At 50.8% G+C, this 53,727-nt stretch carries 45 protein-coding genes and 2 pseudogenes; 11 read left to right on the top strand and 36 right to left on the bottom strand.

Annotated elements, in window-relative coordinates; genetic code table 11:
* Positions 1–96 precede the first annotated feature (96 nt).
* Complete coding sequence (locus KDK13_RS19155; protein WP_373692214.1) at positions 97–273, bottom strand: hypothetical protein; 177 nt, start codon at positions 271–273, stop codon at positions 97–99.
* Positions 237–317 (bottom strand): annotated as a pseudogene (locus KDK13_RS05530) (transposase); the annotation flags it as partial. The pseudogene KDK13_RS05530 and the gene KDK13_RS19155, both read right to left, overlap by 37 nt.
* 38 nt (positions 318–355) lie before the next feature.
* On the opposite strand from KDK13_RS05530, the pseudogene KDK13_RS19150 reads away from it, so the two are divergent.
* Positions 356–430, top strand: a pseudogene (locus tag KDK13_RS19150) (hypothetical protein); the annotation flags it as partial.
* Between the two features lie 64 nt (positions 431–494).
* On the opposite strand, the gene KDK13_RS05525 reads toward KDK13_RS19150, so the two are convergent.
* The 20 genes from KDK13_RS05525 to fabD all read right to left on the bottom strand — a co-directional run bounded on the left by KDK13_RS05525 (position 495) and on the right by fabD (position 20,465).
* The gene (locus tag KDK13_RS05525) at positions 495–1,319 is read right to left on the bottom strand and encodes a hypothetical protein (RefSeq protein ID WP_257283951.1); all 825 of its coding nucleotides are present in this window, start codon (positions 1,317–1,319) and stop codon (positions 495–497) included.
* A 118-nt stretch (positions 1,320–1,437) separates the two neighbouring features.
* Entirely contained in the window at positions 1,438–2,202 is a 765-nt protein-coding gene (locus tag KDK13_RS05520) for an SDR family oxidoreductase (protein ID WP_257283950.1), read from the bottom strand.
* Positions 2,203–2,310: 108 nt separating this feature from the next.
* Complete coding sequence (locus KDK13_RS05515) at positions 2,311–3,672, bottom strand: ankyrin repeat domain-containing protein (RefSeq protein ID WP_257283949.1); 1,362 nt, start codon at positions 3,670–3,672, stop codon at positions 2,311–2,313.
* Between the two features lie 184 nt (positions 3,673–3,856).
* Positions 3,857–4,930, bottom strand: coding sequence for a hypothetical protein (locus KDK13_RS05510; RefSeq protein ID WP_257283948.1), 1,074 nt, complete (start codon positions 4,928–4,930; stop codon positions 3,857–3,859).
* Between the two features lie 184 nt (positions 4,931–5,114).
* A complete protein-coding gene (gene nqrF / locus KDK13_RS05505; RefSeq protein WP_257283947.1) occupies positions 5,115–6,341 on the bottom strand; it encodes an NADH:ubiquinone reductase (Na(+)-transporting) subunit F in 1,227 nt (408 codons plus the stop codon).
* Between the two features lie 16 nt (positions 6,342–6,357).
* Positions 6,358–6,954, bottom strand: coding sequence for an NADH:ubiquinone reductase (Na(+)-transporting) subunit E (gene nqrE / locus KDK13_RS05500; RefSeq protein ID WP_209200877.1), 597 nt, complete (start codon positions 6,952–6,954; stop codon positions 6,358–6,360).
* Positions 6,955–6,957: 3 nt separating this feature from the next.
* Positions 6,958–7,623 carry an NADH:ubiquinone reductase (Na(+)-transporting) subunit D gene (locus KDK13_RS05495; protein WP_257283945.1) on the bottom strand — a complete coding sequence of 222 codons (666 nt, stop codon included), beginning with the start codon at positions 7,621–7,623 and terminating at the stop codon, positions 6,958–6,960.
* A complete protein-coding gene (locus tag KDK13_RS05490) occupies positions 7,623–8,414 on the bottom strand; it encodes a Na(+)-translocating NADH-quinone reductase subunit C (protein ID WP_257283944.1) in 792 nt (263 codons plus the stop codon). The genes KDK13_RS05495 and KDK13_RS05490 overlap by 1 nt, the downstream gene beginning before the upstream one ends.
* Positions 8,414–9,586 carry an NADH:ubiquinone reductase (Na(+)-transporting) subunit B gene (locus KDK13_RS05485; protein WP_373692215.1) on the bottom strand — a complete coding sequence of 391 codons (1,173 nt, stop codon included), beginning with the start codon at positions 9,584–9,586 and terminating at the stop codon, positions 8,414–8,416. Before KDK13_RS05485 ends, KDK13_RS05490 begins: the two co-directional genes overlap by 1 nt.
* Before the next feature lie 33 nt (positions 9,587–9,619).
* Positions 9,620–10,966, bottom strand: coding sequence for a Na(+)-translocating NADH-quinone reductase subunit A (locus KDK13_RS05480; RefSeq protein WP_257283942.1), 1,347 nt, complete (start codon positions 10,964–10,966; stop codon positions 9,620–9,622).
* Between the two features lie 724 nt (positions 10,967–11,690).
* Complete coding sequence (locus tag KDK13_RS05475; RefSeq protein ID WP_257283941.1) at positions 11,691–12,473, bottom strand: TatD family hydrolase; 783 nt, start codon at positions 12,471–12,473, stop codon at positions 11,691–11,693.
* Between the two features lie 48 nt (positions 12,474–12,521).
* Positions 12,522–12,863, bottom strand: a complete 342-nt coding sequence (locus KDK13_RS05470; protein WP_257283940.1) for a PilZ domain-containing protein — start codon at positions 12,861–12,863, stop codon at positions 12,522–12,524.
* 107 nt (positions 12,864–12,970) lie between these two features.
* The gene (locus KDK13_RS05465; RefSeq protein ID WP_257283939.1) at positions 12,971–13,990 is read right to left on the bottom strand and encodes a DNA polymerase III subunit delta'; all 1,020 of its coding nucleotides are present in this window, start codon (positions 13,988–13,990) and stop codon (positions 12,971–12,973) included.
* Between the two features lie 125 nt (positions 13,991–14,115).
* Entirely contained in the window at positions 14,116–14,751 is a 636-nt protein-coding gene (gene tmk / locus KDK13_RS05460; protein WP_373692213.1) for a dTMP kinase, read from the bottom strand.
* A 44-nt stretch (positions 14,752–14,795) separates the two neighbouring features.
* A complete protein-coding gene (gene mltG / locus KDK13_RS05455; RefSeq protein WP_257283936.1) occupies positions 14,796–15,839 on the bottom strand; it encodes an endolytic transglycosylase MltG in 1,044 nt (347 codons plus the stop codon).
* Entirely contained in the window at positions 15,832–16,656 is an 825-nt protein-coding gene (gene pabC / locus KDK13_RS05450; protein WP_257283935.1) for an aminodeoxychorismate lyase, read from the bottom strand. The genes mltG and pabC overlap by 8 nt, the downstream gene beginning before the upstream one ends.
* A gap of 27 nt (positions 16,657–16,683) precedes the next feature.
* Entirely contained in the window at positions 16,684–17,937 is a 1,254-nt protein-coding gene (gene fabF / locus KDK13_RS05445; RefSeq protein ID WP_257283956.1) for a beta-ketoacyl-ACP synthase II, read from the bottom strand.
* Between the two features lie 319 nt (positions 17,938–18,256).
* A complete protein-coding gene (acpP, locus tag KDK13_RS05440; RefSeq protein ID WP_020582918.1) occupies positions 18,257–18,490 on the bottom strand; it encodes an acyl carrier protein in 234 nt (77 codons plus the stop codon).
* 221 nt (positions 18,491–18,711) lie between these two features.
* On the bottom strand, positions 18,712–19,512 hold the full coding sequence (gene fabG / locus KDK13_RS05435; RefSeq protein WP_257283933.1) for a 3-oxoacyl-ACP reductase FabG: 801 nt from the start codon (positions 19,510–19,512) through the stop codon (positions 18,712–18,714).
* Between the two features lie 14 nt (positions 19,513–19,526).
* Entirely contained in the window at positions 19,527–20,465 is a 939-nt protein-coding gene (gene fabD / locus KDK13_RS05430) for an ACP S-malonyltransferase (protein ID WP_257283955.1), read from the bottom strand.
* Positions 20,466–20,920: 455 nt separating this feature from the next.
* Here fabD and KDK13_RS05425 point away from each other — a divergent pair, with 455 nt between their 5' ends.
* The 3 genes from KDK13_RS05425 to KDK13_RS05415 all read left to right on the top strand — a co-directional run bounded on the left by KDK13_RS05425 (position 20,921) and on the right by KDK13_RS05415 (position 29,238).
* Positions 20,921–21,376, top strand: coding sequence for a hypothetical protein (locus KDK13_RS05425; protein WP_257283931.1), 456 nt, complete (start codon positions 20,921–20,923; stop codon positions 21,374–21,376).
* Positions 21,377–21,452: 76 nt separating this feature from the next.
* Complete coding sequence (locus tag KDK13_RS05420) at positions 21,453–27,572, top strand: hypothetical protein (protein ID WP_257283930.1); 6,120 nt, start codon at positions 21,453–21,455, stop codon at positions 27,570–27,572.
* A 43-nt stretch (positions 27,573–27,615) separates the two neighbouring features.
* Positions 27,616–29,238, top strand: a complete 1,623-nt coding sequence (locus KDK13_RS05415; RefSeq protein ID WP_257283928.1) for a hypothetical protein — start codon at positions 27,616–27,618, stop codon at positions 29,236–29,238.
* 189 nt (positions 29,239–29,427) lie between these two features.
* On the opposite strand, the gene plsX is transcribed toward KDK13_RS05415, so the two are convergent.
* Genes plsX through KDK13_RS05400 form a run of 3 tightly spaced genes read right to left on the bottom strand, consistent with a single transcriptional unit; the run spans position 29,428 to position 31,253 of the window.
* On the bottom strand, positions 29,428–30,456 hold the full coding sequence (plsX, locus tag KDK13_RS05410; protein ID WP_257283954.1) for a phosphate acyltransferase PlsX: 1,029 nt from the start codon (positions 30,454–30,456) through the stop codon (positions 29,428–29,430).
* Between the two features lie 8 nt (positions 30,457–30,464).
* The gene (rpmF, locus tag KDK13_RS05405; RefSeq protein ID WP_257283927.1) at positions 30,465–30,647 is read right to left on the bottom strand and encodes a 50S ribosomal protein L32; all 183 of its coding nucleotides are present in this window, start codon (positions 30,645–30,647) and stop codon (positions 30,465–30,467) included.
* A gap of 33 nt (positions 30,648–30,680) precedes the next feature.
* Positions 30,681–31,253 (bottom strand): YceD family protein, encoded by a 573-nt coding sequence (locus KDK13_RS05400; protein WP_257283925.1) that lies wholly within the window; start codon positions 31,251–31,253, stop codon positions 30,681–30,683.
* A gap of 60 nt (positions 31,254–31,313) precedes the next feature.
* Between KDK13_RS05400 and KDK13_RS05395 the strand changes: the two genes are divergently transcribed.
* Complete coding sequence (locus KDK13_RS05395) at positions 31,314–31,895, top strand: nucleoside triphosphate pyrophosphatase (protein ID WP_257283924.1); 582 nt, start codon at positions 31,314–31,316, stop codon at positions 31,893–31,895.
* Positions 31,896–31,933: 38 nt separating this feature from the next.
* Here the strand turns inward: KDK13_RS05395 and KDK13_RS05390 are convergent, their stop codons facing one another.
* Together KDK13_RS05390 and rluC are read right to left on the bottom strand one after the other, a co-directional pair.
* Entirely contained in the window at positions 31,934–32,920 is a 987-nt protein-coding gene (locus KDK13_RS05390) for a S49 family peptidase (RefSeq protein WP_257283923.1), read from the bottom strand.
* Positions 32,921–32,967: 47 nt separating this feature from the next.
* Entirely contained in the window at positions 32,968–33,954 is a 987-nt protein-coding gene (gene rluC, locus KDK13_RS05385) for a 23S rRNA pseudouridine(955/2504/2580) synthase RluC (RefSeq protein ID WP_257283922.1), read from the bottom strand.
* Positions 33,955–34,754: 800 nt separating this feature from the next.
* Here rluC and KDK13_RS05380 point away from each other — a divergent pair.
* From KDK13_RS05380 to KDK13_RS05370, 3 genes are all read left to right on the top strand, one after another.
* Entirely contained in the window at positions 34,755–34,976 is a 222-nt protein-coding gene (locus tag KDK13_RS05380; protein ID WP_257283921.1) for a hypothetical protein, read from the top strand.
* A 69-nt stretch (positions 34,977–35,045) separates the two neighbouring features.
* Positions 35,046–38,213, top strand: a complete 3,168-nt coding sequence (gene rne, locus KDK13_RS05375) for a ribonuclease E (RefSeq protein WP_257283920.1) — start codon at positions 35,046–35,048, stop codon at positions 38,211–38,213.
* Positions 38,214–38,503: 290 nt separating this feature from the next.
* Entirely contained in the window at positions 38,504–39,016 is a 513-nt protein-coding gene (locus tag KDK13_RS05370; protein ID WP_257283919.1) for a hypothetical protein, read from the top strand.
* Between the two features lie 124 nt (positions 39,017–39,140).
* Here KDK13_RS05370 and murB read toward each other — a convergent pair whose 3' ends face one another.
* From murB to KDK13_RS05330, 8 genes are all read right to left on the bottom strand, one after another.
* Positions 39,141–40,196: a UDP-N-acetylmuramate dehydrogenase gene (murB, locus tag KDK13_RS05365; RefSeq protein ID WP_257283918.1), complete on the bottom strand. Its 1,056-nt coding sequence runs from the start codon at positions 40,194–40,196 to the stop codon at positions 39,141–39,143.
* Positions 40,197–40,265: 69 nt separating this feature from the next.
* A complete protein-coding gene (locus KDK13_RS05360; RefSeq protein WP_257283917.1) occupies positions 40,266–40,736 on the bottom strand; it encodes a low molecular weight protein-tyrosine-phosphatase in 471 nt (156 codons plus the stop codon).
* Between the two features lie 5 nt (positions 40,737–40,741).
* Positions 40,742–41,650, bottom strand: a complete 909-nt coding sequence (gene kdsB / locus KDK13_RS05355; RefSeq protein ID WP_257283916.1) for a 3-deoxy-manno-octulosonate cytidylyltransferase — start codon at positions 41,648–41,650, stop codon at positions 40,742–40,744.
* Positions 41,650–41,841 carry a Trm112 family protein gene (locus KDK13_RS05350; RefSeq protein WP_257283953.1) on the bottom strand — a complete coding sequence of 64 codons (192 nt, stop codon included), beginning with the start codon at positions 41,839–41,841 and terminating at the stop codon, positions 41,650–41,652. The genes kdsB and KDK13_RS05350 overlap by 1 nt, the downstream gene beginning before the upstream one ends.
* A gap of 22 nt (positions 41,842–41,863) precedes the next feature.
* Positions 41,864–42,907, bottom strand: a complete 1,044-nt coding sequence (gene lpxK / locus KDK13_RS05345; protein WP_257283915.1) for a tetraacyldisaccharide 4'-kinase — start codon at positions 42,905–42,907, stop codon at positions 41,864–41,866.
* Positions 42,904–43,341, bottom strand: coding sequence for a biopolymer transporter ExbD (locus tag KDK13_RS05340; RefSeq protein WP_257283913.1), 438 nt, complete (start codon positions 43,339–43,341; stop codon positions 42,904–42,906). The genes lpxK and KDK13_RS05340 overlap by 4 nt, the downstream gene beginning before the upstream one ends.
* Positions 43,338–43,985: a MotA/TolQ/ExbB proton channel family protein gene (locus KDK13_RS05335; RefSeq protein ID WP_257283912.1), complete on the bottom strand. Its 648-nt coding sequence runs from the start codon at positions 43,983–43,985 to the stop codon at positions 43,338–43,340. The genes KDK13_RS05340 and KDK13_RS05335 overlap by 4 nt, the downstream gene beginning before the upstream one ends.
* Before the next feature lie 129 nt (positions 43,986–44,114).
* Complete coding sequence (locus tag KDK13_RS05330; protein WP_257283911.1) at positions 44,115–46,409, bottom strand: DNA internalization-related competence protein ComEC/Rec2; 2,295 nt, start codon at positions 46,407–46,409, stop codon at positions 44,115–44,117.
* Positions 46,410–46,738: 329 nt separating this feature from the next.
* Between KDK13_RS05330 and KDK13_RS05325 the strand changes: the two genes are divergently transcribed.
* The 3 genes from KDK13_RS05325 (at position 46,739) to KDK13_RS05315 (ending at position 49,516) form a co-directional block, all read left to right on the top strand.
* Positions 46,739–47,272 (top strand): DUF2062 domain-containing protein, encoded by a 534-nt coding sequence (locus tag KDK13_RS05325; RefSeq protein WP_257283910.1) that lies wholly within the window; start codon positions 46,739–46,741, stop codon positions 47,270–47,272.
* Between the two features lie 34 nt (positions 47,273–47,306).
* A complete protein-coding gene (locus KDK13_RS05320) occupies positions 47,307–47,612 on the top strand; it encodes a hypothetical protein (RefSeq protein WP_257283909.1) in 306 nt (101 codons plus the stop codon).
* 287 nt (positions 47,613–47,899) lie between these two features.
* Positions 47,900–49,516: a hypothetical protein gene (locus tag KDK13_RS05315; RefSeq protein ID WP_257283908.1), complete on the top strand. Its 1,617-nt coding sequence runs from the start codon at positions 47,900–47,902 to the stop codon at positions 49,514–49,516.
* Between the two features lie 9 nt (positions 49,517–49,525).
* Here KDK13_RS05315 and KDK13_RS05310 read toward each other — a convergent pair.
* Positions 49,526–53,727, bottom strand: a 4,202-nt coding sequence (locus tag KDK13_RS05310) for an NAD-glutamate dehydrogenase (protein ID WP_257283907.1), incomplete at its 5' end; no start/stop codon positions are given.

The following is a 53,727-nucleotide window of genomic DNA, read 5'->3' as shown; positions in this document are numbered from 1 at the left end:
CCTCAATTTTCTGCCATCCTCGCTACGGGGACGCCCAGTCGGGCGCTATTCTCGGTCAGGCTCCCAGTGCAACCAGGCGCTGATACCCATACAGCATTACACCTGTAATGGCCGACCTTTATAAAACCACTTAAAAGGCTTGGCCATTTTCTCATTGAAGAAGTCCACAAACTGGTGGAGACATGCCTTCAGGTCTTCGGTCGATGTAAAACTGTATGTTTCAGAAAGCGCCTCACCAGAATCGAAAACCATATCTCTATCTGGTTCAGCCATGATGCGTGCTTCGGGGTATAGTGGAACTCAATCTTGTCGAGAATGGTTATTATCCGATGCCAGCAATCATCTCAAAAACGATAAATCGCTGGCAATGCTTGCCGTCAACAGCAATGGCAATGCACTCATATTATGCCAGTACAGATCTCAAAAATGACCCGGATAGTAAAGCTGCTGCTGGGCACTGACACAATAAGCCCTGAAATCATGGCCTGAAAGCCTCACACCATGAGAAACATTTTCTTGTCAAAATCCAGGGATTCTATTTTCGTTACAATTTCCTGATAGTGATCATTCATTAACTTTTCACACAATATTTTGTTATTTAACCAGTGCTTTTTAAAATTTATCAAATACCCCTCTTCACGTTTATGATGATCATTTGTCTGGTTAAATGGTGATGACAAATCACTCATACGTTTGAAAATAATTCTCACTGAATTAACAATTTGTTGTCGAATGATTTGGGCATAAACAAGTCGCTGCTCCCGCAAACAACAGTCTTCTTCTGGATTATGGCGAGGGTCATCCCGGGGGTATCCGGGAAAGGCCAGCCTGGGCAGCCCACCATCGGGTTGAAGGTCATAACGATACCAGCTTTCCTGCATACGGCCCGCTTCATCAGCAAACGCTTGCGTCAGGTCATTCAACCTGCCTAATGCAGCTAGTGATTGCTCAAGCGTGATACCTTCATGTGTCATTTCTTTCAGAAGAGAACTCAAATAGTGCGAAAGCTCTCTGGCCCCGGGGGAGTCGTCCAGGTGAGGTCCTGTTTGATAATCAAACACTTCCTGACTCACTGGAATCGCTAATGGAATTGAAACCTGCCACTCACTGATACGCTTTGAAATTCGCTCTCCCAGATGAACATCCAGATGCTGGACAAAGTTTTCCCTGGCTAACTCTACATTTCTGGCAACCGAGTCAGTAAAGGCTCTGAGGGCAGAATATACGACGCAGGTATCTTCCCGGTAGGCTTCATACTGGAACCAGAACGCATCAGAGTATGATAGCCTTACCCCTGTATCCACCAAGACAATACTCATAACTGAAATACAACCACTCGTTTTCATATACCACGCAGGCACTTCGACAGTACCTGGTGACGAATGGTTCAAAATCAGGAAATCAGGAAAGAAGTCGAAATTTCAACAAGCCATCCGATCAGTCGGTTTTTCGAACCACTTTGAAATTATCCCACGCCTGGGAAGTTGGCATTACTTCCAGACTGTTGATATTGATATGGGCCGGCTGTTGGGCAATCCAGAGAATAATATCGGCAATGTCTTCCGGACGAAGCGGGTTAACCGCTTTATAAATACTGTCGCTCTTCTCCTGATCCCCCTTGAAACGCACCAATGAAAACTCGGTCTCACACATGCCAGGCTCAAGACTGGTCACACGGACACCACTGCCAGCCAGGTCACAGCGAAGATTACGGGAGAACTGGGCAACAAATGCCTTACTCCCTCCATAAACATGACTTCCCGGATAAGCCCAGTTAGCAGCCACTGATGCCAGGTTAATAATGGAAGCTCTGGGTTGCTCACGTAAAATGGGCAGCAACTTATGGGTCACATTCACCAGACCGGTCACGTTGGTATCAATCATGGTATGCCAGTCCTCCAGGCTGGCCTCCCACGCGGGTCCCGCACCCAGCGCAAGACCGGCATTATTGACCAGAACCTCAATATTGCGAAAATCGTCAGGCAGTGTGTCCACCATATCGGATACTGCCCGGATATCGCGAACGTCCAACGTGACACTGTGAACCGGTACTTCAGGCGTCAACTCTTCCGCCAGTGCCTGCAGCCGTTGTGAACGACGGCCGGTGATGATCAGGGAATAACCATGTTGGGCAAATAGCCGGGCACTGGCCAGACCAAAACCAGAGGTTGCCCCTGTGATCAAAACAGTGGATGAACTCATTCTGCGTGACTCCATTGCATTTCTACTGTTGCAGTTTACGACAGTTTCCAGGTAGCTTATAAACCGACTTTGCCAGTAAATGCAATGCCATAAGTATCCTAACCACCCTCACAAAATACGGCATCGCCACAACTCCTCCCCCCTTTTAGCCCCTTTGGCAAGCAGGAGTTCTGCACATCGGTTGTGACCTTCCCTGATAGCCCGGTCCAAGGGTGTTAAACCAAGCACATTGGTAACATTGATATCCACTTCCGGGCTAGTGAGCAGTAACTCCACGCTACCAGCCTTACCCATTGCAGCAGCAGAACTCAGGGGAGTGTTGCCTTGAAAATTTTTAGTATCGACAAGCACTTTGCTGTTTTTGAGTAACGCTTGCACACTATGGGTTTTACCCCCTTCGGCAGCGATGTGCAAAGGCGTTTCGCCGTAGAGGCTGGTGGCATTGGCATTCACTTTCCTGTGGGTCAGCAGTTCATTCAGGATATCGGCTCTGTTCTCTTTGGCTGCCAAGTGCACAGGCGTATAGCCTAACTCAGCGGTGGCATTGACATTCACCTGTTCAGTATTAAGCAGTACCCTCAGGCTTTTGGCACGTCCTTTTCTGACGGCACAGTGCAGGGGGGTTTCGCTGAGACAATTAGTTTCATTAACCATTGCCCCGCAGTCAATGAGTAGCTGCAGGCAGATACTGCTACCGGTATATGCAGCCATATGCATGGGCGTGCGCGGGTAATTACCGGCAGCATTGACATCCGCCTGGAAGTTGATCAGTCGATGCGCGCATACCACGTTGTCATTCATGCAGGCCATGTGCAGGGGGGTGTAGCGGCGCATATCAACGGCATTGACATTTGCATCGAAATCGATCAGCAGTTGCAGATAATCCGCTTTGTTCCCTAAGGCACTTATATGCAGTGGCGTCTCGCCATTCTCGTTAATAGCGTTGACATTGGCACCCGCCTCACATAATCGTTTCATGCCTGCAAAATTTTCTGCCTCCAAAGCGATAAAAAGCAGGCGACCATATTCATGTATGTTGGCACCATGATCACTGTTTATTGTCAGACTCTGTTCGAGAGCTTGCATATCTCCAGCTTGAAGGGCGCTTTCCAGTGCAGGGATACCAGACGATGGCCCGGATTGACAGGAAAGCGACGACCGGGGTTGCTGATGACTCTCGACACAGCCCCGTTGATTCAGTCTGGACAGTTCCTGATTTGCGGTATGGTCAATATGACCGGGATGAAACTGCCGCCCACCCTGACCAGACATTTCAACCCGCGACCAGGAAGCAAATTGCCCGGCAGCCGTGCCATCTTCGCCCTGACGGATTTCGCCCTGACGGATAATACTATTAAACGAAGGATTGTTGATGTTACCCCTGACACTCTCCATCTTCACACCTCTGTTCGCGATTGACGGTTTGGTATTGTGCTTTTGGACAATAAACAAAAGAGGAAATTCCATCATAACGAGTGCCTCTGTAGAGACACTATCAGTATGGGTTCTACCGCAAAGGCATGAGTGAGGCGTGTTGCCATAAATATTGCGTATAAAAAAAGCCGGGCTCAAAGAGCACCGGCCTTTACTTCAAGGTTAAATGTTTTATTGTTAAACCACGAAAGCACCACAAGTCATTCCCGTTCAGTGCTGGTTACCCTTGCCTCCGGTTTCCTTCGGGTTCCCTTTTGAGTGATGACTTAATTTTTGGATGATCTCTGTGTCCAGCTAAGAAAGTAATTCCTTCAATTGATTGAAAATCCACATCACCAAATACATTGACATGACATTGTTCAAGATGCTCCTGAGTATCATAACTGACAATAATTCCTGAATTCAATTCATCTAATTCATCAGGGGGCCAAATACTGAAAAGATCCTCAGGCTCAAGAGTACATGCATTACCAGGATCATATAATGAAAAAGTTCTATGCCTTCCTGTATCATTGGGCTCATAAAAAATCACTTTGAGACACCCCTCCTGCTTTTTAAATCTCAAGCCCATGACATGCTTTGGAATCAAAACCAGAAAGTCTTTCTCAGTAGCATTTGGCATATCCCAATACTTCTCGGCAATTGACTGAATAGCATGACTGAGAGTTGATTTGGTAAAATAGTAACCTCCACTGGATGGTTTCAGCCAATGAGTATCCAAATCTTTATCTGTTGGAATTTTATCAGAGAAAAACTTCAATGCAGACCGAGTATCAACGGAACTGAATGTATGCTTACCACGACCAAAAGCGCCAGTAACATAACCCAGGGCTAAGTGTCGGCACCGTATAAGCTCACCGCCCTCTACTGCATCAAATAGAGACCGATGAACTTTACCATTCAAATTCTCAGACATTTCATTCTGTGAATAGTACATAGGAACAGCCTCGACACCATCTGGCTTAAATGCCAGCTTTACTTCCACAGTGCGGCCTTTATTACACAACTGCTTAATCTTATTAGCCAAATATACCCCTTTATCACTAAACGTTTTAGCAATATTGATCTGGTATGCACTCAGGGGTTTACATAACACTTTGGCATAGCTTGAATTGGGGTTTTCTGACACCAAACGCGGAGTGACAACCCCAAGAACACTGACAGTATATCTACCAAACAGTGCTTTTATACCATTTACAATGGTTTTGATCGCCCTTATTAAAAACCATGACTCCGCATGACGATGCCAGGAGTGTGATATAGCTGGTAGTACACCCAACTTTATTGCGTCCATTTCTGTCTGTCCTTGTCAGTATTATTAGATTACAGGTTTTGTATGCACATATGATTGGAGTATAAAAGTACTTAATAGTTTCACTCTGTAATAAATTCTTATTAAAAAAATTACCCGGACAAATAAAAAGGCCAGTTCTCAAGTGAACTGGCCTTTATGGAACAATAACATTTAAATTAGAGGTTTAACCACCGAAATCATCTAGCAGGATGTTTTCAGGTTCTACGCCCTGATCTTCCAGCATCTTGATAACGGCTGCGTTCATCATGGGTGGTCCACACATGTAGAACTCGCAGTCTTCCGGAGCCGGATGATCCTTCAGGTAGTTATCAAACAGAACCTGATGGATAAAGCCGGTGTAGCCGGTCCAGTTATCTTCTGGCAGCGGATCGGACAGCGCCAGATGCCAGCTGAAATTCTCATTCTCTTCAGCCAGTTTATCGAACTCTTCCACGTAGAAGGCTTCACGCAGGGAGCGGGCACCGTACCAAAAAGAGATCTTGCGGGTGGAAGACAGACGCTTCAGCTGGTCAAAGATGTGCGAACGCATGGGTGCCATACCCGCACCACCACCGACAAAGACCATTTCATTGCTGGTCTCTTTGGCAAAGAACTCACCGAAAGGTCCGTACACGGTCATCTTGTCGCCGGGCTTCAGGTTGAAGACGAACGAAGACATCTTGCCTGGCGCAAAATCAGTACCCGGAGGTGGTGAAGCAATACGGATATTGAACTTCAGCAGGCCTTTCTCTTCCGGATAGTTGGCCATGGAGTAGGCACGGATGGTCTCTTCATCCACCTTGGAAACGTACTGCCACTGGTTAAATTTATCCCAGTCACCACGGTACTCTTCGCCGATATCGAAGTTTTTGTACTCGACGGTGTGAGGAGGACATTCCAGCTGGACGTAACCACCGGCACGGAATTTAACGTCTTCACCTTCTGGCAGTTTCAGTACCAGTTCCTTGATGAAGGTGGCTACGTTGTCATTGGAAACAACTTCACACTCCCACTTCTTGACGCCGAAGAGTTCTTCCTCAACTTCAATTTCCATGTCCTGCTTAACCGCCACCTGGCAGGAAAGACGCCAGCCTTCCTTCTCTTCCCGCTTGGTGAAGTGAGAGCGCTCGGTTGGCAGCATTTCCCCACCACCAGACAGCACCTTACACTTGCACTGCGCGCAGGTACCACCGCCACCACAGGCAGATGGCAGGAATACCCCGGCACTGGACAGGGTGTTGAGCAGCTTGCCTCCGGCAGCCGTGGTTACGGCCTTGCCGGGATCTTCGTTAATCCCGATGGTCACGTCCCCCATACTCACCAGTTTCGAACGGGCGGCGAGGATAACCAACACCAGCGCCAGTACGATAACGGTGAACATGGCAACGCCATAGATAATATTTAAATCCATATCGTCCCAATCCCCCTTACAGCTGCACGCCAGAGAAAGACAGGAAGCCCAGGGACATCAAACCAACGGTAATGAAGGTAATGCCCAGACCTCTCAGCCCTGCAGGTACATCACTGTACTTGAGCTTTTCACGAATGCCCGCCAGTGCCGCAATGGCCAAAGCCCAGCCCACACCAGCACCGAAACCATAAACCACGGATTCACCGAGGTTGTAGTCACGCTGAACCATGAACAGTGACGCACCCATGATAGCGCAGTTTACGGTAATCAGTGGCAGAAACACGCCCAGCGCGTTGTACAGGGCGGGTACAAATTTATCCAGGAACATTTCCAGGATCTGTACCAGGGCAGCGATAACACCGATATAGGTGATCAGGCCCAGGAAGCTCAGGTCAACACCGGCAACCAGCGCCCCGTCTTTCAGGATATTCTGGTAAATGACATTGTTAATGGGCACGGTGATGGTCAGTACGGCAACCACCGCAACCCCCAGACCCAGGGCAGTTTTCACCTGCTTGGATACGGCCAGGAAGGTACACATCCCCAGGAAGAAAGCCAGCGCCATGTTTTCCACGAACACTGCTTTCACAAATAGCGAAATAAAATGTTCCATGACTTAGTGCGCCTCACTGAATTTGGTGTTAGGTGCAATCTTGAATTCCACCTCTTCAACCTGGTCTGTTTTCCAGCTGCGAATCGCCCAGATCAGCAGACCGATCAGGAAGAAGGCACTGGGAGCCAGCAGCATCAGGCCGTTTGGCACGTACCAGCCGCCGTTGTTCACGGTTGCGAAGATTTCCACACCAAACAGGTTGCCCGCACCAAAGAGTTCACGGAAGAAAGCGACGATAATCAGCACACAGCCATAGCCCAGGCCATTACCAAAACCATCCAGTGCTGACAGCATTGGACCGTTCTTCATGGCAAAGGCTTCTGCACGCCCCATAACGATACAGTTGGTAATGATCAGGCCGACGAATACCGACAGCTGCTTGGAGATGTCGTACGCGTAGGCTTTCAGAATCTGATCAACCACAATGACCAGCGAGGCAATAACCGTCATCTGACAGATAATACGAATGCTGTTGGGAATGTGGTTACGGATCAGGGCAACCGCCAGGTTGGAACAGGTGGTTACCCCGATAACCGCCAGTGCCATTACCAGGCTGACCTGCATACTGGTGGTAACCGCCAGCGCCGAACAGATACCCAGAATCTGCAGGGTAATAGGGTTATTCTTAACAACCGGTTCCAGCAGGATATCTTTGGTCTTCACAGACATTATGCATTCCCCGCTTTCAGATTATTCAGGAACAGTTTAAAGCCGGCATCGGACAACCAGAACTTGATCAGGTTGCTGACACCATTGGCAGTCAATGTCGCTCCAGCCAGGCCGTCAATCTGGTTTACAGCACCCGGGCTGGTTGGATCAACGCCACCTTTGATCACGTGCAGTGCCACCTTGCCATCAATACCGTAGATCTCCTTGCCAACCCAGCGGGATTTCCACACCGGGTTGCTGACTTCACCACCCAGTCCGGGAGTTTCTGCCTGCTCAAAGAAACCAAAACCTTTCACCGTGTTCAGGTTGTTTTCCAGCGCCAGGAACCCATACATGGTAGACCACAGGCCACGGCCGTGAACCGGCAGGATCAATGTCTCCATCTGACCATCCTGTTCTACCAGGTAGACCTTGGCAACGTCTGCCTGACGGGAAATACCGGCGATGTCAGCACTGCCCAGTGCCCTGGAAGTCCTGGCATCTTTTGCGGCAGTACGCTGATCGTACTGGTCAACGGACAGGCCGCTGGCTTCATCAACAAACTTGCCGGTTTTCAGGTCAACCAGGCGTGGCTGGATCTGCTTGTACAACTCAGCAATTTCAGCAGGACTCAGCGCCCTGGCATCACTGCTCAGACCGGCGATATCCAGAATGTTACGCTGAACGTCCAGCTTGATGTTCCGGTTCTGAACCGGTTTCAGGAAAACTGCCGCCATGGATACCAGCACCGAACAGACCAGTGACAGGACCACCGTGACCAGCAGCGTCTTTTTAATCGTATCGTTTCCCATCAGGCCCGAGCCTCCCGACGCTTGATATTGGCCTCTACCACAAAGTGGTCAATCAGCGGCGCAAACAGGTTGGCAAACAGAATGGCCAGCATCATCCCTTCCGGATACGCCGGGTTCACCACTCGAATCAGGACCACCATGACACCAATCAGGGCACCGTAGAACCAGCGACCGTTGTTGGTCATGGAAGCGGATACCGGGTCCGTGGTCATAAAGATCAGACCAAAGGCAAATCCACCCAGGACCATATGCCAGTACCAGGGCACCTGGAACATGTAGTTGGTGTCAGAACCAATGACGTTGAACAGGGTAGACAGGGCAATCATACCAATCATGGTACCCGCGACAATTCTCCAGGAAGCAATGCCGGAGAACAGCAGAACCGCGCCACCGATAAAGATAGCCAGTGTCGATGTCTCGCCCACAGAACCCTGCATCACCCCAACAAACGCCTGCATCCAGCTGATGGACTGTTGCAGCGCTTCCATACCACCCTGCTGGGTAACGCTCAACATGGTGGCACCGGAGAAGCCGTCAACTGCCGTCCACACCAGGTCACCGGAAATCTGCGCCGGATAAGCGAAGAACAGGAACGCACGACCAGTAAGAGCCGGGTTCAGGAAGTTCTTGCCGGTACCACCGAATACTTCCTTCCCGATAACCACACCGAAGGAGATACCCAGGGCTACCTGCCACAGCGGGATGGAAGGCGGAACGATCAGGGCAAACAATATGGAGGTAACGAAGAAACCTTCATTCACTTCGTGCTTACGGATGATGGCAAACAGCACTTCCCAGAAACCGCCGACAAAGAATGTCACGGCATAAATAGGCAGGAAGTAGACGGCACCATAGATCAGGTTATCCCAGATACTGGCAGGGTCATTACCGGCCAGCATGGCAATCAGCATACCGTGCCAGTCAGTGGGGATGGTGCCCAGACCATTGGCGATGGCCGTGTTTGCCTGGTAACCCACGTTCCACATACCGAAGAACATGGCCGGGAAAGTACACAGCCACACCAGACCCATCATTCGTTTCAGATCGACGGCATCACGAACGTGGCTGGTGTTATGGGTTTTGTCCAGTGGTGTATAGAACAGCGTGTCCGCTGCTTCATACAACGCATAGAACTTTTCGTATTTACCGCCCTTGACGAAATGGGGTTCCATCGAGTCAAGGAGATTTCTTAATGGCTTCACTGATTACCCCTCCAGCTCAATACGGGTCAGGTTGTCACGCAGCAGGGGGCCGTACTCGTATTTACCCGCGCAAACGAATGTGCATAGAGCAAGGTCTTCTTCTTCCAGCTCAAGCGCACCCAGTTTCTGGGCAGTATCGGTATCACCAACGATGATTGCACGAAGCAACTGTGTCGCCAGAATATCCAGAGGCATCATCTGCTCATAGTTGCCAACGGGTACCATTGCGCGTTCCCCACCGTTAGTGGTGGTAGTGAAATTGAACAGGCGGCTCTTGCTGAGGCCGGAGGTCATAACGCGCAGAATGGAAAAGCGATCCACCATTGGGTTGACCCAGCCCAGGAACAGACGCTCATCACTCTCTTCCAGAACGGAAACCTGATTATGGTAACGTCCCAGGTAAGCGAATGGGCCATTGGCAGTGCGACCACCAAATACCGATCCAGAAATAATACGGTTGGTGGCAGGCTTCAGTTCACCGGCAGTGATTTCATCGGTGGAGGCACCCAGGCGGCTACGAACCAGGCGAGGCTTATCAACCTGGGGTCCTGCCAGAGAGACAACACGATCTGTAAAAAGCTGACCGGTGGTAAACAGTTTACCGACGGCAATGACATCCTGATAACCCACCTGCCACACCGTTTTGGTGGCAGAAACCGGATCCAGGAAGTGGATGTGCGTACTTGGCAGGCCAGCAGGATGGGGACCTGCGAACTCTTCACTGATAGCAATCCCGGCAGGAATGTTGGCACCCGGTGCCTTACACAGGAAAATCTTGCCGCCACTGAGCTTGCCCAGGATATTGATACCCTGTTCAAACGCTTCGGCCTGCTCCCTGATCACCACTTCCGGATTGGCCGCCAGCGGATGAGTATCAATCGCCGTGACAAAGATGGAAGCCGGACGGGTTCCCAATGCCGGAACCTTACTGAACGGACGGGTGCGCAGAGCAGTCCAGAGACCGGACTCATTCAGCAGCGCTTCCACCTGGTCTGCGGTCAGGCCCGCCAGTTCTTCAGGCTTGTAGGCTGTGAAGATCTCTTCTTCTTCCTGGCCACAGTCGTTAACAATATCGATCACCACGGATTGCAAAACCCGTTTTTCACCACGATTGATTGCTGAAACTGTACCGCCAGCCAATGCTGTGTACCGGATACCCGGTGTCTTTTTATCGGTAAAGAGCAGTTGCCCTTTTTTAACTCGATCTCCCACAGCAACCGCCATCGTAGGTTTCATACCTACGTAATCAAAGCCAATCACGGCGACAGAGCGGGCGGCCCTGCCTTCCGAGATACTTTGTTCAGGCGATCCTGAGATCGGGAGATCCAGCCCCTGTTTGATTTTGATCATACCTTTCGCCTAATCAATCAAGTTGAGGTCAGGAGTAACCCGTCTCTCCGGTGATCCGGAACTGTCCTAACGAATAATGGAAGCCATGGTCATTGAGTCTTCCCTGACGAAAAACACAAGAAACAAAGCTCCCGGTAACCAGAACACTGGCCGGGACACTGCGCATTATGGTCATTAGACAACTTGAGAAAGGGGGAGCAAACGTGCCGGGCAAAGCAAAACCCTGAGGCAAAAAAGGCATCAGGGTCAGGCAGCAGAAGCTGGTAGTGCACCCCCTTTTTCAAGGTTGCTGCTGCGCAATTATATTCCCGGAAAGCAGCCTGGCAATCCGATCAGACACAGAAAAAAATCCGCTGACAAGCAGCAGAATTCTGATGGGCATCCAGATAGACAAGCATCGTAATTGTAGAACTTAAGTTCTTTATAATTAGCCGAAGCATGATCGGAAATTCCGTACCTGAGCCTAAATTCGCAACATCACCGATGAAAATGGTGACGTAATTATAAATAGACTGGAAATGATATTCCATACTGGCGAGCTGGATATTTTTACCAATACCTATAAGAAATAACCAATAAACTCATTAATCGCCAGAGTTTTTCTCGCCCCTTCCAACTGAAAAAAAAACAGAAAAAAACCCCGTAAAATCACCCTTTAATCACTCAAAAACTTATGGGTAACGGTTTATTCATAGCATTAGATTAAACGACGGTTATATACCAATTAGACCGCTCGATGGAAAAGCCGATAGAAATTGCCTGAAGTTTTTTCGCCAAGCTCTTCAGGCGTCACTCCCTTCAGCCCGGCAATAAATCGTGCCACATCGGCAACAAACCGGGGTTCATTCGACTTTCCCCGATGCGGGACCGGCGCCAGATAGGGGGAGTCCGTCTCAATCAGTAATCGATCCATTGGCAAATAGTCAACCACCTCCCGCAACGCGGAGGCATTTCTGAAGGTAACAATGCCCGATATGGAAATGTAGTAATTCAGGTCCAGCGCAGCTTTTGCCATCGCCAAAGATTCGGTAAAGCAGTGCAATACGCCGGCAGACTCTCTGGATCCGTATTCACGGAGAAAGTCCAGGGTATCTTCCCGGGCATCACGGGTATGCACGACCACGGGCAACTCCAGTTCTGCACCGAGCTCAAGATGGTTAATAAAGGACTGCCGCTGAACCGCCTGCGCCCCTTCAGTGGTGGCATAGTAGTAATCAAGGCCTGTCTCACCGATGGCAACCACTTTTTCATGGTTGGCCAGCGAGCGCACAACGTCGATATCTGGTACCATTTCCTTACAGTCCAGCGGATGAACACCAACCGATGCATAGACATCCTTATACCGCTCAGCCAGCGATACCACTTCCGGGCCATTGTCCAGATTGATGCCAATGCAGAGCATACGATCCACACCCGCCGCCCTGGCCGCTGCTACTGCAACATCAAGATTTCCTTCATAAGCGCTCAAATCCAGACGATCGAGATGACAATGGGAGTCAATAAACATGTTTATCTCCTGAAAGCTCAACCCTGACAAACACTATCCCAAGTCAGTTTACATCGTGTTGGTCTGGCGATCCGAGGACAGTGCCCCGGCAATATACTTCTCAATTTTACTGCGTACACTGTCAGTCGGATCATTGAATTGAATACCAATCCCTGCCTGTCGGCCGCCCTGGGCCCCAATTGGCGTCACCCATATAACCTTTCCCGGAACAGGAATCTTCTCAGGCTCATCCATCAACGTCAGACGAATAAACACGTCATCCCCGAGGTTGTAATGCTTGTGGGTTGGCACAAACAGCCCGCCACCACTGACAAATGGCATATACGCTTCATAGAGTGATGCTGTGTCCCGTATGGTCAGAGACATCAGTCCCTGCATCCCTTTCCCCATGACAACCCTCTCCTTTTTCCCTGAATTCAAGTTCAACCTGTTAACCGCAGGTCACCTTCCCAAAGTGGTCGATCAAAAAAAGGGCATGAGACGACTTCCTTCTTCGGCTAAATCACCAGCTCAAGATAGTCGCTGAACACACCTTCCATTAACATCTGACTGTTGAGGTTAGCGCCCTCCAGTAACTGCTGACGCTGACGCATGATTTTATCCCTCAACACCAGCAGATCTGCGGCCTCAACTTTTTTAGCAATATAGTCGAGCATTCTCATCAGATCACGATTCCTGACACAGCTTTCATCGGCAGTCAGTTGCAGTTTTACAGCATCATCCAGCCAGCTTCCCATCCAGGCCAGCAGTTCAATCAAGTTGCCTGTATGCCACTCTTTCGCCATTTCTACGGGGGTAAGATTACCCCGAAACAGTTCTGGCATAGCATTGAACAACCGTCCCCTGACGGCCAGCGTATCATTATCAAACATGGTCCTGGCGGTCATGGGTGATCCTGATGAAAGGCTCAACAACTGATCCACCACCAGGGGGTCGGCAATATGATCCGAAAGCCAGGCTTTTGCCTGCACAATATCAGGTACGGTAAAAGAAACCATCTGACAGCGGCTGCGGATGGTCGGCAACATATCTCCGGAGCGGGCACTGACCAGAATAAAGAGGGTATCACCACCAGGCTCTTCCAGACTTTTCAGCAAGGCATTGGCGGCATTAACATTCATCGCTTCGGCCGGATTGATGACAATGACTCTGCGCCCCCCCTGCTGGGCGGTTTTACGGGCGAACTCGTTCACCTGGCGAATCTGGTCAATTTTGACAGGTTTGCCTGCCGCTTCGGGCTGAACCACCAGCAGATCAGGGTGAGTTCCCGCTTTTACCAGCTCACAGCTCTTGCAATGACCACAAGCGTACTCGCCCGTGTTATGACTGCAAAGCACACGGGTGGCCAGGGCCCCGGCAAAATAACCCTTACCAACCCCGGGCACGCCCTTCAACAACAGGGCGTGGGAAAGCAGACCTGCCTGCATTCGCTGAATCAGTGGTGACCACTGTGCCGCTTGCCAGGGTAAAGGCCCTGACCGGAAGCTATTTACCATATCTGTTGATTCAGAACTCAATTAATCCAACCTTTACCCACGCCAATGAAGACTGCCCGCCGCACCCCGGGAAAGCCGGAACAGCACCTGTTTTTGCCGATAGCGGTTTATGCATAACCGGGAAACTGTTTACCCAAGACGATTCTTTACCCAAGCCTGCTTTGCAAAGCCTCGATAATACGTGCTTCAACCTCTGGAATCGACTGACTGCCATCAATGACAACGTACTGGTTCGGAAAACGCTCAGCTCTTTTCAGATAAACATTGCGAACGCGGTGGAAGAACTCAATCGTTTCCTGTTCAATCCGGTCCAGGGTTCCTCCCTGCTCAATAGCCCGACCTCTGGCCCTTGCCAGGCCAAGTTCTGGCTCAATATCCAGGAGCAGTGTCATATCCGGCCTTCGATCCCCCTGCACCAGCTGCTCCAGTACCGCTATACGCTGCTCATCAATGCCACGGCCGCCACCCTGATAGGCATAAGTTGCATCGGTAAACCGGTCACAAACCACCACCTTGCCTGCAGCCAGTGCCGGTTCGACACGCTGGCTGAGATTCTGGCAGCGTGCGGCAAAGACCATCAGCAGTTCGGTAGTGTCCGTCACTGTCTCTTCATGCTCCGATAGCACAAGGTTTCTCAGCTGTTCGGCCAATGGCGTACCACCGGGCTCCCGGGTTTCCACATACTCATGGCCAGCAGCATTCAACCACTGCAGAACAACCCCTTTAGCGGTGGTTTTCCCGGCACCTTCACAGCCTTCAATCGTCAGAAAAAAACCCATCAATCTCTCAATGTCATCAGTAACCAGTATTTCCAGTGCAGCAATATTTATTGCACCGTTGAACGATAATCCTTCCGCCGCTCCGTAATCTGATATTTCCGGACAGCCCGATTATGTTCCGCCAGTGTTTTGGAAAAATGGTGAGTACCATCACCACGGGCAACAAAGTAAAGCGTTTCCCCATCGGACGGATTCAGTGCCGCCTGAACAGCCTCGCGACCAACCGTCGCTATCGGGGTTGGCGGTAAGCCATGGATAACATAGGTGTTATAGGCTGTTCGTTCCCGTAACATACTACGATTCAATTCACCTTTATAGCGATCCCCCATTCCGTAGATCACTGTCGGATCTGTCTGCAGCCGCATCCTTTTTTCCAGGCGCCTGACAAAAACGCCAGCAATATCAGGCCGCTCAGAGGGCACACCGGTCTCTTTCTCAATAATTGAAGCCATAATCAAGGCTTCATAGGGGGATTTGTACGGGAGGTCTTCGGCCTTTTTATCCCATTCATCCGCAAGGACAGACTGAAGCTTTTGATGGGCTCTTTTCAGAATTGAGGCTACGGTGGTCCCTGCTTCAAAGCTATAGGTGTCCGCATAAAACAGCCCTTCCAGATTATCAGTCTGTGGCACATCCTTCATCAGGGTTCCCATCACTGCCTTCAGGTTTTTCAGCTCGACAGGATCGGTCAGCTTCGGATGGCGATTCAACGCTTGCAGCAACTCTTTTAAAGTCCAGCCTTCCACCAGGGTCGCACTGAAGTAACGGACATCACCTGCAACAAACTGGTTCAACAGCTGCCGATAGGTGGTACCGGGAGCAATCAGGTATTCTCCGGCATGAAGGTCAGCAGCAACCCCCTTGACTCTGGCAAGGGCCTTAAACATGTCGGGATATTGGATAAGCTGGTCCACTGATAATCGCTGCACCACATGCCCCAGCGAGTCACCCGCAATAATGACAAACTCTGTATCACTGCTAACCGGAACCTTCTGGTCACCATACCAGCGAAGACCATACCAGCCAGCAGCCACACAGACCATTACCAACAGCAAACCACCGCTCAGCGCCAGCAGCAACTTCCTAAGCATTTAATTCTTCCAGTACACAATCTCGAATCCGGGCAGTCAGGGATCCAATACCCCACTGCCTTCCTTCATATTCAATCACAGGCCAGACACCGTTTACACTGTTACAGAGAAAGACTTCCGAACCTTCCAGATCCGGGGATAGCGACTGTTCATTAACAGCAATCCCGCGATGACGGGCAAAGTCGATAATAAAGTCGCGACAAACCCCGGCTACACCACTGAATGTCAGATCCGGAGTGACCAGGCCACCTTCACGGGTCACCACAAACAGGTTACTCATGGTGCCCTCTATCAAGTTGCCTTCGATATCGCACAGCAGACCTTCGTCGTAAGCATTGCCCTGCCACTCACTTCTGGCCAGCACCTGCTCAAGGCGGTTCAGGTGCTTCAGCCCTGCCAGCGTACTTCGTCCAAGACGCATCTGACAGTGCTTTACCCGCGCGCCATGCAAACCAGGATCACGGGACCTTGACGGTAGCGGGTGCAGTGAGAGAATTCGGCGTGGAGAGAAACAACCCTCGGGGTTATAGCCTCGCCCACCGCTACCCCGGGTTATGATAACTTTCAGTACAGCGTCACCGGCCCGGTTATCCAGCAGAAAGGCACCGACCTCTTCAAGCAAACGCTCAATATCCAGAGCGATACCCAGCGGTTCGCAAGAGCGCTGCAGGCGACGCCAATGATAGTCAGCAAGCGTTGGCTTACCACCGGAAACCCGAACCGTTTCAAATAAGCCATCCCCATAGGCCAATCCACGATCTGAAGTCGGCAGGAATGCTTCAGGTACACCATTAACCCAGACTGGATAATCACTCACCCGGACACCCCCTTTTCACAACTGGCCCTAACTTTCTATTTTGGAAAATGCCAAAGTTACGTTTGTACCACCAAAACCAAATGAGTTGGAGAGCACATGATCCATCTGCATGTGCCTGGCATGGTGCGGCACATAATCAAGATCACAGCCCTCGCCGGGTTCGTCAAGATTGATGGTTGGGGGAATCACACTCTCAACCAATGACTTGATACTGAATACCGCTTCCACAGCCCCGGCAGCGCCCAGCAAATGGCCAGTCATGGATTTTGTAGAACTGACCGCCAGATGAGCGGCATGCTGCCCAAACACCTTATGAATTGCCCGTGTTTCAGCCACGTCCCCTGCCGGTGTGGACGTGCCATGGGCATTAATATACGACACACTTTCAGGTGCCAGACCGGCATCTTCAAGCGCTGAAATCATGGCACGTGCAGCACCACGACCATCCTCTGGCGGAGACGTCATATGCCAGGCATCACCACTCATGCCGACACCACTGAGCTCAGCGTATATTCTGGCTCCACGTTTAACCGCATGCTCGTACTCCTCAAGCACCAGAATACCGGCACCATCACCCAGGACAAAACCATCACGGGCTGCATCCCAGGGACGACTGGCCTTTTCAGGCTCATGGTTACGGGTAGAGAGCGCACGGGCCGCCGCAAAACCGGTCATGCCAAGTGCTGAGGAACCTTTTTCGGCACCACCGGCCACCATAAGATCGGCATCACCATAAGCAATGGTTCTCGCTGCAAGGGCAATGGCATGGCTCCCGGAGGCACAGGCTGTAGAAGTGGCAAAGTTGGGTCCCTGAAGGTTGTATTTCATGGAAACCCAGCCCGCCGCCATATTGACGATTGCAGCGGGAATAAAGAATGGGGATATGCGACGAGGACCACTATTCAGGAGCGTTGAATGGTTCTGTTCAATAGACGTCAGACCACCAATACCTGACCCGATCGCCACACCATATCGGTAAGCACAGTCATCATCAATAACAAAGCCGGAGTCAGCAATGGCCTCAGCAGCAGCAGCAATGCCATATTGAATAAAGACATCCATTTTCCGAACGTCCTTCTTGTCAATGGCAGCATCAGTAACACGGGCAGGATCAAAATTTTTGACCGCTCCACAGATCGAAACACTGAAGCCTTCTGTATCAAGGTGGGAGATAGCCTCAATGCCACTGCACCCTGCTATCAGACTTGACCAGCTGTCACTGACATTATTGCCAACAGGGGTTACCGCACCCATGCCCGTTACAACGACTCTTCTACGCATTCGCCGAGATAATGTTTCTGCTTTTTTTTCTTCCGACAAGACTGACTCTCCTGCTGACCTGCCGTACAGATTCAATGATCCGTCATTCCTGCAACAGAGTCCCCACTATCAGAGAGGCTCATATGAAAAACGACAGCAACACGATAATAATTTCACCGTACAGCCAGCTTTTATAGCCCAGCAGGCTGCCCTAAACAACAAAAGCCGCAGACAATTGTCATGCGGCTTTTGATTGGCATACTTTTGGAATACTTCCGGTTAAAGAAAGCGTCCTGAAAAAGTGTGCCACAAAAAAACAGCTGTGCAAATCAAGGCAGAATCAGGAGTGTGCAACAACGTAGTCAATTGCTTCCTGAACAGTGGTGATCTTTTCAGCCTCTTCATCAGGAATCTCGGTTTCGAATTCCTCTTCCAACGCCATCACCAACTCAACAGTGTCCAGAGAGTCCGCGCCCAGATCCTCTACGAATGACGCACTGTTAGTGACTTCGTCTTCCTTCACGCCAAGCTGTTCGCAAACAATCTTCTTAACGCGCTCTTCAATGGTGCTCATACCTTGTTGTGCTCCTATCGATATTCGGTGCAGCCTGAGGCCACAGGTGAACTAGTGTATATGGTCAATTATGGGAATTTCAAGCCAGTTCAGGGAAAACCGGTGAGCATCCACGCAAATTGACAACAGATCTAACAAAACCCCAAAACCAAACCTGTAAGAACAGATTATTTCTCCCTGCTCATTGCCGTTAAAGCACTACAGGTTCAGCCAAGGGAGGATTAATTCATGTACATGCCACCATTGACATGCAGGGTCTCACCAGTGATATACCCGGCAGGCTCACTGACAAGAAAGGCAACAGAAGCCGCAATCTCTTCCGGCTGCCCCAGCCGGGCCAGGGGAATCTGCCCAAGCAGAAAGGACTGCTGTTCTTCAGGCAGCGCCCTGGTCATATCGGTTGCAATAAAGCCCGGCGCAACGGTGTTCACCGTAATGCTTCTTGAACCGACCTCACGGGCCATAGCCCTGGTGAAACCTTCAATACCCGCCTTTGCTGCCGCATAATTTGCCTGCCCCTGGTTCCCCATGGAACCAACAACAGAACTGATATTCACAATCCGCCCCCAGCGTGCCTTGGTCATACCACGCAGGACAGCCTTACTCATACGGAAGATAGAACTGAGATTCGTGTCAATAACGTCGCCCCACTCATCATCCTTCATGCGCATCAGAATATTATCACGGGTAATGCCCGCATTATTGACCAGAATCAGCGGTGCGCCATATTCTGCACTAACCGCCTTAACCACCGCCTGACACTCATCCGCTGACGTTACGTTCAGCGCCATGCCCTGACCCTGAATACCCTCCACCTGCAAAGCTTCAGTAATGGCAGCTGCACCGGACTCAGACGTCGCCGTCCCGATCACCGTGGCTCCGGCTTTACCCAGGGACAGAGCTATTGCCTTGCCAATACCACGACTGGCACCGGTAACCAGGGCAACTTTTCCTTTCAAAGCCTGTCCCTTCAAAGCCTGTCCTGAAACAGACAGCCCTTCCTGCTCTCTTTCAACCGTCATTTCCCGCCTGTTCCTTATTGGTTAGCTTCTGCCAGCATCTGAGCCATAGCGTCAGCAGATTCCAGCGTAGCAATGGGCGCACGTCGTGCAATACGTTTATTCAATCCAGCCAGCACTTTACCGGGGCCGCACTCAGCAAACCGACCAACACCTGCAGCCATCATGGCTTCTACAGACTCCACCCAGCGTACCGGACTGTAAAGCTGAGCCACCAGATTCGCCTTAAGCTGGGCCGGATCAGAACTGACCTCAGCAGAAACATTCTGAACCACCGGAATCACCGGCTCAACCAATTCAATACCCTGCAACTCTTTCTGGAGGCGTACTGCGGCAGGCTTCATCAAGGCACAATGGGAAGGAACACTGACCGGCAGCTCAATCGCCCTCTTGGCACCCGCTTCCCTTGCGCACTCAACGGCTCTTTTAACCGCGGCAACCTGACCGGCAATCACCACCTGACCGGGGGCATTGAAATTGACTGCTTCAACGACCTCACCAGCTGCAGCCTGCTCACAGGCAGTAACCACATCTGCGTCATCAAGGCCAATAATCGCCGCCATGGCACCTTCACCCGGGGCAACCGCGTCCTGCATAAACAGGCCACGCAGACGAACCAGCCTGACCCCATCAGCAAAATTCATTGCGCCAGCACAAACCAGGGCTGAGTATTCACCCAGACTGTGACCAGCCATCATGGCGGGCATTTCCCCCTGACGATCGCACCAGAGACGCCAGAGAGCGACACTGGAAACCAGCAGTGCCGGCTGAGTATTCTCAGTCTGGTTCAACTGCCCGACAGGCCCCTCGCTGACCATTTTCAAAAGGTCCAGACCGAGCACCTCTGCCGCTTCCGCAAACGTTTCCTGAACCATTGGCTCGCCAAGGTAATCAGCCAGCATGCCAACCTGTTGAGACCCTTGTCCCGGAAAGACAAAAGCAAGCTTATCCGTCATTTCAACCCGCTCTTTCGCACAGCTCTCTTTATACCAAGAAGCCTGAAATTCAATCGAAAACAAAGCGAACCTTCCGGCACAACCACACCAGTTAATGCAGTCAACCGGGACACCGGCTACGCCCCCTCGTAGAAACCGGGCCAATTATAGGAAAAATAGACAACAAGGTAAGTAAATTTATGTTTCCAATAACAAAACAGGACCGGAAAAATGATTATAAACACAGAGTAATTAACACAAAATATTATCGATATTCATTATACGAACCCTGTTCGTCTACTAGCTTAGAGTTCAGGTTGGTCATTATTTACTCCAGGTAGAATAGCCATAATGATCAACGCTTGGAAACTTGTTTATCGGTAATCACTCGCCTGGATCAGCAAAGTTACCGGTCAAACCGTATCGCAAAATGATTATAACACTGCCTTGCAAGTCATAAGGCCTCAGGAAAGGATATGAACGCTTCAGCTACACCTGGTTTCGTGCCAGCATCAGTCGCTGGAAATGACGCTATACAACCGCCAGACAATAAGGAAGAACCGCCAGCGGAACCGGTAAAGGGAGTTTTTATCAAACGCATAAGCCCCCCCAGGCATATATGCTGTGCCCCCGGCACACGTCACCCTCAGGAAAACAACAAGTCGGTCGCCCACTATGAGATCTCCGGCCACAAAGCCAGCAACACAATAGCCACGCCACTCCAGGCCCCCCTGGTTCAGGAAACGCCGGGCTTGCCAACATTTCTGGAATGGCTCAGGCAGAATCACACAGAAACACTCTATAACTGCCTTGCCGATCAACTGGCAATCAATCCAACCTGTTTTACCGAGGCAAGAGGCCAGCTGCCTGACCCGGAAAACCAACAGTCTGTTTTTGAGGCCGTAGCCCTGCAGTTACTCCGGGGCCAGTAATTATATTCATCAGCTATACCAGATCACGGATGCTCTTCAATCATTAACCTTTTAACCCGTATCAACGGAAAACCTAATGGACACTCAATCTTACCCATCGTCAACAACCACCATGATCAACAACACTGCATTCCAGATTTCATCATCCAACCCATTTGCCCCCCCCAAACAAAAACAGGAAGCAAAAGGCAATTTCCAGTCCCACAATGTGGATATCAGTTCGTCTGGTAAAACAATAAAAATGATCAACACCACGCCCTCACCAGACCTTGATAATCCAGTCAATCTCAAAAACAACGAAGTTTGTCACGCAATTCAGGAGTTAATGGAGCGAAAATCAAGGGGAGAAAAATTATCCGGCAATGAAATCAGAATGGTTAAGCTTGCCAAAGAAATAATAACCATCCATGAAGGTTTAAAACAGGCTCCTGAAGGTCGCCCTGCCAACGGCACGACAACACCCAATGCCCATAAAACCAGCTCGGCAACCTCATCTCCGCAAAACGCCACCACCAGTGATGCAGCAGAAACTTCCGATCAGGCCAATACCTCTGCTGCGTCCAACCATACGACGACAAAACCAGAATTCACGGCAAGCTATTATCCGGATGCAATCACGGTACCCCATGCAAATATCACTTCCAAAGCGACTCCATCCAATCTGCCGGTAACGGATTTTCACGATGTCAATCACAGCACCGGGTCTACTGACACTGAAAAGCCAGACACCCCAGCCCCAAACACAACAACCACAACTGCAACAACAAAAGACATCAGCACCACCAATGTTGAACTGCCCACTGTCGTCCAATCCCCATCAACATCAACATCAACATCAACATCAACGCCGGAGACGGTCACAGACGCAATAGCCACATCAACCTCAATAATAACGACCACATCAACCACCGCTGTCACTCCAACCACGCCACTGCCATCATTGAAGGCGCTGGTAGCTGACAGTGTGGAGTTCACCCTGATGGCAGGGCTCAAAAAAAGCCTTCTGTCTTACCAGGCGCAACACCCGAAAGTCAGCCTGGCCAAACTCATCTCAGGTATTGATCAGGAGTTAGACCTTCTTCAGGTTTTCAGCCTGCTGATCACCGCCTCGGCTTTTGCCAGAACCATCAAAAAATCCCATCCTGATGATGCCCGGCAATACGACAAGATCCTTCAGGACACCCTTGCAGAACTGAAAAAATCCGCTGACACCACCCAAAGCCCCCATGCCAGGCATCGAAGATCTCCTCTATCGGAGATGGCAAAAATGTTGCTCAAGAGTCTTTATGAATTTGAAAAAGCACCAATGAATGAAGAAATGACAGCTTTTTTTAAAGGCTTTGAAGAAGAACGCGGTCTTTTTACCGAACTTATGCGCACACAACCAGAGACACCGGGAAGTGAATTCCAGGAACTGTTTAACCAGGTAAAATCTTCCGGATCCATTCTGGTAGCGATGGATAAATATGAAAATGCAATCAAGCCTCTACTGGATGCAGGAAGGTTTGTTGAAGTTGGTAAATTAGCCTTTAAAGTCAACGTTCTTTACAGCTATGGAGAGAAATTTGTCAACTCCGGTGAATATACTAATGAACAACAATTAGAAAATCCCTATCAAAATCTTTTGACAAAACTTGATAGATTCAAGAAATTGCACATTGATGGCCTGGAAGAACTTGCCTTTGGTTTTGATGATCTTTCGGCTTCAATTCCACTGAATGAAATAATTAACAATGCATACATATACTATGACCCCCTCCGCTTACACCGGCTGGTAGATCAAGTTTCTGAAGGCCTCTGTTACGGGGACGCTATCAGCCTGGCCATAGCAGACCTCTATGAAGCAGTACCCAATTCATTGCTAAGTATGTCAGAGGCAATATTATTCGGTAGTCATTACTCGAAATATGCCATTGAAATAAAACGCCTCATACAAGAACTTTCATTTGCAGGTGATGAAGATATACCTAATGCACTAAATACATTTGGATTAACAGAAAACTGTGAATGGGTACAAAATATGATCGATATAATGGAATATGTCAGAAAAAACTTCCAACATGCATATCACACGCCTAATTTTGATTCCCTCAATGACCTGATCAACCAATTAATACCCGATGACAACTTCGCCACTGATCTCCTCCAATATATTGTCAGGCCACATAAACAACACGTTGTTTACCTTTCAGTGAGGAAAACTCCATATCTTTACAAGCTAACTGTTCATGATATAAATACCGGGCTGATTGTTGTTACTGGTACCACAATTCAAGAGCTGAAAAATGCAATACCCGACGCTCTGAGGGAGTTTGCCAATTTTAATAGAATATCTCTGAATTCTGAAGCCGGAAAAACATTGGAAAATGTAGGCTTCGCCAAAGTAACAGCAAACCGGTTGGCCCCCCTGGAAACACTGAAACCATTTCCAGACTCGGCATTAAGTATCAAGGATATCATGACGAACCCGGTCACACGCCTGCAGGAAATTGATGTAAAGAATACCAAGGAGCTAATCCATGAATATCTGAACGAAGTTCACAAAGAGGCCAATCTTAAACGACTAAAACTCCCCAAAAAGCTTCCTGAACACTCCTGGACACCCGCTGAATCAGAAAATACCATCACAACCAAAAGCCCAATTATTTCACAGATGCGTGAGGTACTGGCCAATCTTAAAGACCTGCCAGAAGCCGAAACATTGCCCATCAGTGTTAAACAAGTTAATGCCCATCTCATTAAAACACTCGACACCATCTTAAAACATCTTTCTGACCCTAAAGCACAATCCTCATCAGATACCGACAATACCGGCAACCAGGCATCAATGCCCGCCAATCCCAGCGCCAGTGATTTGATCAAACTGGGCATCAGGCATGACTTTCTTGAACTGCTGGAACCCGATACCCAAGGCCTCGGCATTAAGGCCGCTGACCCGCAGCCAGGCCCCTCTAACCCTGCCCACGATCCTGCCCAACACCACAAACCAGTAAAGAAACTCACCACCGGAGAAAACGTCGGTGTTGGCTTTGGCACTTTTGGATTGGCGGTCGGAGGGGCTCTGTATTCATTCAGCAAGGCTTGTCCCGGCTGTCTGTCAGAAATGGCCAGTGAGTTCAGCACAAGTAGCGAGAGCGCTGCCGACAGGATAGCCAACGCCCTTAACCGGGGATCTCAACAGGCAGGAGAGGAAGCCGGGGAAGACGTCGGGGAGGAAATTGGAGAAAAAGCCGGAGAAAAAGCCGGAGAAGATGCCGGAGACAATGCCATTGAAGAGACAGTAAAGAAAACCGTAAAAAAAACCGCAAAAAAAGCCCTGCAGGAGGCCGCTAGATGCAGGCGGTCGGCTGGCAGCTGTAACCAGGTAGAAGGTGAAAATGAAGGTGGAGAAGCGGGAGGCGAGGCAGGTGGTGAAACTGCCGGTGAAGTTGGAGGCGAAGTTGGCGGTGAAGTCGGTGGTGAACTTGGAGCTGGAGCAGGCGCTGGAGCTGGAGCAGGCGCTGGAGCTGGAGCAGGCGCTGGAGCCGGTGCAGCTGGAGCCGGCGGTGGGGCAAGTGCAGGCGGTGCGGCCGGTGGTGGGGTAGCCGCTGGCGGCGGTACTATAGTTTTAAAAAAAGTAGGCAAGGCCTTAGGAAAGTTGATCAAGGCCATAAAAGACGACATCAACAAACACAAACACAAACACAAAAAAGATGCAAAACAGCATAAAAAGCAAACCCCTCACCAGGCCTCAGTAGTAGCACAACAGGCAATCGCTGCAGAACTGGCAATACTTGCAAAAACCGCCGCGCCGGAGCCAACAACTGAACAAGCGACGACACTGGCAAGTACCACTGGCAAGCCCACCACCAAACAGCTGCCATCCGCCCATCGTTCTTCTACCGAACGTGACACAACCACTGCTTCAACCTCCAAGCCCGCCGCAGCAACAACTGAAAGTACCACCAAAGCAAGAGTTACAACACCGGCAAGCGCCACTGAAAAGACCACTAGCGGACAGTCGTCATCTGCCCGCCTCTCTTCTACCGAAAGTGACACAACCACTTCGTCAACTGCCCAGCCAATCACACCAACATCTGAAGGAACGACCAAAGCAAGGGTTACAACATCACCAGGCACCACGGGTGAAACTACCACCGGACAGCAGGCCTCTTCCCATCAATCTACTGATGGTGATACAACCACTTCACCAACCACGCAATCAGCCGCATCAACAACAAAAGAAACCACCAGCACCGGGACCACTACATCGGCAGGCACCACAGGCCAGTCCACTACCGGACAGCCGTCTTCTGCCCATAGTTCTTCCATCGAAAGTGACACAACCACTTCATCAACTGCCCAGCCAACCACGGCAACCACTGGAGATACAACCAAGGCAAGAGTCACAACACCAGCAAGCACCACGGGTGAAACTACCACCGGGCAGCAGGTCTCTTCCCATCAATCTACTGATGGTGATACAACCGCTTCACCAACCACGCAATCAGCCACATCATCAATAAAAGAAACCACCAGCACCGGGACCACTACATCGGCAGGCACCACAGGTCAGTCCACTACCGGACAGCCGTCTTCTGCCCATAGTTCTTCCACCGAAAGTGACACAACCACTTCATCAACTGCCCAGCCAACCACTGCAACTACTGGAGATACAACCAAGGCAAGAATCACAACACCAGCAAGCACCACGAGTGAAACTTCCACCGGACAGCAGGCCTCCTCCCATCAATCTACTGACAGCGATATAACCGCTTCACCAACCACGCAATCAACCACATCAACAACAAAAGAAACCACCACCACCGGACAGACGTCATCTGCCCGTCGCTCCTCTACTGAAAGTGACACAGCTACTTCGTCAACTACCCGGCTAACCACTGCAACCACTGGAGATACGACCAAAGCAGGGGTTACAACATCAGCAAACACCACTGCCGAGTCCACCACCAGACAGCCGTCATCTACAGATCACGCTTCTATAGAAAGCGACACAACCACTTCGCCAACCACCACTGACAGGGCTGACAGCGAACCCCCAACGTCAACAAATGCCACCAGCAAGTCCCCCACTGAAAACGATACACAAAAGCAGTCAGTTTTCCCCCGGCTGGTCAAGGCATTTGATGACAGTAACGAACAAGCCAAAGAGCAGTTTACCCGATCCATCAGCGAAACCTCTGAACTGGCCCTGGCGAAAATTCAACAGCTAACCACCACCGATAAGGAAAAAAAGAGTATCCAGACCCGGGTCATACTCGGTTATACCCTCAATAACCTTAACACTGTCTTCGATAGGGAATTCCTGAATACATACGCACATGCCCGCAGGACACTGGAGGCACTTCACTCTGCCCCAGCGGCTAATGACTATAAACTCCCGGCAGCCCGAACGATCATTACCGACGCCCTGATCAGGACTTTTCAGCAGATGTATGCCACATTGAATACCCAACGTCTGCTGCTGTTTACTGATGCGGGCTATATCGACCCGGACAGACTGAGCCGGGAGGAAATGCTGAAGCTCAAGGCTGCCGCTATCAGCCCGGAAGGAAAAGAGATCTTGTACCCGGACAATTTGCGCAAGGCCATCAGCGATTTCCGGCAAGATGAGTCATTTGGTCAATCCAGGCAGTCAGATCAATTGCTTACTGATCTCTCCAGGTTCCTGAAAGACACCAGCGAAGTTGATCTATTGGAACAGCAGGAAAAAGAGTCCGGCACCCCAAGCCCGGTCTTGCAACAAAGGCAAGATTTGTGGTCGTCTATTGCGAAACTGGGTAACAAAATGAGCAGTAGCGATGCCATCGCCGGTCAGCCTGCCCCTGAAATCCAGCAACTCATGTGGTCGGTTATGACACAGGAGAAAGAGCTGTTTATTGACGACATCCAGGCCCTGCATCAACGGGATAAGGGCCACTTTAATGATGAAGTTACGCAGAAGGGACCTGATGTGCTGGCCATTCCGCGCGACTTCTATGACGTTATTGAAGTTCCGGGTGCCTATCGAATAGCGCTTGGCAATGATGGCTTGTCGCCAGCCGGGAAAGCTATAGAACCTTCGCCAACCCGTTCGGCGCCCGACTCAACCACGGAGCACAAACTCAACCAGAGAAGAAAGCGCAGAGAAATTGCCCCCCCCCCCCGAACCACCACAACGCTCTTCGGCTGCGCGCCAGACAGGCATCCTGGATAACATCAGGAATGGGCTTGGCAGGCTGTTCGGTTCTATCAGGCCAATGTCGTCAGCACCCGTGGCGCCCTCCCCTGCACAGGCCAGGCTTGCGGATCAGGAGACATTCGATAATGGCCATAGCCGTTCCAATCACGCACCCGGGATAGCTAACCATCCCCTATACAGCGCCAACGCCAGCCTGACCCTGGCAACCCTGCTCGCCTCTAAAGTCAATGGCCGGAAGTTATCGCCGGTTAAAGGCAACGAGCCACCTTCTGACCGACAAGAGCTGCTGGGCCAGGCACCGGGTATGCAACTATTAAACGACGCCCTGGCAATAGCCCCTCTGCTGCACAGTGAAGTGTCTGCCTTTATCCATCATCTGGACAGTAAAGCTGGCCCCGTTGCCCGCCAGTGGAGCCGGAATGACTTGGTCAATATGGCCATCTTGCTCGCCACACCGTCAACACCCACCAAAACTCTCAATAAAACTCTCAATAAAACACCAACCAAAATACCGGCCAAAGTAACAGAGGATTTCTTGCAGCAAGCCCTCACTTCGCCGACCATTGGCATACGCCATGAGCATCCGGATAATATCTTCAGTGCCGAGACTATGGTTCAGGGAACAGGAAACACCGGAGGTCAGGCCAACTCTGTTTTCCATAACCCGGCAACGGGTCAGACCACCACCAGGGGGCACGCCATGGGGCTGGCACGAGCCATGTTGCAAGCCGCAGCCAGCAACCGCCTGGCCGGTTATTCGGCGGACAATAAGCTGCCCGACTCCCTGCGCAACCAGATCATCCATCAGGCAGACCAGTTGCAGAATCGACAGCAGAAAAACACCGTCGCCGAGCTCGGAAAACTGGCTGGCCATAAAGACGACACCCCGGACATGTTGGCGATGATTGACCAGCGATTAATGCCTGCACCTGCCTTGCACCCGGAAAAAGCGCTGCATAATCCATTGATCAATGTCCTCACCAGGGGCCAGTATGAACCCGGCAGAAAACTGTTTATGCAGCACTCCCTGCAACATCAGCTGGGGATGGTACAGGAGCTGGCGGCACTGCCTGACTATCTGGGGGTGGATTACTTCACCGAACCACTGGCGCAACTGAAGTCTGACGTGCAAAAAGCCAGCAGAAGAAAAGCCGCAGGCAACGGCGAGATAACAGACCTCCAGTCGTTTGCCCTGAGCCAGAGAGCCTGGCAACTGTTCAACAACTTGTACGATGCCAAGGTTGCCGTGCCCAAAGAAGCCATGAACCGGGTAAAAATCCAGGCCATGATCAACCGCCGGGGTCTTATAGAACCAGGAGAAACCCGGCAGCTTCAGGAACTGGTGTTGGCTTTGCTGCCCCGACAGGCCAGTGCCAGTGATCATGCCAGACTGACCACCAGGGCGGACCAGGCCATTCCGTCACCGGCCAAACTCCATCAATACCACCCTGGACAGATTACCAGCATCATCAATGGTTACTCGACCATCAAGTCATTTGTTGCCAAACAGTTTCCCCGCGTATTTGGCCATGCCCACCTGGATCCTGAGCTGAAAAATGAACTGATCAACCAGATAGCACGGGTCAGTCTGTACGCATTGAAGGGGAAGATCACCGACAACAGTTGGAAAACTATGGCCATGGAAATGCTAAGGCAGGAGTACCGGGAATTTAGTCAGTGAGATATTTGCGAGATCCGGGCTAATAACCGTGTCGAGTAATCTATGATTATCTTGGTTAATCGGGAAGTTAAATACGGAACCACGAAGGTCACAAAGAGCACAAAGAAGAAATTTTTTTTCCTTCGTGCTCTTCGTGTCCTCTGTGGTTCCATCCAAAACCCATCGTAAATGGGGGAGGTGAGCTTGATGTCAGCCCAGCATTGATTCTATCTCTTTTGCCAACCGCCCGGGCACATCGCTGTCCACTTCTCTGACGGCCTCACCGATAGCCCGGAAAAAACCTTCCTCATCAGAGTGACCATGACTTTTGACCACAATCCCCTGCAGCCCGAGAAAACTGGCACCGTTGTATACTACCGGATCAATGCTTTTATAGATTTTGCGCATGACCGGCGCAATCAGCAGCGAGAGAAAGCGACGCCAAAGCGTCTGCTGAAAAGCGGCAACCAGGCTGTCACGAATCAGACAGGCAACCCCCTCACCGGTTTTCAGGGCAATATTGCCGACAAAACCGTCACAGACCACCACATCCGCTTTGCCTGCAAACACATCATTCCCTTCGATATAGCCGATGTAGTTCAGACGACCATCGTCTTTCAACAGCCGATTTGCCAGCTTGACCTGCTCATTCCCTTTAATATCCTCAGTCCCGACATTCAGCAGCCCCACCCTCGGGGCAGCGATACCTCTGACAGAAGCGGCAAGCAAAGAACCCATCACTGCAAACTGATAGAGACTGTTGGCGGAACAGTCAACATTGGCCCCCATATCCAGCAGCAGAACACTGCCACCGGCACAGGGAATGGTCCCGGCAATGGCAGGACGATCAATACCCACAAAGGTCTTCAGGGCAAATCGCCCCATGGCCATCAGGGCACCGGTGTTTCCCGAGCTGACACAGGCAGCCGCACTGCCATCAGCCACCTGCTCAAGGGCAACCCACATGGAGCTATCTTCTTTGGATCTCAGGGCAAAAGAGGGCTTTTCATCCATGCCGATGGTCTTGCCAGCATGAATAACTGTAAGGCGGGAGTGATCGAAAGGAACAGAAGAGAGATGGCCGGTAATCAGCTGCTGATCGCCTACCAGGGACAAGTGAAGGTCCGGATAAACCTCCATGGCCCGAAGGGCAGCCCGGATACGAGAACGGGGACTTTCGTCCCCGCTCATAATATCAAGCGCTATTCTCCGTCCTGGAGTTGCTGACCGTCCTGGCATGGAATGACTCACTCGCTGACTTTACCTTCCAGTACTTTACGACCACGGTAGAAACCGTCAGCCGTCATGTGATGACGACGATGAGTTTCACCGGAAGTTGCATCAACAGACAGCTGGGCAGCAGTCAGACTGTCGTGGGAACGGCGCATGTCACGCTTGGAACGGGTTTTACGATTTTGCTGAACAGCCATGTGTTCTCTCTCCTAAATTCTTTGCCTGGAACTCTATTTGGGTTCGGTAGTGCTTTTTTCCGGATCAGCTTTCAGACTGGCCAGAACGCTGAACGGGTTACGACGCTTTTTTTCTTCCTCTGCCCGGGCAGCGGAAGCCTCAGCCTCTTCATCAGATTCAGTAGTAAAGCTCTGCTGAACCTGGCAGGCTTCCGGCGGATGATAAGCCACGATAGGAAGACTCAACAGGAGCTCTTCCTCCAGCAGGGACACCAACTCCATCGGCTCCTCCTGGAGCATCAGGGGTTCATAACCCTCTGGCAGCGACCGGGCCTGCTCATCGGTCAATACCCCCATCAGGTTGAGATCTGAACGCACGGGAAGTTCTGCTACATCAAGACAGCGCTGACAAATCATTTTAAGATTTGCCTCAACATGCCCCTCAAGAACCACTCGATGATCTTCGCTCATGTAGAAATGAAGAGATACCTTCACCTCACCCTGATCGTCAGCGAGGCCGGCAACCAGTCGTTCAAACTGTGTTAGCGCCAGCGAACCTTCAAACTGTAACCCCTGACGCGCGAGTTTACGCGGATCAACGGTTTTTGGTAATTGGCCTGATAACATAAGCGCGCAATCATAGGGCTATGCCCCTTTTCTGTCAAACATCCATTTTGGATTAGAACGATGAATATATTGTTAGCCTCAGGCTCACCCTATCGAAAAAGCCTGCTTGAACGACTCAAACTGGAGTTCAGCCAGGCCTCACCGGACATTGACGAAACCCCTGAAGCGGGAGAGAGCGCCAGGGAGCTGGCACTGAGGCTTTCCCGGGAAAAAGCGCTGATACTGGCCGATCAATATCCGGATACCCTGATTATTGCCTCCGACCAGAGTGCCGCACTGGACAACAGGATTCTTGGCAAACCCGGAACCCGGGAAAAAGCCATTCAACAGCTGTCCAGCTGCAGCGGCAGACCGGTGGTTTTCCACACCGGAATTTGCCTTTTGAATACGGCTACAGCACAGCATCAGCTGACCTGTGTGGACTACACCGTCTGGTTCCGAACCCTGTCCAGCACGCAGATTGCCACCTATATAGATGCAGAAAGCCCACTGGACTGCGCCGGCAGCTTTAAATGCGAGGGACTGGGCATCACCCTGTTCGAGAAAATGGCTGGCGATGATCCTGACAGCCTTGTTGGACTGCCACTGATCACCCTGACCACCATGCTGATGAATGAAGGAGTTTATCCTCTGGGCAGATAAAATACCCCAGGCCTTGCAGAGAAGGCCTGGTGATCAAATCACATTAACTGAAACCCATCCCCCAGGGCTTCCACCAGGGTGGCGCTGACACCAGCGCCAAAATCCCGGGCAAATTTTTCCAGCGGTGAAAGGCGGAAAGTATAATCAACAATATCCTCTTCACCTACCACTTCACGGGCCACATAACCGGCACTGCCCAGACCATCAATCAGACCCAGTGTTTTAGCCTGCTCACCAGACCAGATCATGCCTGAGAAAATATCCGACCGGTCAACCAGTCGATCGCCACGTCCGGTTTTAACCGCATCAATAAACTGCTGATGAACAGTATCCAGCGACGCCTGCCACTGGGCAGCAGCTTCGCGGTCCACGGACTGGAATGGATCAAGGAATGCCTTATTTTCACCGGAGGTATAGGTTCTGCGGGTAACACCCAGCTTTTCCATCGCCCCGACAAAACCAAAACCTGAGGAAATAACACCGATAGACCCTACCAGGCTGGCCTTATCGGCGTAAATTTCATCGGCGGCGGCAGCAATGTAATATCCTCCAGACGCACCAATATCCATAATAACCGCGTAAATAGGCGTATCCATGTGCAGCCCACGCAGTCTGAGAATCTCATCATAGATATAGCCGGACTGCACCGGACTGCCACCCGGGCTGTTAATCCTCAGAATCACCGCTTTAGTGCCCGGATCCTCAAAAGCTGAACGCAATCCCGACACGACCACATCGGCATCCACATCGCCACCGCCAATCTGACCATCAATCTCCACCAGCGCCGTATGTTCACCGGAGCCATCATTGATCGCAACATCACTGATATTGGTCGCGTTATAAATAATCCCTGCGGAGAAAAACAACCAGCCAAAGGTCAGCAGTTTGAAAAATATACCCCACCGTCTTGAACGGCGCTGCTCCAGCAACGCCCCCCTGGCCAGAGCATCCACCAGATCCCAGGCTCGGTTACTGTCCAGGCGATCCTGTGCCTCAGGCGAGGACTCCTGCCACTTGTCTTGCATAATTACCTCTTAAACATGTTCACTCAAAAAACATCAAAGCCTGTTTATCAATTGTTCGATCCGATATCCAGCCCTTGCAACGCTGACAACACCTCAGCCAGATCGACCGGCAAAGGCGCTTCAACCTTCAACCGTTTACCATCCAGCAGGTCAAATTCGATACTGGCCGCATGCAGGAACAGCCTTTTAAGACCAAACTGCTTTTGCAACAGATTGTCCGCATCCATACCGTATTTTTCATCCCCGGCAATGGCGTGCCCGGCATGCAGACAGTGAACACGAATCTGATGGGTCCGGCCCGTGATTGGATAAGCCTCAACCAGCGTCATATTGGGAAAACGCTCCAGAACCCGAAAAGCCGTTCGGGATTTTTTGCCATCCACATGTACCCGGACCATACGCTCTCCTGAGCGCAGCACGTTCTTCAGCAGGGGTGCATTTACCAGCTGTTTTCTCGCTGGCCACTTACCTGCCACCAGCGCATGATAAAGCTTTTCAACTTTTTCTTTCTGCTGCAACTGGTTATGCAGATGACGCAACATACTGCGGCGCTTGGCAATCACCAGACAACCTGAGGTGTCCCGATCCAGGCGATGCACCAGTTCAAGCGTGCGGTTTTCCGGCCGTAGCTGGCGAAGTGCCTCAATCACCCCATAAGACAGGCCGCTCCCACCATGCACAGCAAGCCCGGACGGTTTATTGATGATCAGCAGCAGATCATCCTCATAGAGTACCGCCTTTTCCAATTGAGCGATCACACTGTCCGCAGGCCTTACAGGAGACTCCCTTTCCGCCATCCTGACCGGAGGAATACGAACAACATCGCTCAACTGAAGTCGATAGTCTGCGGTTACCCGCTTTTTGTTAACTCGCACCTCACCCTTGCGAACGATACGATACACCCTTGTCTTGGGAACCCCCTTAAGAACCCGCAACAGAAAATTATCAACACGCTGACCAGCCGCATCCTCATCAATGGTCATAAAGTTAACGTTTGCGGCCACAACATCCGCTTCAACGGCCTCCCCATTCACTGGAGACAGCTCCTTTGACTTTCGAGGAGAATCCTGTCGGCCTGAACACTCTCGTCCAGCCCTTTCAGCCCCTCGACCGGAAACCAATCCTCCAGTTCTGCCAGACTCTGGAGCCCCCTTCCTGTGACTGGAATGGCCTTTACCATTAATGTTGCGCGCTTGTTTCAATCGTCTAACCACATACTCTGTTTATGTCAAGTTGCAGCCCCGGAAGCTCTACCCTAACCGGTTGAGATAAAAAGACTTTCAGGAATTACCGCAATTTTCGTTCAGGTAATCTTATCAGCTTTATGTCATTTGAAGCACTTACAGATTGCTGATATAGTTGTGGCACTGCCTTGTAACTATCCGAAAAGGCAGTTCGATTTACGAAGTCTGAGCATGACCCGTGAGGAATAGTATCACTCAAATTCCGCTAAACGGGCCGAAAAACAAACTGGAGTTACCCTGGCCTGATGAACAAGTCCGGGTTAAGTATCTTCAGGAATAACCGCTCAGGCAGACATCATGCAGGTGAACCAGTTACATCACTCCCGGAGAGTATGAGTCCCTGCCATGATTGCTGAATGATTAAAGACCACGGCCACAGCCGTGAAAGATAAACAGTGCCACCCAAAATCAGAGGTTGCGCTCCCGACACCAGGGATGAGGAAAAGCGGACGGGTCATATGCTAGTGAAAGGCTCCATGATACCTGTGAATGTATCCATAACCAGCCAGAAGCGCCCGATCAACGCATCTCCCCACTTTGCACCCGGTTAACATACGGATGCAGATTGCTATATCGTTACAGCCTTATCCTTGAACAAGTCCGGCTGTAAGCCTGATAGTTGGTTACCACCGACCACACCGCCTTCCATGCGGTTGTCGGCCTGTGTACCGTCGGGTAGCACCGAAGAGTTTGTACAGAAGCTGAAGGAAACCAGTTGCACTGCCAGCCACCGCGAATACGTCAAGTGGCAGGACGGGTTCTTCCGGAAATACGATGGATTGCCCGTTAAACCGATGGATGCGCTGGATTAACCGAATGTCACGAACAACTTTTCGCTTACAACAACTGATTCAGGGTAGCCATTAGCAAATTGGTACTCTATGAAGAGAATGTTGATCAATGCGACCCAGCAAGAAGAGCTGAGGGTTGCACTCGTCGATGGGCAGCGCCTGTTCGATCTGGATATCGAATCCGGAGCCCGCGAGCAGAAGAAAGCGAACATCTACAAAGCAAAAATCACCCGTGTCGAGCCCAGCCTTGAAGCCGCTTTTGTCGACTTTGGCGCTGAGCGGCACGGCTTCCTGCCCCTGAAAGAAATCTCCAGGGAATACTTCACAGGCCATAGTGGTGGTCGCCCAAACATCAAGGATGTCATCAAGGAAGGCACCGAGGTTATCGTTCAGGTTGACAAGGAAGAGCGCGGCAACAAAGGTGCTGCCCTGACGACACTGGTCAGTCTGGCTGGCCGTTACCTTGTCCTGATGCCAAACAATCCGCGCGCTGGCGGCATCTCTCGCCGGATCGAAGGCGATGAGCGTGCCGAGCTTCGCGAAGCCATGAGCAAGCTGAACATCCCTGCCGAGATGGGCGTCATCGTTCGCACCGCCGGCCTTGGCCGTTCGACAGAAGACCTCCAGTGGGATCTGGACTACCTTCTGCAGCTCTGGAGTTCCATCAAAGACGCTGCCGACAAAAATCCCGCTCCATTTCTGATTTACCAGGAAAGCAATGTCATTATCCGCGCAATCCGTGACTACCTGCGCCAGGATGTTGGTGAAGTACTGATCGACAAAACCCAGGTTTATGAAGAAGCCTTGGACTTTGTCAAACAGGTCATGCCCCAGTACCAGAACAAGATCAAGCTGTACAAAGACAGCGTTCCCCTGTTCAACCGTTTCCAGATCGAAAGTCAGATCGAGACCGCCTTCCAGCGTGAAGTCAAACTGCCATCCGGTGGCTCCATTGTTATTGACCCGACAGAAGCCCTGGTATCCATTGATATCAACTCCGCCCGGGCAACCCGTGGTGGCGATATCGAAGAAACCGCCTTTAACACCAACCTTGAAGCAGCGGACGAGATTGCACGCCAGCTGCGCCTGCGTGATATTGGCGGCCTGATTGTTATCGATTTCATCGATATGGGCAGCAACCGGAATCAGCGGGAAGTGGAGAACCGCATTCGTCAGGCACTGTCGGTTGATCGTGCCCGCGTTCAAACCAGCCGTATCTCCCGCTTTGGCCTGCTGGAAATGTCCCGTCAGCGCCTGCGTCCATCATTGGGCGAAACCAGCGGCGTTGTCTGTCCCCGCTGCTCCGGCCAGGGCACGATTCGGGATATTGAGTCTCTGGCCCTATCCATTCTGCGCCTGATGGAAGAAGAGGCAATGAAGGACAAGACCTCCGAAATTCGCGCACAGGTTCCCGTTCCGGTGGCGGCATTCCTGCTGAATGAAAAGCGCAAGATGATCGCCAAGATCGAAAAGCGTCATGATGCCCGCATCATCGTCATTCCAAATGCCAACCTGGAAACCCCTCATTACGACGTCCAGCGCCTCCGTGATGGCAATCTTCAGGATCGTGAGAGCAGCTACGAGATTATCCTTGAGGGCGAAGACTTCAGCCCGGAAGAACCGACCACAGCAACCAGGCCCCAGCACAGACAACAAGCCGCCGTTCGTAATATTGCCCCTGCTCAGCCAGCACCAGTCACCAAAGCGTCTGAGTCAAGGCCCGGGCTTATTGGCAGCCTGCTGAAGTCCATCGGCAGCCTCTTCAGTTCTGAAGATGACAAATCCGCTGACCAGGACAAACTAATCCAGCAACGCCAACCGGCACGTCGTGACAATCAAGCTGGCCAAAACAGGAAAAAAGCCAGAACTGATTCCCAGCGCCGCGAAAAGCAGGACAGCAATCGTCCTCAGAAAGAGCGTAAAAAGAGTCAACAGGAACGCTCAGACAACTACCCGGGCAACCAGGAAAATCGCTTCGAGAAGCAGGAAAGACGCCAGCGTGACAAGCAGGAAGTAGCGGAGCAACGGGAACCCAGACAGGAACGCCGCCAGGACCAGGAGCCGGAACAAGGCGCCGGTGATCGCCGACGCCGCCCAAACTCTGCGCCTCGTCGTCGCAGCAACCGTCAGTCCCAGCGTCAGCAACAGAATGAACCTCAATTGCAACCACTGTTGCCTGAGAGCACCAAGGGGGCGGTAAACGCACCTTCTGGCCATGAAGCTGCCTCAGAGGAAAAGCGTATCGGCAAAAAAGAGCTGCTTGCAAGCATTGACAAGCCTGAGATTGACAACAGCAAACCTGCTGCGGTTACTTCAGAAGCTGTCACTCCGCCAACGGACAAGGCTGAGGAAGCCCGCAACGCTGCTGTCGAAGAGCAGGCCGCTGCCAGCACGACTGAAGCACTGGAAGAAGCGAGACCCCGTCGCTCAAGAAGAGTGAAGAATGATCCTCGCCGCCTCAGGGAAGCTCAGCAGTCCGCCTCTCAGTTCAGTGAACCTGAAATCGCTGCAGAGAATGGCCCTGAGTCACCAGCCAGCCAACAGGCTTCTGTCAATAATGAGCCGGTAGTTGAACTTGAGGTTTCAACAGCTGGTGATTCAGAAGCACAGCCGGAAAAAGCGGAACAAGCCTCTGTTGAGACAAGTCCTCAAGAAAGCCAGGGTGACATATCAGTTATCAGTGACGCTGCAGAAAGAACAGCCGTTGAGCAGGGCAAGGCAAACCATCGTCCTCAGATGACAGAAATGGCAAAAGCCGTTGCCGCTTCCCATAATCTCGACAAGCCTGCGTTTGCAGCTATGCCACCTGCTTTCGAGAAACCAGCCGTATCTGAGACAAAGCCAGAGGCGGACGTTGCAGAGCCCAAGGCGACCATGACGGCCAATGAGGCTGAAGAGATGCTGAAGCAGGCATTAAATCAGTCTGATGAAGACTCAACAGTCAACACAGCCGATATCCCTGCAAGTAAACCGGAAACAACTGCTGAGCCTGCGCCACAACCCACTGTGGCAGAAAGCATAGCTTTAGAAGCTGCTGAGCAGACTGAGGATCTGCATGACCAGACAGCAGAAGCTAAAACAAGCGAAGCAGGAGCGGCTCACACTGATGAAACCTCGGAAAGGCCTCGTCGTCGTCGCAGCCGTGCTCATAATGACCCCAGGGCAAAACGCCAGACTCAGAAGATCGACCTGCCTGCTGAACCAGAAGGCGAAACTCAGGAAGCAACGCAGGCTCATACAGAAGAAAGCAACCTGTAATTCAGATTGATATACGTCCAAACGGGGTGGTTTCCACCCCGTTTTTTTTGCCTTGAAAAAAACCGTTGTTTAATAACTTTGACATTTCAGTAAGCGCTGTCCGTTGCCCGTTGCCCGTTGCCCGTTGCCCGAAGGAGACAGGCTGGAATTGCAGGGCTGCAGACAACCCTCATTGAAGATACCCACACAAACTGAAATGCTCGGAACCAGCGCCTGTCGGAACTTTTATCGATTTTAGAAATCAAAAACAAGGTAAACAAAGGAAATAAAATCAGAAAGGAGGGATCCAAATGAAAAACCACCGGTTTAAACAATGGATTATGGTCAGTTTGCTGTGCTTCTTAAGCAGCCCTGTATTTTCAGATGTTGAGTATTCAGGCACCATTTTCAGCAACATAGATATCCACGGACAAGGCGTTAATGCCTACGTTAAGCCAGGCGAGACCATCGGCGTTCATGCCCATTACAAATTGCCCTTGCCACAGAAACAAGAAGGCTTCGTCAAAATTTACTTCGGCCTTGATGGCACAGATGTACAGATACCCATTGCCAGTGGCCTGGTCATTGGGAACCAATACTTTGACCTTATGCCACTTTTTTTCAGTAAAGCGCACATCGATATCACCGAGCAAGATGTAGACTTTCACATCATTGCGCCCAGTGAACCAGGTACTTACCAGGTTCACTTCCGCGCCTTCCACGCTTTTCCACCCGACGAAGCCAGTGTTGCAGAATCGTGGGACGATAGTGACGACCTGGCACCTGCCGATGATGCAACTATTTGCACTATTACTGTGCACTAACCCGGCAAGGGTTTGCGCTGGTTGGTTCCTGAGGAATCGACCCTCAGCAGCTTCCCCTTTTAGCCACGGAGGCAAAGGGGAAAACACCTTTTCTCACGGTCTCCATAGCAAGGTTTTTTGCTGGTCAACGGATTATTTTGTCAACATCCTCCATATAAAGCCGCGGCTCTCTTTCCAGCTGAACACCAAATTTGTCGTTTACCCTCTGCTGAACCTGCCTGGAGAAAGACAGCACATCCCGGCCAGTTGCACCACCGTGATTCACCAGCACAAGAGCCTGTTTCTGATAGGTTCCCACACACCCCTCTCGCACTCCTTTCAGCCCAGCCTGATCAATTAGCCAACCAGCCGCCAGCTTCCAGTTCTGCCCAAGCGGATAAGCGACAATATCTGGATAGGCCTGCTTCAGGCGATCCATCTCAGACTGTGATACCTCCGGGTTTTTGAAAAAGCTGCCAGCATTACCCACCTCAGATGGATCCGGCAACTTTTCCCGGCGAATATCACACACGGCCTGACTGATATCGATAGCAGACGGTGACTTATTACCCAGACGCCTGGCAAGCAAATCACCTAACTGGCCATAGCCAAGATTGGGTTTCAGGGTTACATCAAGATCCAGCGTCACAGAGACAATAATATACTGGTCACGCTTCTCTCTTTTGAAGACAGAGTCCCGATAGCCAAAGCCGCAACGTTGCCGGTCAAAATCTTCCACCAAACCGGTCTCAAGATTGATGGCTTCAAGCGACAGGAAATAATCCGTTAACTCGACCCCATAGGCACCAATATTCTGGATAGGTGCAGCGCCAACGTTACCGGGAATCAAGGAGAGATTTTCCAGCCCACAGGCCTGATTATCCAGAGACCACAACACAAACTCATGCCAGTTCTCTCCTGCCTCAGCCCTGACCCGAACACAATCAGGATCACGACTCAAAACTGTTCTTCCCTTGAGATTAACGTGCACAACCAGGGCATCCAGAAAATCGCCCAGCACGACATTACTGCCACCACCCAGAGGAATGACCGGCAACTGCCTTTCCCTGGCAAAGACCAGTGCCGTCTGCAGTTCAGCGACTGAATTTACCTCAGCGTAATACCTGGCAATAGACGGCAAACCCAGGGTATTTTTCTGCACCAGGGAATAGTTATCATAAATCTTAAGTGGGAACTTCATTAATAGTTGATTCAATAGAAATTGGAGAAATCAACCCACACGGGCTGATAGAGACAACAAAAATGCCATTTATTGCAGAGTTTTCTTCAAATGATCCAGCAACGCAACCCCGCCCAGCTCGACAAGGTTGATTACTCGCTCAAATCCTTCATTACCACCATAGTAGGGGTCCGGAACTTCAGAGACCGGCAGATCGGCATAGTCAAGAAAGAGCCGCAGTTTGTGGGCATGTTCCTGCGGACAGATCTTTTGCAGGTTCTTCAGGTTCTCTCTATCCATGGCCAGGATACAGTCCTGCTCAACGAAATCAGCAGAGGTTACCTTGCGGGAGCGAATGAATGACAGGTCATAACCACGATCTGCAGCCTGCTGCATTGAACGGCTGTCTGGCAATCCCCCATCATGCCAGCCACTGGTACCCGCTGAATCCACTCTGATGCGATCTGACAAGCCTGATTCAGCCACTTGATGGGCAAACACACCATGGGCAGTGGGTGACCGACAGATATTTCCCAGACAGATGAACAGTACTTTTATCATTATTCTCAGGCTCTGACCGTTGTTTCATCGGACTCAAGGCTGTCTACGCCCTGCCCTCTTTCAAGCAAGGCACGAACGGCCAGCAGGTCCTGCTCGGTATCGACGCCATGGGGAGGTGTTTCAACCGCTTCAGCCACATGAATCCGATGGCCATTCCACATCAGTCGAAGCTGTTCGAGAGACTCCATTTTTTCAATCGGACTGACACCCCAGGTCACATAATGATTCAGAAGCCCAACCCGATAGGCATAGATACCTATATGACGCTGAAAGCAGGCATCTGCCGACACTCTCTTTTCTTCCGTGGCAAAATCGTCCCGAGCCCAGGGAATGGGAGCACGGCTGAAATAAAGCGCATACCCCCGGGCATCAGCTGTTACTTTGACAATGTTAGGATCAAAAATCTGCTCCACCTGCGTCAGCGGGTTGGATAAAGTGGCAGCCCCGGCCTCCGGTGATACCTGAAGATTTCTGGCTACCTGGTTGATCACGGATGGGGGGATCAGCGGTTCATCGCCCTGTACATTAACAATGATTTCATCATCCTTCATGCCATAGATTCTGGCAACTTCCTGCAGCCGGTCCGTGCCAGAAGGATGACCCGGCAGCGTCATGCATACTTCTGCCCCAAAACCTTCAGCTACCTTCAGAATTCGCTCATCATCCGTAGCAATAATGACCTTCCGGGCTTCACTGGCCAGCGCTCGCTCATATACATGCTGAACCATAGTCTTGCCAGCGATATCAGCCAGTGGTTTGCCCGGTAAACGGCTGGAAGCAAATCGGGCAGGAATAACTACGGTAAAGTCAGAGTCTTCAGCCGGTAAAGAGCCTTCAGCTGATAAAGAGCCTTCAGCTGATAAAGAGCCTTCAGCCGGTAAAAAGCCCTCAGCTGATAAAAAGCCTTGTGCCATCAGGACGCCTCATCCAAACGTTCATCAGCGGTCAATGTACGCGCCTCACCTTCGAGCATGACAGGAATACCGTCACGAACAGGGTAAGCAAGACCACAGGGCCTACAAACCAGCTCCTGGCGATCTTTATTTAAGCGCACTTCCCCTTTGCACAGTGGGCAGGCCAGAATTTCAAACAGCGTCTTATCCATCATTTTTCCTCAGCCAGAAGCCTTAACCCGGCTTACGAGCTTCAATCATTGCCACCAGTTGCTCAATACATGAGTCCGGTACACGGGTCGTCACCGGCAGGTACCAGTGTCTGTCATCGGCAAAATCAACACACTTAACGGCATCCTTAGCCGTCATAATGACCGGAAGATCATCGTTAAAACAGATATCTTCCGGTACAAATGAGTGGTGATCAGGAAAAGGGTGCCCGATGACATCGTATCCCAGCGAGCGCAGTGTATTAAAAAAACGCTCCGGATGACCAATTCCTGCAACACCATGAACCCTGGTTATATCGGGAATCTTTTTCGAAATACCCGCCACACTGACCGGTGCCGAGGGCTCAAGGGAAAAACAGTATAATTCTTCCAGCGGCTTCAGGCCCAGAGCACTTTCTACTTCCTCCGTCTTCTTTGACGGGAAAGTATTATTGGTATTGACCAGAATCATATCTACCTGATTCATTCTTTCCGGTGGCTCCCGTAGCGGGCCTGCGGGCAGACACAGTTTGTTGCCAAGCAACCGGTCACCATCAAGGACCAATACTTCTATATGCCGTTGCAGATTATAGTGCTGTAATCCATCATCTGCGATGATCAGATTGCAGTCTGTCTGATCACAGAGATACCGGGCCGCCTTTACACGATCAACATCGACAATCAAGGGAACATTCAACTGTCGGGCCAGCATAACCGGCTCATCCCCGACGTTTGACGGGTCTGAATCCGGCCTGACCGAGATGGGTATACCTCCGGTTTTTGCACCAAACCCGCGGCTGATTATCCCCGGCCGGTATCCCCTTTGCTGAAATTCCCGCACAAGGGCGGCAACCAAAGGTGTTTTACCGGTTCCCCCCACCGAAATATTCCCCACCACTATGACTGGCACAGGCGGTGACCATCGGGATGCCTGCAGCAAACGCTGTTTTCTTTTCCTGGCCAGAAAGGAAAATAACAGACTCAGTGGCTTGAGACAGCGAGTCCAGCCACCGGAAGGAGAATACCAGGAGTCTGTGACTGACTGGCTGAAACGCTGCCAGGGATTCACTGGTCAGACTCGTCTTTTCGCGTGGTCATGCTCAGGTTGGAAAACCCCAGCTGCCCTGCAGCATCCATTGCCGTAACCACCGCCTGATAGGGAGTATTGGCATCAGCCGTAATAATCAGGGGTACCTTGTTATCCCCATGGCTTACTTTACCCAGTGCCCGTTTGAGCGTATCCAGCTGACCATTGACCAGTCCCTGACCATCAACCGCAAAGTCTCCGGACTTGCTGATGGTGATCTCAATCTGCTTTGGCTGCTGTTGCAACACCTCTCCGGAGGATTCCGGCAAGTCGATAGCCAGATGCGTTTCCCTGGTAAAGGTTGTCGAGACCATAAAGAAAATCAGCAGCAGGAATACCACATCAATCAGGGGCGTCAGGTTGACCGACACCTCTTCCTGATTTCCCCCTCGTCCACGAAAGCGTCGGAAATTCATTTTTTCCTGGCCTCACTGCCCGGAGCAGATGAAAAGCCCCTGCGGTCACCCTGGAGCACTTCAACCAGCTTGATCGCATCCTGTTCCATGGCAACCACCAGCTCATCAATGCGCCGGGTAAAATAGCGGTGAAAGATCAGGGCCGGGATAGCCACGGTAAGGCCGGCCGCCGTGGTAATCAGAGCCTTGGAAATCCCGCCAGCGAGAACACCGGCATTACCGGTGCCTTCAACCATCAGCACAGTAAAGACATCAATCATACCAATAACGGTTCCCAACAGGCCCAGCAACGGAGCAATGGCTGCGATGGTCCCCAGAGTATTGAGATAACGCTCAAGGTCATGGATCACCTTGCCAGCCTGCTCTTCAATACTCTCCTTCATGATTTCACGGCCACTGCGGGCATTGGTCAGACCTGCAGCCAGAATCTCTCCCAGCGGAGAACCTGCTTTGAGCTGATCAAGCCTTCGATTGTCCAACCCATTACTCTTGATCCACTTCCAGACTTGAGAAAGGGTATTTTTCGGTGCTATGCGTGAGGGTCTTAATGTCCAGAGCCGCTCGAAGATGATTGCCATGGCAATGACCGAAGACAACAGGATAGGCACCATCAGCCAACCACCGGATTTCACCAGTTCGAACACAATAATCATCCCTTACAATGACAAATTAATGATACCTGGCCCGGTTAATGTCAGGCATGCCAGTTCCCAAGGTTACCCGTATGACTGTATCACAGAGATTAGCGCCATTTAAGCAGTAACTGGACAGCATTAACGCCACCAATAACGGGCGTGCGTTTTGCGGTAAGCTGAAACCGCGGTATCACCGCTGCCGAGTATAAAAGAAAGCGAGCCGTCTTCCGCGGTATTAAAGATTATTGCCCCCGTTTTTTGCGTTCGAGCCACCGTTTCAGCGGCCGGATGACCGAAGCGATTGGCAAAACCGGACGAAAAAATGACCACCCCGGGCCGGACAGCAGTCAGGAAATCAGCATGACTGGAAAACCGGCTACCATGGTGAGCAGCCACCAGAACACTGGATGCAAGCTCAGCGTTCTGCTCTATCAGGCGTTTCTCAACACGTCCACTGATGTCCCCGGGCAATAGCAGGCTGTCAGCACCGGCTGTCACTTTCAGTACACAGGATGAATCGTTGCTGCGCCGATACTCACCACCGGCCAGCACCCGAAAATAAACCCCATCCCACTCCCAATGATCACCGGGCTGGCATTTAACCCAGTCTTTCTCAAAACCAGGTAGCGTTGTTCCACTGACAACCGGGACATCCGGGTATCTGGACAGCAGCGATGGCAACCCGCCCGAGTGATCCTGGTCACCATGGGAAATCATAATGCGATCGATATGGGTCACGCCGGATTTGGACAGCGCCGGCAGGATAACGCTGTCTGCCGCTGACATTCTTTCCGAGAAACGATCACCGGTGTCATAAATCATAATGTGCTGACGTGTTCTGATGAACACAGACAACCCCTGCCCTACATCCAGCACCATGACTTCAGCCTGACCTGCCGGTATCTCCAGTGGTTTTGGGAAAAACGAAGGCATCAGCATGACTGGCGCAAGCCAACGCAAACGCAGGGTTGCCGGGGCAATCAGCAGCCACATGGCGGTAACAGCGAGCATAAGCGTAAGCCAGGACAGGGCCTGCTGTGGCGGAATAAGCACCAGCAAACCGGACACCCACTTCAACCCCAATTGAAACCCTGTCACCAGATAATCAAGCCCGGCAATAATGAGTCCCGCAGCCTCAGGCCACACAAACTGCAACATTGCACTGAACAGCAGTAAGGGAACCACGGCAATGCCAATCAATGGAATTGCCAGAAGATTCACCAGGGGAGACAGGGGAGATACCGGCTGACCATTAAACAGCAGCAAAGGCGTCAACAGGGCAAACACCAGCCATTGCGGCTTGAGCACGGTTACCGGCCAGCCAGCCCTTTCCCTGCGGCCAACCATACCAAACAGCAGTGCGCCGACGGCAATAAATGAATACCAGAAGCCATTGCTGGTTATGGCCAGGGGATCAATCGCCAGCACTGATGTCAAAGCCAGCAACCAAAGTGTTGAAGAAGCGGCTCTGATACCCAGTAATGGTGCCAGTAATGCTGCGAAGGTCATCACCAGGGCTCGCTGCACAGGCACACTGAACCCGGCCAACAAGGCATAAAACAATGCAAACAGCATGCCTGTCAGTGCCTTGACCACAGGTAACGGTACGCTCCGGAGTGGAATTCCCCCCAAACGTCCAACAAGGGTTGCAAGGGAAAAACCCAGCCAGGCCAGAAGACCGATATGGAGGCCGGAAATGACCATCAAATGGGTGGTTCCCGTCTCATTAAATATCTGCCATTGCCCTGTGGTGATCGCCGTTTTATCGCCCAGCAGAAGTGCCGAAAAAATCCCCCTGTTTGCTTCAGATACCGTCGAGTACAACCACTGCCGCAAATGCGCCCTTACCTGATGAAGGCGGTACATCCCGGTCACCTGATTATTGATCAGTGATCCGGACTTCACATACCCCGTGGCCTGTATTCCCTGACGCAACAACCAGGCCTCATAATCGAAAGCGCCAGGACTGGAAAAACCATGGGGTTGACGTAACCTCACCGTTAATTGCCAGGTCTCCCCAGCCTTCAAAGTCGGCGCCTCATACCAGCTGAGCCTGACCTTTTTGGGGTATGGATTGGACTCTGAATGATTGATGTCGAAATCAAAGCGGGCTGTCATTGTGTTCAGCACCGGCAGACTGGCAATCTTCCCTTCGATAGTGATATCTCGCCCCTGCCCATGGCTATCAAAACGAGTGATAGCGTAATGTGTTGCAAACAATGAGCTGACAAGCGCCCCCGCCAGCAGGGGAACGAGCCACCAGCGGGCTCGGAAAACACTGGCTGAAGCAAAAACCCAGAGAAACAGGATGATCAGTGGCAGACTGATCAGCAGCAGAAATGACAAGCCAAATGCCAATGAAACAAAACCGCTGGAAAGTGAAAATACAAGTAATCCCTTTGCCGGATTTATGGTCGTGTGAGTGTTATCCACGTAGTCTTGCCTGCCATTTCAGTGCATAATTCCCGGCCTTACCTCACTCAAGGTACTGTTTTACTCTACCTTGAACGATGGTTATTGCGCCGTGGCATAATCAACCATTTTTTATTTGAAAAGTGGCATGTCATGGCCGATGAAAAGCAGCAAGCATAGATGAATTTCAAGCTGGTAAAGACAATCCCGAATCCTGAGAAGGTTGTTGGCAAGACTTTCATACTGAAAACTGGCACCCCCCGCAGATCATGAACTAAAGTCATAGCTCAGAGCATGATGAGTTGATGTAACGGTCGCTTCAACATAGCTGTAAAACATAGTGAAAGGATATGGCGAAAAAACTGATTAAAAGGTATTTGCCGGAACCAAAAACCATCAAGGAAAATCGCCATCTGCGGTTTCTGGGTTCTGCATTATATGATGCAAACCTGTGGCAACTGAACCGCCGTTCTGCTGCTGCCGCATTTTTTGTCGGCATTTTTGTTGCTTTTATTCCCATGCCTTTCCAGATGGTTCTGGCGGCGTGTCTGGCCATTGTCTTCCGATGCAATCTTCCTCTCTCTGTAGCGCTGGTGTGGATTACGAACCCATTGACCATGCCTGCCATATACTATTTTACATACAAAATCGGCTGTTTTATCCTTCACTCACCGGTGAGTGAAACTTCCTTTGAACTCACGATTCAAGGCTTGGGTGCCGGACTTGCCCGTGTCTGGAAGCCTCTTTACCTGGGATCGCTGGTATCAGGCACAGTGCTCGGCTTTATCAGTTATCTGCTGATTCGGGCAGCCTGGCGCTGGAATGTGGTGACCAACTGGCGCCAGAGAAATAAACGTCGCTCTCGTCCCGATCCTTTCAACTAACCGCTGTTAAAACGTCTCTAGAGAAAAAAGCCCCATGCAAAGAAGTTTTCAAAAGCGCCAGCCAAAACTGGAAGGTCGTGGCCTGCTTGAAGCTGTCAATACCGATGGCCCTCACAGCGACTGGCTGGGGATGCCAGATTACTATATCCATACCCTGACGGTTGCAGGCGATGATTACAAATATCTGTCATCGGACAAGCAACTGGATGTCAACATTGGTGATACTGTCGTCTTCAGATATCAGGAAGTCGGCAAGACTGAAAATAAGGAAAAGCGCATTGATAAGCGCTCCCTTGGTCTTTACATTGACCCAAGCCAGTATCTTCAGGAAACACCCTGAAACCTGCCTGCCAGGCCGTCTGAACTGGGTGAAGCCAGTGTCCGGACGGCCGCTAACTGACCACAAAATCATCTGAAATCGAGTAATCTGGCATAAAAGCTCCCAGGTTACCTGCCACGCTCCATGACTGACAGAAACCAATTTAAAAAAACAAGGAACTATTTAACTCAAAAAACAGACTAACCCTTGAAAACAATTAATTTCAAAGCATCAATTTTTAAAAAATTTCCAACTATTTAACGACAATCCTTGATTGGCCAAGTGCCGGGTAAAAGTGGTTATTTACCATGTTATCTAATAAAAAGTACTCATACAGCCATAAGTGCAACCATTTATTCCATTCATTTATTAAGTTGATTGCCGGGTTCGTTATTACCACTGCCGTTATATCTAACCCCTCAACCATACCGATGGCCTACAGTGAAACTGGCCATCCGGAAAACAACAACCTGCAATATTCAATCGTCTGGCGTGCAGTCCCCCTGCTAACCGAGACACTGTTTTCAATCGAGAGGCTCCATGAGCAATCCCCAATGCTTTCATTGGTATTAAAAAATAGTTTGTTACAGGCTGCTCATGCAGTATCTCGAATAAACAACAGATATATAATCTCTTACCGGGATATCAAGGCACTTAACGATTATGCCAAAACCACCAGACACGGTTATTATGAGTTATCTTTCAAAAACAAGAGAATTTACTTTATTGCTAATGAAGATATTGCCAATCAGGTCATCGCTCTTGAAGGGCAAGGGCGCAATTTATATACCAACCGAAGGCTTCTCAGTGCGCAGAACTGGTTTCTGCTGGAAAACAATCCGGTAGCTGCGGGCGATATGCATCATCATACCTATGGAAGAAAGCAGGCGGCTCTCTTTCAGCAGGGGTTTGAAAGGCTGCAACAGTTGCCGGATATTTCTGTGTTATTAGCGAACCAGCCAACCCCAGAGTTCGTTTACGGCACGCAAGCCGCCGATCTGATAAGCAATCTGTTAACCCAGATATATTTTCAACTGCTGTTTGCCAGTGTCTCTCCAGAATACCCCGTAGACAAAATAATCCAGCAGCAGGTTAATAAGCACTATTACCAGATAAAACGGCTTTACGATCAGCTTGAGGCACATACTGGAAAGTATGATTTAAAAGCCAACCGTTTCATCCAAGGCAACAGTCCATTTGCCAAAAATCACCCGTACAGCAACATTCAAACATTAGAACAGTTTTATAAAGTGCTCTGTCTTTTATATGACGAGTCCCTGTCGCCGGATATTCCCGGAAACCACCAGTCCATAAGAGAGACGGTGGCAATCAGGACACTGGCGCTTTTAAGGAAACATAATGCAGCCGTGCTGCCAGTGTTTGCCCCATCCCTGACACAAAGCCTTGACAATGTCTCTCCACAGGAAGCCATCAACATTGTTTTCAATTTATTATCCTGGATTGATAATTCATTAAACATCAGCAATACAGCGACGAATTTTGTTATTCATGTCGCTGAGCACCATCAAAACCAGCACCTTATTGATATGCATCAGCTATTCGCTGCTGAGGTCCACAACCTGCGAGCCCTGGCAACGCTATTTCCAAGAAAAGTGAACCGCTCCTTCCGGGTAACCACCACATCAGAAACAGCGGAACACAGCATACATTTCAAACCGGGAGATACGATACTGATAACCAACGCCATCAAAGGCCATGCCTTTGGCTATGAGCCGAGAAAATGCCCATCAAGGCCGTACAGTGTTTATATTCTTCCCGCGTTTCTGCAGTATTTCTTTGAGAATTATCACGCCCGTTATGATGTTCGCTCAAAACTGATTCCAAACAGTACCAGCTGGTTCTGGAATAAACTGGATGTTACCCCATTAGTTCTGGAACCAGCACACAAGGTAACTGCATGGTAATTTATCTGACTAGCCATGCAAACTAACCTGGGCCAGGTCCATTAACTCACGGTTGGCAACGGCAAACATCGCCAGGTCTGCCTGCGGGGCGCTGCGGATATCGGCCAGCATACTCTGCCAGCGGGCTACCAGGGCATGGTTATCCAGGATCCATTTATCGATGGTTTGCTCAATAGGAACTCCATCCTGTGCCATATTGATGAGTCCTCCGGATAATTTACGCTGCTGCCAGTTCAGTTCATCCCTGGCGCTGTCACGGGCCAGAGACTGCCAGTGGTTGGTCACCTCCAGTTGCGACAGGGCATTACCATACCAGTTCAGCTCCAGGCGAGTACCTATGGCAAAGAAAGTCCTGATGGCTACCTCCAGGGGAACCCCGGTTTCATCGGCAACCCTGATGACCGGCAGCGCACTTAACAGATAACGCTGCCCGGCAACCACCAGGGCCAGTTCCTGAGGAACGCCTTGTGCGACCATACGGTCAATAGCCCTGTCCAACTCGGCTTTTTCTTCTTCACCAAGAGATTCGGTAAAACAGGACAGGAATTTCTCAACCCTGGGTCCATAATGTTCGACACACTCGGCCGGTATCAGGTCCTGACGCTTCAGGCGGATAAACCAGCGGGTTGTTCGCCGCACCAGTTTGATCAATGCGCCCATCATCCGGTACTGCAGGGAACTGGACACTTTATGGTCCAGCTGCTCAATCATCATCCAGTAACGGGACACATCAAACACATCACGACTGGCACTGAAGGCACGGGCTATCTCGGCGGATGAAGCCCCCGTAGTCATCTGCAGCCGATAAACAAAGGTAATCCCCATCATATCAATCAAATGGTTGGCAATCTGGGTGGAGATGATCTCCTTGCGCAAACGATGTCGTCTGATCTCTTCCGGGAAGCGGTCTACCAGAATCCGGGGAAAGGCACTGTATAATTCCTGGGTAAGATATCGATCATCAATCACCGTCGAGTTCAGCAGCGCTTCTTTCAGGTCGGCTTTACTGTATGAAATCAACAGGGACAATTCAGGCCGGGTTAATCCCTGCCCATTAGCGGCCCGTTCGGCCATCGCTTCATTATCTGGCAAAAACTCAATGGTTCTATCCAGCTTACCCTGTTCCTCAAGGTGCTGCATAAAACGACGATACTCGCCCATTCTTGAGGCAACGTCCGATTCAACCACAGAAATGGCCTGTGTCTGACGGTAGTTATTGGTCAATACCAGGGCGGCCACTTCATCCGTCATGCTTTCCAGCAGCTGATTTCGCTGTTTAATGGTCATATCACCATTGGCGACCATATCATTCAGAAGAATCTTGATATTGACCTCGTGATCAGAGCAGTCAACGCCACCGGAATTGTCGATAAAGTCGGTATTCAACCCACCGCCCTTGAGCGCATATTCCATACGCCCCAGTTGACTCAGCCCAAGATTCCCCCCTTCCCCGACCACACTGGCCTGAACTTCACAACCATTAATTCTCAGTGGATCGTTGGCCTTATCCCCCACGTCGCTGTGGGTTTCGTTCATTGACTTGATGTAGGTACCGATACCGCCATTCCATAACAGATCAACCGGGGCCCGCAGCATGCTACGAATCAACTCATTGGGTGGCAGATGACTGGCAGTAATGCCAAAGCGCTGCTTCATTTCAGGACTGATGGCAATTGACTTTGCCTGTCGTGAAAAAATACCCCCACCTTCAGAAATCAGGCGGACGTCATAGTCTGTCCAGCTGGAACGGGGCAATTCAAACAGACGACGCCGCTCGGCAAAACTCTGGTAAACATCCGGGTTGGGATCGACAAAAATATGCAGGTGATTAAATGCACCGACTAACGCAATGGTTTCAGAGCACAGCATACCATTGCCAAAAACATCACCGGCCATATCGCCAATACCAATGGCAGAGATCACATCCTTCTGGACATGAATGCCTTTTTCCCGGAAATGTCTCTGCACCGAAACCCAGGCCCCCCTGGCAGTAATTCCCATTTTCTTGTGGTCATAACCAACACTGCCCCCGGAAGCAAAGGCATCACCCAGCCAGAAGTTGTAATCTTTGGCAATGCCGTTGGCGATGTCGGAAAACGTTGCCGTGCCTTTATCAGCGGCCACCACCAGATAACTGTCACTGTCGTCATACATCACCACGCCATCCGGATGAACCACTTTGCCTTCCACCAGGTTATCGGTGATATCCAGCAGCCCTCTGATAAAGGTTTTATAACAGCGTACCCCCTCTTCCATTATTGCTTCCCGGGAGCCATCAACCGGTAACTGTTTGGGGACAAAACCACCTTTGGCACCAACGGGGACAATAAGGGCATTTTTCACCTGCTGGGCCTTGACCAGCCCAAGAATTTCCGTCCTGAAATCTTCCACCCGGTCAGACCAGCGCAAACCGCCACGGGCCACCTTGCCACCTCTGAGGTGAACACCTTCAACAATGGGTGAGTAGACAAAAATTTCATACAGTGGCACTGGTTTGGGAATGTCCGGTATCTCTCTCGCCGCCATTTTCAGGGAGATATACGACTTGGCACTTCCTTCGTCACTCTGCTGATAACTCTGCTGATAAAAATTGGTTCGCTGCGTTGCCTTGATCACATCCTGATAACAGCGGATAAGCTTGTCTTCACTTAACACTTCCACCTGATCAAGGGCATGGAGAATTTGCTGCTGAATCTGCTGCTGACGGGCAAGGCGCTGGGTTATGGACAGCTTCAGCACAGGATTGAAGCGAACCTCAAACAACGCCACCAATAGCCGGGCAATCTCAATGTTATTGCACAACGTTTCAGCAATATAAGACTGACTGAAACCGACACGGATCTGCTTCATATAACGGGCATAAGCCCGAAGCATGGCAACCTGCCGCCAACTCAGGCCTGCGGATAAGACCAGCCGGTTAAAACGGTCATTTTCCGCCTCCCCGAACCAGATTTTTTCAAACGCTTCCCGGAAGGTCGGCCCCACTTTCTGCAGATCAATATTAATGAGCGAATCGATACTTAATTGAAAGTCATGAATCCAGATGGTCTCACCGGATGCTGTGTTAATCAGATAAGGATACTCACCGAGCACACGCAGGCCGAGGTTTTCAATAATTGGAATCTGATCCGCTAATGGCAGAGGTTCGATAAAATGGTACAGTTTCAGGTGCACCTGCCCGGCGGCATCATTCAGTGACCGGTAAAACCCCATGGAAAGTGGTCGATCATTGTCCATTTCAGCAAAATGGCGAATGTCCGTAACCGCCGACTGAGGTTTGAACGCTTCCTGATAGGCAGCACTGAATCCATCAGAAAACCTTGCCAGCAGTTTATTCCCCCGCACCTCCCCGAAAGCTTCCAGTACCTCAGCCCTGAGGTCATCATTCCAGGATGAACCAGCGAGAACAATCTCCCGGGTAATCACGTCCAGATTGTAATCAATCCGCCCTTTCAACTTGAACACGAAATGGACCCTGGCCAGGATCGACTCAGAAAAATAGGTGGTAAACTCGCTGTCTTCTGCTTCCAGCCGGTGACAGAGAATGCTTTCAACCCGTCGGCGGAAGCGGGTACTGTAGATGTCCCTTGGCACATAAACCAGCGCCGAACAGAAAGGTCCATAAGGGTCCTGGCGGATAAAGACTTTTATCTGTTTACGCTCCTGCATTCGCAGGATTGACATTGCGGTCTGAAAAAGCTCGTCCTGGCTGGTCTGAAAGAGTTCATCCCTGGGGAAAATCTCCAGTATCTGCACCAGGTCTTTGCCATGGTGGCTTTTAGGGTCCAGACCGGAGCGTTGAATAATCGCCGATACCTTGTTACGGATATAGGGAATGGCATAGGGCGTCTTGCGGTAAACCGGCGAGGTATAGAGACCAACAATGCGCGCTTCACCCACAATGTGCCCCTGCTCATCAAAACGTCGCACGGTGATAAAGTCAGGATAAGCAGGCCGGTGAACACTGGAGCGGACAGACGCCTTGGAGAAAGAGAGCCGCTCAGTCAGTTCAAACAGGTCATGTTCAATAAAAGGTTCCAGTGACAGCTGACCGGACTGCCCTTCTTTTGCTGGCTTCAACAGTCCAAACAACGACTCCGACGGCCTTCTCAGCCGGCGGCTGCCCTCATGCTCTGTGACAATCAGCTCTTCATATCCCAGGAAAGTGAAATTGTCATCCAGCAGCCATTCCAGAAAATCCTGAACCTCGT

Origin of the sequence: Endozoicomonas sp. SESOKO1 (assembly GCF_024606265.1) — a bacterium.
GTDB lineage: Bacteria > Pseudomonadota > Gammaproteobacteria > Pseudomonadales > Endozoicomonadaceae > Endozoicomonas.
The sequence above is the reverse complement of the archived record's forward strand: the minus strand, read 5'-3'. Positions and strand labels throughout refer to the sequence as shown.

Bases quoted from the DNA above. Each gene is read 5' to 3' on its own strand.
- fabG (WP_257283933.1), bottom strand. From the start codon at position 19,512: ATGACGGTTGAAAGAGAGCAGGAAGGGCTGTCTGTTTCAGGACAGGCT.
- KDK13_RS05350 (WP_257283953.1), bottom strand. From the start codon at position 41,841: ATGGATAAGACGCTGTTTGAAATTCTGGCCTGCCCACTGTGCAAAGGG.
- rpmF (WP_257283927.1), bottom strand. From the start codon at position 30,647: ATGGCTGTTCAGCAAAATCGTAAAACCCGTTCCAAGCGTGACATGCGC.
- nqrF (WP_257283947.1), bottom strand. From the start codon at position 6,341: ATGGATTTAAATATTATCTATGGCGTTGCCATGTTCACCGTTATCGTA.
- KDK13_RS05325 (WP_257283910.1), top strand. From the start codon at position 46,739: ATGGCGAAAAAACTGATTAAAAGGTATTTGCCGGAACCAAAAACCATC.
- rne (WP_257283920.1), top strand. From the start codon at position 35,046: ATGAAGAGAATGTTGATCAATGCGACCCAGCAAGAAGAGCTGAGGGTT.
- KDK13_RS05485 (WP_373692215.1), bottom strand. From the start codon at position 9,586: ATGGAACCCCATTTCGTCAAGGGCGGTAAATACGAAAAGTTCTATGCG.
- KDK13_RS05320 (WP_257283909.1), top strand. From the start codon at position 47,307: ATGCAAAGAAGTTTTCAAAAGCGCCAGCCAAAACTGGAAGGTCGTGGC.
- acpP (WP_020582918.1), bottom strand. From the start codon at position 18,490: ATGAGCACCATTGAAGAGCGCGTTAAGAAGATTGTTTGCGAACAGCTT.
- KDK13_RS05340 (WP_257283913.1), bottom strand. From the start codon at position 43,341: ATGAATTTCCGACGCTTTCGTGGACGAGGGGGAAATCAGGAAGAGGTG.
- KDK13_RS05480 (WP_257283942.1), bottom strand. From the start codon at position 10,966: ATGATCAAAATCAAACAGGGGCTGGATCTCCCGATCTCAGGATCGCCT.
- KDK13_RS05370 (WP_257283919.1), top strand. From the start codon at position 38,504: ATGAAAAACCACCGGTTTAAACAATGGATTATGGTCAGTTTGCTGTGC.
- mltG (WP_257283936.1), bottom strand. From the start codon at position 15,839: ATGCTTAGGAAGTTGCTGCTGGCGCTGAGCGGTGGTTTGCTGTTGGTA.
- KDK13_RS05495 (WP_257283945.1), bottom strand. From the start codon at position 7,623: ATGTCTGTGAAGACCAAAGATATCCTGCTGGAACCGGTTGTTAAGAAT.
- KDK13_RS05395 (WP_257283924.1), top strand. From the start codon at position 31,314: ATGAATATATTGTTAGCCTCAGGCTCACCCTATCGAAAAAGCCTGCTT.
- KDK13_RS05475 (WP_257283941.1), bottom strand. From the start codon at position 12,473: ATGTTTATTGACTCCCATTGTCATCTCGATCGTCTGGATTTGAGCGCT.
- kdsB (WP_257283916.1), bottom strand. From the start codon at position 41,650: ATGGCACAAGGCTTTTTATCAGCTGAGGGCTTTTTACCGGCTGAAGGC.
- KDK13_RS05490 (WP_257283944.1), bottom strand. From the start codon at position 8,414: ATGGGAAACGATACGATTAAAAAGACGCTGCTGGTCACGGTGGTCCTG.
- fabF (WP_257283956.1), bottom strand. From the start codon at position 17,937: ATGCGTAGAAGAGTCGTTGTAACGGGCATGGGTGCGGTAACCCCTGTT.
- KDK13_RS05425 (WP_257283931.1), top strand. From the start codon at position 20,921: ATGAACGCTTCAGCTACACCTGGTTTCGTGCCAGCATCAGTCGCTGGA.
- KDK13_RS05390 (WP_257283923.1), bottom strand. From the start codon at position 32,920: ATGCAAGACAAGTGGCAGGAGTCCTCGCCTGAGGCACAGGATCGCCTG.
- KDK13_RS05415 (WP_257283928.1), top strand. From the start codon at position 27,616: ATGTCGTCAGCACCCGTGGCGCCCTCCCCTGCACAGGCCAGGCTTGCG.
- murB (WP_257283918.1), bottom strand. From the start codon at position 40,196: ATGAAGTTCCCACTTAAGATTTATGATAACTATTCCCTGGTGCAGAAA.
- nqrE (WP_209200877.1), bottom strand. From the start codon at position 6,954: ATGGAACATTTTATTTCGCTATTTGTGAAAGCAGTGTTCGTGGAAAAC.
- fabD (WP_257283955.1), bottom strand. From the start codon at position 20,465: ATGACGGATAAGCTTGCTTTTGTCTTTCCGGGACAAGGGTCTCAACAG.
- KDK13_RS05470 (WP_257283940.1), bottom strand. From the start codon at position 12,863: ATGGGGAAAGGGATGCAGGGACTGATGTCTCTGACCATACGGGACACA.
- KDK13_RS19155 (WP_373692214.1), bottom strand. From the start codon at position 273: ATGGCTGAACCAGATAGAGATATGGTTTTCGATTCTGGTGAGGCGCTT.
- KDK13_RS05510 (WP_257283948.1), bottom strand. From the start codon at position 4,930: ATGGACGCAATAAAGTTGGGTGTACTACCAGCTATATCACACTCCTGG.
- KDK13_RS05360 (WP_257283917.1), bottom strand. From the start codon at position 40,736: ATGATAAAAGTACTGTTCATCTGTCTGGGAAATATCTGTCGGTCACCC.
- KDK13_RS05400 (WP_257283925.1), bottom strand. From the start codon at position 31,253: ATGTTATCAGGCCAATTACCAAAAACCGTTGATCCGCGTAAACTCGCG.
- KDK13_RS05420 (WP_257283930.1), top strand. From the start codon at position 21,453: ATGGACACTCAATCTTACCCATCGTCAACAACCACCATGATCAACAAC.
- KDK13_RS05315 (WP_257283908.1), top strand. From the start codon at position 47,900: ATGTTATCTAATAAAAAGTACTCATACAGCCATAAGTGCAACCATTTA.
- KDK13_RS05525 (WP_257283951.1), bottom strand. From the start codon at position 1,319: ATGAGTATTGTCTTGGTGGATACAGGGGTAAGGCTATCATACTCTGAT.
- KDK13_RS05520 (WP_257283950.1), bottom strand. From the start codon at position 2,202: ATGAGTTCATCCACTGTTTTGATCACAGGGGCAACCTCTGGTTTTGGT.
- KDK13_RS05515 (WP_257283949.1), bottom strand. From the start codon at position 3,672: ATGATGGAATTTCCTCTTTTGTTTATTGTCCAAAAGCACAATACCAAA.
- plsX (WP_257283954.1), bottom strand. From the start codon at position 30,456: ATGCCAGGACGGTCAGCAACTCCAGGACGGAGAATAGCGCTTGATATT.